Source organism: Massilia eurypsychrophila (assembly GCF_002760655.1).
GTDB lineage: Bacteria > Pseudomonadota > Gammaproteobacteria > Burkholderiales > Burkholderiaceae_D > JAFCUW01.
This window is the reverse complement of sequence record NZ_PDOC01000014.1, coordinates 56,918-113,898: the sequence shown is the minus strand read 5'-3', so window position 1 is coordinate 113,898 and position 56,981 is coordinate 56,918. Positions and strand designations below refer to the sequence as shown.

Here is a 56,981-nt window from a genome sequence, read left to right as displayed (position 1 = left end):
CGTTCTCGTCGTACTACGGCCTGCTGTCGCGCTCACCGTCGCGCCAGAGTCCCTTGATCGAAGACGCAGTCGCGCATGGCACCAAGATGCCCGACTCGATCCAACTGCCGTCGCAAACCGAGTCGTGATCAGCGTCGGCCGGCCGCAGCACCCTGAAGTCGACTGGGAGGAATGGGGTCCGCCGCTGCACCAGTTCGCGCACGCGACCGGGCTGACCGTGTCGGCGTACGACGCCGGCGGCATGCGCATGGTCGGCCCGCTGGGGGCGTCGCGCACGGCCCACTTTCTGCAGGCGTCGACGCTATGGCACGACGATGGTCCCGGCAGCGAGCTTGAACGGCGCATCGTCGACGCGGTCGCGGCCAGCGGCAAGGCCGTGGAAGACGAAGACTTCCACGGCCTGCGCGTTTGCAGCCTGCCGCTGACCCAGTTCGGCAAGGTGTACGGCGTGCTGGTGTTCGGCTGGTGTTTTCGCGACTTCAGTTCGCCGATGGCGTGCGAGCAGATCGGGCGCCTGATCGGCGCGCCCGGACACGGCCTGTGGAACGAGGTGAGGCTGGAGACGCCGATGTCGGACGCCCGCATGGCCACCAACGTGGCGCTGCTGCGCACGCTGGCCGGGTCCATCGACCGCCAGCGCGAGACGATCGAACAGCTCAACCGGGTCAGTCGCACGCGCGACCTGTTCCTCGCCACCGTGTCGCACGAAATGCGTACGCCGCTGGCGGCGCTGTCGATGCGCGTCGAGCTGATGCTCAAGACCCACCCCGACCTGCCGCCGGCGGTGGCAAGCGGCCTCAATGCAATGCGCGTGCACGTGCGCCAGGAAGCGGCGATGGTCGACGACCTGATCGACGCGGCGCGCACGCTCACGGGCCAGCTGTCGGTGCTGCGCGCGCCGGTGACGCTGGGGCGCATCGTGCGCGACGCGGTGTCGACGATCGAAGTGAACGCCCACGAAAAAGGCATCGCCTTCAGCGTCTCGCCGTTTGACCACGGCGACGGCATCGCCATCGCCGGCGACGCGCGGCGACTCCAGCAGGTGCTGTGGAACCTGCTGCTCAACGCGATCAAGTTCACGCCGGCGGGCGGATCGATCCAGGTCAACATCAGCGCCACCGCCGGCCAGGTGCGCATCGATGTCATCGACAGCGGCCAGGGCATCGACGAGGACGACCTGCCGCTCGTGTTCGGCGCCTTCACGCTGCAGACACACGCCAACGCCACCGGCCTTGGCCTCGGCCTGTACATTGCGCGGCGCATCGTCGAACTGCACGGCGGCGAGCTGACGGTGAGCAGCGGCGGCATCGGCCAGGGCAGCACCTTCACCGTCAGGCTGCCGCGCGAGCTGATACGCTAGTTGTTGACGCCGTTTCCGTAGTAAAATTTCTTGATAATCGAGCTTTTGTGTAGTAAATTTACACAAACAGCATATTGCTTCACTCGCGCTCCCATGTCCGCTGTCGTGCGCCAGCGCCGGCGCGATAGCGCCATCATCCATCCGGCTCCTTATTTTGCGATCACACTACTATGGCTCTTAACGATTTTGACCTTGTCCTGTTTGGCGGCAGCGGCGACCTGGCGATGCGCAAGCTGCTACCGGCCATGTATTCGCGCGACGTCGCCGGCGACCTGCCCGATGGATCGCGGATTATCTGCGTTGGCCGCCACCAGTGGTCGCAGGAAGAATTTCTGCAGGAAGTCGAGACCACGTCCAAGTCGCACATCAAGGCGCCGGCTGAGCCGCAATGGGCGCAGTTCCTCGAGCGCGTGGTGTATGTCACGCTCGACGCGACCAACGTCGCCAGTTACGGCGCGCTGGCCGACGTCCTGCGCAAGGACGACAGCCTGACCCGCGTGTACTACCTGGCCACGCCGCCGCACCTGTTCGCGCAGATCTGCGACAACCTCGCCGAAGCCAAGCTGGTGACGCCCAATTCGCGCGTGGTGCTGGAAAAGCCACTCGGGCGCGACCTCGCCAGTGCCAAGCGAATCAACGCCGAAGTGGGCAAGGTGTTCGCCGAAACGCAGATTTACCGTATCGACCACTACCTCGGCAAAGAGACCGTGCAGAACCTGCTGGCGCTGCGCTTCGGGAACATCCTGTTCGAGCCGCTGTGGCGCCGCGAATGGATTTCCGACGTCCAGATCACCATCGCCGAGAAAATCGGCGTGGGCAACCGGATGGGCTACTACGACACCTCCGGCGCGCTGCGCGACATGCTGCAGAACCACCTGCTGCAGCTGCTGTGCATCGTCGCGATGGAGCCGCCAACGTCGATTTCTTCGGACGCCGTGCGCGACGCCAAGCTGCAGGTGCTGCGGTCGCTGAAGCGCTTCACGCCGACCACGCTGGCGCAAAACATCGTGCGCGGCCAGTACCGCGCCGGCCACGTCGAAGGCCAAGCGGTGCCGAGCTATCGCGACGAGCCGGACGCGCCGGAAAAATCGAGCACCGAGACCTTCGTCGCGCTGAAGGCCGAAATCGATACGTGGCGCTGGGCCGGCGTGCCGTTCTATCTGCGCACCGGCAAGCGGATGGCCGACCGGCTGGCTGAAATCGTGGTGCGCTTCAAGCCGATTCCGCATTCGATCTTTAACCAGCCGACGTCGAGCTTCCAGCCAAACAGCCTGGTGATTCGACTGCAGCCGGATGAGGGCCTTTCGCTGAACCTGATGGCCAAGACGCCGGGCGACAGCATGCGCCTGAAGCAGGCCGAGCTCGAACTCGACTTCCGCGAGCAGTTCAAGACGCCGCGCATGGACGCATACGAGCGCTTGCTGCTCGACGTGCTGCGCGGGCAGCTGACGCTGTTCATGCGCGGCGACGAACTGGAAGCGGCGTGGGAATGGGTCGAGCCGATCCTCGACTACTGGGAGCAGGACGACAGCAATCCGACGCCGTACACTGCGGGCACCTGGGGGCCGGCTGCGGCTAGCGCGCTGATTGGGCGCGATGGTCTGCAGTGGCGTGAAGAAGCCTTGCCCGAGGACTGACCGATGCTCCTCGATTCAATCCGCACTCAGCTCGACACGCTCTCCAAGTCGGAGCGTAAGGTCGCGCTGGCGGTGCTGGAACAGCCTTCGGCGACGGTAAGCCAGAACATCACCGCGCTGGCAAAAAGCGCGCAGGTATCGGAACCGACGGTGGTGCGTTTTTGCCGCACGCTTGGCTACGATGGCTGGCACGAGTTCAAGCTGAAGCTGGCGCAAGGCCTCGCGCTTGCGCTGCCTGGCGTGAGCGAGCAGCCGGCTCAGGACGACCTGGCGTCGGACCTGGTTAACAAGATCTGCAGCCGATCGATCAACACTCTCCTGGACCTGCGCAACAACCTCAATCCCGAAGCGATCCAGCGGGCGCTCGATATTCTCTCGCGCGCAAACAAGATAGAGTTCTACGGACAGGGCACGTCGGGCATCGTCGCCGCGGACGCGCAGCACAAGTTCTTCCGCTCCGGCGTGCCGACGGTGGCGTATGCCGACCCGAACATCCACAGCATCGCCGCGGCGTTACTGCACGGCGGCGACGCGGTGGTGGCCATTTCGCAGCGCGGCAACAGTCCGGCGCTGGTTCGCTCGGTGAAGCTGGCGCGCCGCGGCGGCGCCGATGTGATCGTGCTGGCGCCGTCGGGAACGCCGCTGGCGGAACTGGCGACGGTGCTCATTCCGATTGACCTCGTTTTTAACACCGATCCGTACACGCCGATCTCGGCGCGGCTGGCGTACCTGGTGGTGATCGACGTGCTGGCCGTTGGGCTGGCGCTGCAGCGCGGCCCCGAGTTCCGCAAGAAGATGCAGAATGCCCAGAAGGCGCTGCAGGAATTTGATATGCAGTTCGATTCGTTTATCGGCTGATCTGACGACACTATTGAGTCCTAGTGCATCTTCACTGGCCGCTTAGCAGCGAAAGCTGATCTTCAAGTTCATCTCCGGCTGCGAATGTCACGAGTCGCACCTCGTACGGCTGGCCAGCTTCCTCCAGCGCCCAGCGAACGCGCGTGTCGCGCGCTAGTCCCTTGCCCCGGTCGGGTGATGCTTCAAAGGCAGTAATGGTGATGGTCACTTTGGCGGCTCCCTGATCAAAACAGCGGCACTGGTGTGCGCAGTATAGCTGCATGGCCGCCGCGACCATTTGCTTGCGGTGCAGCGCGGGCGAAGCAGATATATTCTCCGGCGATTGGCACCCCTTCCGGCCCAAGCGCCTGGCGCTGTGCCTGGCCAAGGAGCTCGACGCTTTCATGCGCGCCTTCCATGGCGAAACCGGCGTCGCGGAGAAAGCGAGCCAAACCCGCGCGCGGCATGCTTGATAACATCGGCTCGCCTCGCAGCTTGAGCCAGAAATCGACCAGCCGGCTAGGCCGGCTGAAATTGGGACGCCCATCCGCCTGAGGTTCCATCCACGTAAAGGCCACGCGGCTGTCGGGCGCGGCCGCCGCCATTTGCGCAAACAAGGCAGCCACCGCGGCAAGAGGCATATACATCAGCAAGCCTTCGGCCACAAACAAGGTCGGTGCGTCACGCCGGAAGGCTGGGCAAGCAGCCAGCACCTCGCCCAGCGAGCGCTGTGCCAGGTCGGCGCCGATGAAATGGATGCGGCGTCCATCAGCGCCAGCCGCCCGAAGCTTTACGTGCTGCGTCGCCGGGTGGTCAATCTCGATGCAGCAAAGCGGCGGGTACGCGGCCTGCAGTTCCAGGCATAGCGTGTCGAGGCCCGCGCCGAGCACCACGACCTGGCTGCTGCCAGCGACGATCGACGCCTCGGCATGGTCGCGCATGGCACGCTTGCGCAGCGCAAAGTGCAGGCATATTCCGCGCAAGGTCGCGCGTTCGAGCGTGAGGCACAGCGCGCGGAACCATGCCCTGCGCAGCAACCCGGCCATGCGTGGATGCGCGCCGCGCAGTAATGCTTCGCCGCGGCGGATCGCTTCGCCGGGCAGCAAGGCGGCGACCGCAGCGACGGGCCGCACCAGTTGCAGGCCGGCGGCCACAATCAACGCCGTATTGCTAGGACTGCCCGCTTTCACGCGGCCAGCTCCGCCGGCGCGGCGGCCAGCAGGTCGCGGTAGTGGCGGTACCAGTTGCTCTGGAAGCGCTGCTGCGGATCGAGGCGGCGCTTGGCGTCGAGGAATCGGTCGAAGTTGGGGTGGCAGGCCCTGACCTGACGGGCGCTGGCCGCCTTCGAATAGGTCAGGTAGTAGCTGCCGTTACGCGCGATGGCCATGTCGATCAATCGGCGGAACGCACGCGCGGTCGCTTCGATGCCATCGGGCGTGAGCGCGGTGTGCAGGTTGAAGATGACGCAGGCGTAGTCCTGTTTTGCCCACGGCAGAAAGCTCTCGCCATCGCGCTCGATCAGGCGGATCGTCCCGTAGATCAGGTCCACCGCGTGCTTGCGGAAATCGGCAGCCGCTTCGCGCATGAAGCCGGCCAGGCTGGCGCGCGGCACATAGATTTCGCCGATCATCTCGGCGCCGCAGTAGCCAAGCACGCCATCGATTTCGTGGTGGTAGCCTGCGAGGTAGGTGCTCTGCTGCAGGCGGTCGCTCCAGTAGACCTGGCCGTCGGTGGCGAGGTAATGCGCTGCATAGCACTCGAACGCGGCGGTCTTGGCGGTATGGGCGAGGCACAGCAAGCGGCGCCAGTCATTTTCCGACAGCTGCTTGTCGTCGTCGCCGATCGGCGTCGCATCGTCTACCGGGACATAGCATGAGAAAACGCCACGCTGCAGGAAGTCGGCGCTGTCAGGATCGATCGCGAACTGGAAGTCGCCATACGCGTAACCGGCAGCGATGCGCTGGTCGAACGCAGGCAGAAGTTCGTCGATCCCGAGCAGGGTGACGTCACGCCGCATCTTGCGGCGCGGCGCCAGGCGCAACGTAACGCTGGCGATCACGCCGAACATGCCGTAGCCGCCAATCGCCAGGCCGAACAAGCTGCGGTTGCACGCGCGGCTGCACAGGTGCACGATGCCGTCGGCATCGATCAGCGTGAACGCTTCCACATCGGCGATGAAGGGCTGCATCGTCAGGCCGCGACCGTGCACATTGGACGACAGGCAGCCGCCCAGGCTAAGCGTATCGGCGCCGGTCTGCTTTTGCCGAATGCTCCAGCGTGGCCCGCGCTGGGGCGCAGCTTCAAGGTAGTCGATCAACGCGGGCCACTCGATGCCGGCTTCGACTTCGATGAGGCCTTCGATATCGTCAAAGGCGATGATGCGGTCCATGCCGCGCATGTCGAGCAGCAGCGCGCCTTCGCCGAACTGCTGCCCGCCCATCGCATGGCGGCCGCCACAGATAGCGAGCGGCAGGCCGCGGGCCGCAGCGTCGGCAATTGCGGCCTGAATCTCGGCCACGCTGCGCGGGAAGACCATGTCGGCGACACGGGTGGCGTTCTGCAGGGAATGCACATCGTTGACCAGCAATTCGGAGGAGCGGTTCATGGGTCATCCTTATTGAGGGAATGACCGCAGTATTGTGGGGAACACGGTTTCCGCCTATCGATTCCGCACAGGTACTGCTGGATGCCACTCTAGGTCGCGCCTGGCGAAACGAAGATGAGGCCGTGTACGATTGCCGGCACTGACCCCGGGGGTCTCAAGGTTGCGCGTGGTGAAACGACAAGGTCGCCCCGTGCACGACCCAGAGCGTCTACGCGCTATTCTTGTGAGCGCACTGCGCCATGTAAGTTTCATGTAAGGAAGCAAGCACACGCTTGCATGCGTATCAAATATTTAACAGAATGGAGGTGCTTGAAATCAGCATATGGATTTTGTCGGTATTGTCAAACTATTACTAGAACATAACTAGAATCAGGAGACTCACGATGAACAGCGATACCCCACCAAAACAGGCGGCAGCCAGCCGTCGCAAATTTCTCGGTCGTGCAGCGGCAGGTACCGCAGGCGCCGCGCTTGCCGTGCCGATGATCGCAACGGCCCAGACGCCAACCCAGTTCCGCTTCCAGAGCACCTGGCCGAGCAAGGATATCTTTCACGAATATGCGCTCGATTTTGCCAAGAAGGTCAACGACATGACCGGTGGCGAGCTGAAAATTGAAGTGCTGCCGGCCGGCGCCGTCGTGCCTGCCTTCGGCCTGCTCGACGCGGTGTCCAAGGGCACCCTCGACGGCGGCCACGGCGTGATGGGCTACAACTACGGCAAGCAGGCGGCGATCGCCTTGTGGACCTCGGGCCCCGCATTCGGCATGGACGCCAACATGGTACTGGCCTGGCACAAGTACGGCGGCGGCAAGGAACTGCTCGTCAAACTGTACAACTCGATCGGCGCCAACGTAGTGTCCTACCTCACCGGGCCGATGCCGACCCAGCCGCTGGGCTGGTTCAAGAAACCGATCACCAAGCAGGAAGACTTGAAAGGCATGAAGTTCCGCACCAACGGCCTGGCGATCGACCTGTTTACCGCCATGGGCGCGGCAGTCAATGCCTTGCCGGGCGGCGAGATCGTGCCGGCAATGGACCGCGGCCTGCTCGATGGCGCCGAGTTCAACAACGCCTCCTCCGACCGCCTGCTCGGCTTCCCGGACGTGTCGAAGGTGTGCATGCTGCAAAGCTTCCATCAAAGCTCGGAACAGTTTGAAATCACCTTCAACAAGACCAAGTTCAACGCGTTGCCGCCGAAAATGAAGGCGATCATCGACAACGCCGTCGAAGCCGCATCGGCCGACATGTCGTGGAAGGCAATCAACCGCTACTCCCAGGATTACCAGGAATTGCAGTCCAAGCACGGCGTGAAGTTCTACAAGACGCCGGACGTGCTGCTGCAGCAGCAACTGGCGGTCTGGGACACGGTGGTGGCCAAGAAAGGCGCCGACAATCCGCTGTTTCGCGAAGTGGAAAAGTCGCAGCGCGACTTTGCCGAGCGCGCCATGAAGTGGGACATGGATACCAACAATCCACGCCGCATGGCCTACAACCACTACTTCGCCCGCAAAACGGCGCCGAAGAAGGCGTAACAGCGCCGTCCTGGGCGTCACGAACGCACCCTCCGGCGACGCCGGAGGTGCGCTCGTGCGCGGCTCGGGCACGAGGAGCAACTCAATGCAGAACGTTTTATTCTTTGTCGACAGGCTCAGCAGTTGGGTGGGCCAGGCATTTTCCTGGCTGATCGTCGCCCTCACCTTCCTGATCAGCTGGGAAGTGTTTTCGCGCTACGCCTTTAACAATCCGAATCCGTGGGCCTTCGACCTGATGATCATGATGTACGGCGCCGCATTCATGATGGCCGGCGCTTACACCCTGGCCAAGAACGGCCACGTACGCGGCGACGTCCTGTACAGTTTTTTCCCGCCGCGCCTGCAAGCGGGGCTGGACTTGCTGCTGTATTTCGTTTTTTTCATTCCCGGCGTGGTGGCGCTGGTCTGGGCCGGCTACACCTATGCCGCCGAGTCGCTTGCAATTAACGAACACTCGACCCTCACCGCCAACGGGCCGCCGCTGTATCCATTCAAGATGGTGATTCCGATATCGGGGGTCTTGCTGCTGTTGCAAGGCCTGGTCGAGGTCGCCCGCTGCATTATTTGCCTGCGCACGGGCACCTGGCCGGTGCGCGAGCGCGACGTCGAGGAAGTCGACGTCGACAAGCTCAAGGAGATGGTCCACGTGACCGATGCCGATATTGCCAATGCCGCCGGTCCGGCCGGCGGCGCATCGGGAGCACCGCGATGAGAAAAGAAATCTGGTTCGGCTTGTCCATCCTGGTAGCCATCGTGATCACCATGTTCGTGTTCCTGCCGGCGCCGGCCGAGATGACAAGCGGCCACGTCGGCCTGTTGATGCTCGGCCTGGTGGTGGTCGCCATCATGCTCGGTTTTCCCACCGCGTTCACGCTGATGGGCATGGGGGTGATGTTTGCCTGGTATGCGTTCCACAGCCGCGACCCTGGGCAGGCCGTGCAGATGACGCTCGACCTGATGGTCCAGCGCGCCTATTCGGTGATGGCCAACGACGTGCTGATCTCAATCCCGCTATTCATCTTCATGGGCTACCTGGTCGAACGCGCCAACCTGATCGAGCGGCTGTTCAAAAGCCTGCACATCGCCATGGCCCGCGTGCCCGGCTCGCTGGCGGTGGCCACCATCATCACCTGCGCCATTTTTGCCACCGCCACCGGCATCGTCGGCGCCGTCGTTACCCTGATGGGCCTGCTCGCGCTGCCGGCGATGCTCAAGGCTGGCTACAGCACCCAGTTGTCGGCTGGCGCCATCACGGCCGGCGGCTGTCTGGGCATCCTGATCCCGCCTTCGGTGCTGCTAATCGTATATGGCGCCACTGCCGGCGTTTCGGTCGTTAAACTGTATGCTGGCGCGCTTTTTCCCGGCATCATGTTGGCCGGCATGTACGTCATTTATGTGCTGCTGGTGGCCAAATTCAAGCCGAGTGCGGCGCCTCCCTTGTCGGCCGAGGAACGCCGGGTCGAATTGCCGACCTTCGTGCACGCGCTACCCGCGTCGAGCAGCACCACGGCGGTCGCGCGACTGGCGCGCGCACTGACGGCGCCACGTATTGCCGGCGCGCCAAACCGGACCTTGCTGTCGCAACTGTTCATCGCCCTGCTTCCGGCGCTGGCGTTCGCCGTTGTTATGGGGATTGGTTATCGCGCTGTGACGGCGCCGGCCCCGGCGCCCACCGAGATGGTTGAAATGGGAACGGAAGCGACGCTCGGCGGCGACCAGGGCGGTCTCGCCGAGCCGCCGGCCGAGGGCCAGTTGGCGGAACCGCCGGTCGAAGGACAGCTGGCCGAACCGCCCGTGGAAGGTCAGCTGGCCGAGCCGCCGGTGGAAGGCCAGCCGGCCGAACCGCCGGCCCCGGCTGCTACCGCCCCGCCGGCGCCGGCCGCCGCTACCGCAACAACAACGGCCCAGCCAGCAACGGCGGCGCCGACCAGCTATTGGATCACGCTGGGAATTGGCCTCGCGGCCATGGCGGTGTTCTACCTGTTCTTCACCTTTGCCAGGCTGGAGATTTTCAAGATGCTGATGGGCTCACTGTTTCCGCTGGCATTCATGATCCTGGCCGTCCTCGGCAGCATCGTATTTGGCCTGGCCACGCCGACCGAAGCGGCGGCGATGGGGGCGCTCGGCGGGATTATCCTGGCCATCGCCTATCGGCGTTTCAACTACGGCATGTTGAAGGAATCGGCGCACCTGACCGCAAAGACGACCGCGATGGTGTGCTGGCTGTTCGTCGGCTCGAGCATTTTTTCAGCCGCGTTCGCCCTGCTGGGCGGGCAAGAACTGATTAATGGATGGGTCCTGGGGATGGACCTGACGCCGGTGCAGTTCATGATCCTGGCACAGGTCATCATCTTCCTGCTCGGCTGGCCGCTGGAGTGGACCGAAATTATCGTCATCTTCATGCCGATCTTCGTTCCGCTGCTGCCGCATTTTAATATCGACCCGCTATTTTTCGGCCTGCTGGTGGCGATGAACCTGCAAACGGCGTTCCTGTCGCCGCCGGTGGCGATGTCCGCGTTCTACCTCAAGGGCGTGGCGCCGCCGCATGTCACGCTCAATCAGATCTTCCTGGGCATGTTGCCGTTCATGGCGATCCAGGTCGTCGGCATTGTGCTGCTGTACATGTTCCCGGCAATCGGTCTGTGGCTGCCGGAGGTTCTTTACAAATGACGCGGCAGGCGTGCGGGATGACGGCGCGATCAGATAAAATAGCTGTTTCAACCAGCCAATTTTTGACGACCATGCACATCACTCCCGCCGCCAGCACCAAGCCCGACTACGCCATGTTGGTGCGCCAGGTCGACAGTATCCTCGAAGGCGAGCGCGACCTCATGGCCAACGCTTCGCAATTCTCGGCCTTTATCTACGACACCATCGGCGAACTGAACTGGGCTGGGTTTTATTTGACGCGTCCGGCGAAAAACGGTGACGGCCAGGAGTTGCTGGTCGGCCCGTTCCAGGGCAAGGTGGCGTGCGCGCGGATCCCGTTCGGGCGCGGCGTGTGCGGGGCGGCGGCGGCAGAGCGGCGCACGATGCTGGTGCCGGACGTGCATGCGTTCCCGGGCCACATTGCGTGCGACTCGGCGTCGAATGCCGAGATCGTGATTCCGCTGATCAAAGATGGCGTGGTGCTGGGCGTGTTCGACATCGACAGCCCGACGCTGAACCGGTTCAGCGAGGAAGACCAGGCGGGATTGGAGGCGCTGGTAGCGGCGTTGATGGCGGCCACTGATTTTAACTAGCCGGGATCAGCATGATGTAGCTTCAACGAAAAAGCCCGCCGAAGCGGGCTTTTTTACATCACGGTCGTCTTAGAACTTGTACGAAACGCCGATGCTGACGTTGCTCGCATCGCTGCTTGGCTTCTGGATTTCAACGCGTGCGGAGACCTTGGCGTTGAACGCGTAGCCGACGCCGACGCCGTACAGCGCGCCGTTGTCCGACTCGCTGGCGCTGAAACCGGAGACGCTGCCTTTGGCTTCGATGTGGTTGTAGCCGAGGCGGCCGAACACGTTGAAGCCGCTCGACAGTGGCAGCGTGCCGATGAACGAGACAGCGCTCTGGTTCAGCTTGACGCCGACCTTGGAGCCGGCAACGACGGTGTCGAAGTCAGCCAGGCTGCGGTAGCCCAGTTCGACTGCCATGTTCTGGTGGAACTGATAGCCGATGAAACCGCCGAAGCTGGTCTCGCGATCCGAAAAACCATCGACCTTGGTCGAACCGACGTCGACGCCGGCGTAGATCGATGGGTTCTCTGCGGCGAACGACGAAGTCGACAGGATGGCCAGTGCAGCGGCGAAAGCGATCTTTTTAAACATTGGTGAAGCCCTTTAGAAAATCAAATTGAGGCCGGCCGATGGCAACCATCGTCCGGCGGGCCGCATTATTGCACAATTTGCCGTAACGCAACTGAGTGCCGCTATTCGTGAAAGCTAAAAAAAAAGCCCCTGTCGTCAGGGGCTTTTTCGTTGCTGCGCAAGCAAACTTACATGCTCGCCGCCTTGGCCGCCTTGGCTGCCTTGCCCGCCTCGGTCGTGCCGCCGGCCGACGAGTGATCATTCGACTCACCGGTGACCGGGGGCTTGACCTTGGCGCTTTTCGCCTTCTCGCCCATCGGCTTGGCTTTCGGCGTGCCCGTCTGGGCGGCGTTTGGCGACGTGTGGTCGTTCGCCTCGCCCACTTTTGGCGCCTTGAGCGCGCCGCCTTCGTTCCCATGGTTCATCGGCTTGACCTTGCCGTCGGGACGCTTCTCGGCGCCGGCCGAGGTGTGGTCATTCGCTTCGCCGGTGACCGGCGCCGCTTTCTGCGCCTGGGCGGAAAACGCACCGAGCAGGACGACGGTGGCGGAAACGCCGAGGATAGACTTGATTGCTTTATTTGCGAACATGTGGATCTCCTGAAGAGGTTGGTGGAACGAAATAGCCTGGGAGAAAATTGGTTGGTATTAACAAGCCGAGCCCAGTGTAGCGTCGGCAACTCGTCGGCAGCGCGCGTTTGCAAACGGGCAACTTATCGCGCTGGCCGATCGCTTGCGACATGCGCCCGGCCCCTGCTTGGTACAATACGGCCTCGACTTCCTACACCAGCGTGGACCACCATGAATCAACTCGAACAGCTCAAGCAATTCACCACCGTCGTCGCCGATACGGGCGACTTCCAGTCGATCAAGGCGTACACCCCGCGCGACGCGACCACCAACCCATCGCTGATCCTGAAGGCAGTGCAAAAGCCCGAGTACCGGCCGTTGCTGGAACAGGCGGTGCGCGACTTTCCCGACCTGTCGACCGGCGACGTGATCGACCGTGTGCTGATCGCTTTCGGCGTCGAGATCCTGAAGATCATTCCGGGCCGCGTTTCCACCGAGATCGATGCGCGCCTGTCGTTCGATACCGAAGCGAACGTGGCCAAGGGCCGCGAGCTGATCGCGCTGTACGAGGCAGCCGGCATCGGGCGCGAGCGCGTGCTGATCAAGATTGCTTCGACGTGGGAAGGCATCCGCGCCGCCGAAATCCTCGAACGCGACGGCATCCGCTGCAACATGACGTTGCTGTTCGCGCTGCCGCAGGCGATCGCCTGCGCCGAAGCGGGCGCCCAGCTGATCTCGCCGTTCGTCGGCCGCATCTACGACTGGTACAAGAAATCGACCGGCATCGAGTACACCGGTGCGGACGATCCGGGCGTGCAGTCGGTCAAGCGCATCTATAACTACTACCGCAAGTTCGGCTACAAGACCGAGGTGATGGGTGCGAGCTTTCGCAACACGTCGCAGATCCTCGAACTGGCCGGCTGCGACTTGCTGACCATTTCGCCGGACCTGCTGCAGCAGATGGCCGACACCGAAGCGCCGGTCGAGCGCAAGCTGGCCAACGACGCCGCCGGCGCCGTCGTCGAGAAAGTGTCGATCGACGAGAAGACGTTCCGCTTCATGATGAATGAAGACGCGATGGCGACCGAAAAGCTGGCCGAAGGCATCCGCGCGTTCTGCGCCGATTCCGGCAAACTGAAGCAAATCATCGCCGGCATGCGCTAGCGCGAGCGTCACGTGCAGCTGGCAACGCCGGCGTGCATGCATGGCGATACGGCGCGTGCGGCAGTCTGGCGTCGTCTGCAGCACGGATGTATTTACTAAAGCTTACAGATGACACACACGAAATACACCTGAGATATGTCTCGGCGGCTATTGTTCTTCCACGCACTCGGCTCAACCGCAGTTGAAGCCAGGCGCGATAGCCTTCCGCAGTTCATCCTCTCAAGGAGATTTCCATGAAATCAGGTGTTTTCGTATTCTCAGCCCTCATCCTTTCCGCCCCGGCGTTCGCGGCGAATGACATTTCTCTTGGCACGCCCGGTTACGGCGGCACCGGTTGCCCTTCAGGATCCGTGTCGGCCACCCTTAGCCCTGACGCTAAATCCCTAAGCCTGCTGTTCGATCAGTACCAGGTCGCCGTCGGTGGCACCACCGGCAAGAGCTTCGATCGCAAGAGCTGCAACATCGCCATCCCCGTGCACGTGCCGCAAGGGATGAGCGTTGCGGTGATGAAGATCGACTACCGCGGCTTTAACCGGCTGCCGGCAATGGCGTCGTCGCAGTTCAATGTCGAATACTTCTTCGCCGGCACCAGGGGCCCCGCATTTACCCGCAGCTTCCGCGGCGTGCTCGACGAGGACTACCTGATCAACAACGAATTGGTCGCCGAGTCGATGGTCTGGTCCGGATGCGGCGCCGACGTCAACCTGCGGACCAATTCGAGCATGAAGGTGCAGACCTCTGCCAATAAAGAAGCGGTCTCCTCGATCGATTCTCAGGACGTCAACGCCGGCATCATTTATCAGCTGCAATGGCGCAAGTGCGGCAGCTAATCGGCTGCCGATCCGGTTGGCCCCCTCGGGGGCCACATTCACGACGAGGAGGATCACCATGACGTCGAACATAGCGATGTTGCTGGCATGCGGCGCAGTATTTGCGCTACCGGCGCAGGCAGCGCAGGATGGTTGCCCGCCGGGAAGTTATTCGGTGGTCGTCTCCCCCGATCATGCCACCCTCAGCATCTTGTTCGACAAGTTTCACCTCAACGGCGCCGGCGCCGCATCGGCCGCCGTCGCCACCGTGAGCACGCTGTGTCGAATTGAGCATCCGCTGACGCTTCCGGCCAATATGTCGCTCGGTGTGTACAAGGTGGACTACCGCGGCTTTGCCAAGCTTGGGGCGAACGAGCAAGCGTCGCTCGAGGTCCGCTATGCGCTCAGCCCGCACGGCAATGCGCAGGGCCGCGTGTTCCGGCGCAAGGTCAAGGGCGCACACGACGGCGATTATGTGTTTTCTGAAAACATCGGCGCGGGGCAGATGAAGCGGGTCGGATGCGGCGCCGGCGCCAAGCTCGACATGACTATCGGCATGGCGCTCACCGCCGGCGGCGAGTCGATGGCATCGCTCGACACGAGCGATGGTGCGGGCGCGGCAGTGGTCTACCATCTGAATCTGAAAAAATGCGATACCTAGTCTGCAGGCGCGGTCAGCTGGCGTTGCGCTAGCTCGTCTGCGCCTGCTGCGGCCCAGGCCTTGCTACGCCGCGCGGATCGATTGCAGGTGGGTATCGACGATCCGCGCGCCGAGCGCCACGAGATCGAACGCCTGCTGGTCGAGCAGCCACGCGCGCAGCAAGCCGTCGATGATCGCCCATAACCCCAGCGCCACCGCGTAAGGATCGACGTCGCTGCGGACCTGACCGTTCGCCATGGCCTGGCGAATACGCTCTTGCGCGCGCTCCATCCACCCCTGCTGATTTTGCTGCCGGCGCTCGCGCACCGCGTTCAGTGCATCGGTAAATTCCAGTTTCAACGTCGCGATCTCGAAAACAGCGCGCGCTTTCGGATCCGTCACCGTGACGCGGAATACACACATCGTGTTCTCGCGCAGCGCCTCGAGCGGGTCGGCGGCGTTGGCCTCGTCGCGCAGCTGCATCGCCGACTCGAGCGGCATCTTGACGCGCTCCATCATGGCGTTGAACATGGCCCCCTTGTCGAGGAAGTGCCAGTAGATTGCACCGCGCGTCACGCCGGCCGCCGTCGCGATATGCTGCAAGGTCGTACCTGACACGCCCTGTTTTACAAACAACTTTTGCGCCGCATCCAAAATGCTGTCGCGAGTTGCCAACGCATCTTCCTTGGTCCTGCGTGCCATCGCCATCCTTCCGTTTTCTGGGCCCTGCAAACATTAAACATACAGTCGTGATAGTATATATCAAATTCAACAAAAGCTGGCGGTATGGGAAGTTCAGCCTGCACCCAGCCCGCCGAACCCATAAGGATGCCCACCGAATGCGCCACGCCCACCGCTCCACCTTGTCCATGACGCGCATCGCCGTCTGCACCCTCGCCGCACTGGCCGCGCTGACCGCGTGCGGCCCGAAAGACGCCGCCGCACCAGGCGGCGCCCCGGGTGGCGCCCGGCCGCCGCCGGAGGTCGGCGTCATCGTCACCAAGTTCGAGCCGGTCGCGCTGCAGACCGAGCTGCCGGCGCGTGTCGAGCCGGTGCGCGTGGCCCAGGTCCGCGCCCGCGTCAACGGCGTCGTGCTCAAGCGCACCTTTACGGAAGGCAGCGAGGTCAAGGCCGGCCAGACGCTGTTCCAGATCGACCCGGCGCCCTACCAGGCCGCTCTCAACAGCGCCCGCGCCAACGTCGGCAAGGCCGAAGCGAACCTGAACCAGGCCGCCACCCAGGCCGCGCGCTACAAGCCGCTGGTCGAGGCGAACGCCGTCAGCAAGCAGGAATACGTCAATATCGTCGCCGCCCAGAAATCGGCCGAAGCGGACGTCGCCGCGCAGCGCGCGGCGTTGCAAATCGCCCAGATCAACACCGGCTACGCCAACGTGCAGGCGCCGATTGCCGGACGCATCGGCCGCGCGCTGGTCACCGAAGGCGCGCTCGTCAGCGCCACCGAGGCGACCCAGCTGGCGGTGATCCAGCAAACCAGCACCGTGTACCTGAACATCACCCAGTCGGCCACCGAACTGCAGCGCCTGCGCAAGAATGCCGGCAGCAAGCTCGGCGGCGCTCTGCCGGTCACCGTGCTGATGGAAGACGGCACCGAACTGCCGCGCAAAGGCAAGCTGCTGTTTTCCGACGTGACGGTGGACCCGACCTCGGGCCAGGTCACCTTGCGCGCCGAAGTGGCCAACCAGGACGGCCTGCTGTTGCCGGGCCAATACGTGCGGGTGCGCCTGTCGCAGGCCGAACTGCCGGCGGCGATCGTCGTGCCGCAGCAGGCGGTCACGCGCGGCACCCAGGGCGACACCGTCATCGTCGTCGGCGCCGACGGCAAGCCGGCGCCGCGCCCGATCAAGATCGGCTCGCAACAAGGCGCGAACTGGATCGTCCTCGAAGGCCTCAAACCAGGTGAGCAGGTGGTCGTCGACGGCTTCCAGAAGATGATGGTGCCGGGCGCCCCCGTCAAGGCCGTGCCATGGACAGCCACGGCGGCCGCGGTCGCTGCCGCACCGGCCGCCGCGCCTGCCGCCAGCCGTTAATAATTTACAGGAATCCCTTTCATGGCTCGTTTTTTTATTGACCGCCCGATTTTTGCATGGGTGATCGCATTGTTCATCATGGTGGTGGGCGGCGTGGCAATTACCCAGTTGCCCGTCGCCCAGTACCCTACCGTCGCGCCACCTTCGATCGTGGTCAGCGCGGCCTATCCGGGCGCGTCGGCCCAGACGCTCGAAGACAGCGTCATCAGCGTCATCGAACGCGAAATGAACGGCTCGCCCGGCCTGATCTACATGGAGTCGATCAGCCAGGCCAACGGCACCGGCTCGCTGACCTTGTCGTTCGAGACCGGCACCAATCCGGAGCTGGCCCAGGTCGACGTGCAGAACCGCCTCGGCCGCGCCACCCCGCGTCTGCCGCAGGCGGTGGTGCAGCAGGGCGTGCGGGTCGACCAGGCCCGCGCCAACTTCCTGATGTTTACCATCCTGTCGTCGGACGACCCGAAATGGGACCCGATCGCGCTGGGCGACTACGCCTCGCGCACCGTGCTGCCTGAAATCCAGCGCATCAAGGGCGTCGGCCAGGCCCAGCTGTTCGGCACCGAAAAAGCGATGCGCATCTGGATCGATCCGGCCAAGCTGCAAGGGTTCAGCCTGTCGCCGAACGACGTCAATGCGGCGATCCGCACGCAGAACGCGCAGGTGGCGTCCGGCTCGATCGGCGACCTGCCGATTGAAGCCGGCCAGACCATTTCGGCCACCGTCGTCGTCACCGGCCAGCTCAGCTCGGTCGAGCAGTTCGGCAACATCGTGCTGCGCGCCAATCCGGACGGCTCGACCGTGCGGCTGCGCGACGTCGCCCGCATCGAAATCGGCGGCCAGAGCTATGCCACCGCGGCGCGCCTGAACGGCAAGCCGTCGACCGGCATCGGCATCCAGCTGTCGTCGTCGGGCAACGCGCTCGAGACGGCCACGCTGGTCAAGCAGCGCATGGAAGAACTGTCGAAGTATTTCCCGCCTGGCGTGAAATACGCGATTCCGTTCGACAGCTCGCGCTTTGTCGACATCTCGATCAAGCAAGTGGTCGTCACGCTGGCCGAAGCCATCGTGCTGGTGTTCCTCGTGATGTACCTGTTCCTGCAGAACTTCCGCTACACCATCATCCCGACCATCGTCGTGCCGGTCGCGCTGCTCGGCTCGCTCGGCGCGCTGCTGGCGCTCGGTTTTTCGATCAACGTCTTGACCATGTTCGGCATGGTGCTGGTGATCGGTATCGTCGTCGATGACGCCATCGTCGTGGTCGAAAACGTCGAACGCATCATGAGCGAAGAAGGCTTGCCGCCGCTGGAAGCGACGCGCAAGGCGATGGGCCAGATTTCCGGCGCCATCATCGGCGTGACGGTGGTGCTGATGTCGGTGTTCGTGCCGCTGGCGTTTTTCGCCGGCGCGGTCGGTAACATCTACCGCCAGTTCTCGGCGGTGATGGTGTCGGCGATCTTCTTCTCGGCCTTCATGGCGCTGTCGCTCACGCCCGCCCTGTGCGCCCACTTCCTCAAGCCTGTCGAAAAAGGCCACAGCCACGCCAAGACCGGTTTCTTCGGCTGGTTCAACCGCGGCTTCACGCGCACGGCCAAGAACTACGAAGGTTTTGTCGCCGCCACGCTGGGCCGCACCGGCCGCGCACTGCTGTCGTTCGTGCTGGTGATCGGCGTCGTCGCACTGATGTTCGTGCGCATGCCGTCGTCGTTCCTGCCGAACGAAGACCAGGGCTACATCATCGCCAACATCCAGCTGCCGGCCGGCGCCACCACCCAGCGCACCAGCAAGGTTCTGGCCGACGCCGAAGCGTTCATCATGAAGCAGCCGGAAGTGGCCAACATGGTCGGCGTGGTCGGCTTCAACTTTTCCGGCCAGGGCCAGAACGTGGCGCTCGCGTTCATTCCGCTGAAAGACTGGGAGGATCGCTCCGGTCCCGGCCAGAGCGCGCAGGACGTCGCCAACCGCATCACCGGCGCGATGAGCCGCCAACGCGACTCGTTCGTGTTCGCCCTCTCGCCGCCGCCGATTCCCGAACTCGGACGCGGTACCGGCTTCTCGTTCCGCCTGCAGAACCGCGGTGGCCTCGGGCGCGACGCGCTGCTCGCCGCGCGCAACCAGATGATGGGCATGGCCAGCCAGAGCAAGATCCTCACCGGCGTGCGTCCCGAGGGACTCGAAGACGCGCCGCAGGTGCAGCTCGACATCGACCGCGACAAGGCCAACGCGCTGGGCGTGTCGTTCGACTCCATCAACGCCGCGCTGTCGACGACGCTCGGCTCGGCCTACATCAACGACTTCCCGAACGCCGGCCGCCTGCAGCGCGTGGTGGTCCAGGCCGATGCGCCGTCGCGCATGCAGCCGGACGACCTACTGCGCCTGAACGCGATGAACGCCAAGGGCCAGCCGGTGCCGCTGTCGACATTTGCCACCACCCGCTGGGTGACCGGCCCGATGCAGACGGTGCGCTACAACGGCTATTCGACCATGCGCCTGTCGGGTGACGCGGCGCCGGGTTACAGTACCGGCCAGGCGCTCGACGAGATGGAACGCCTGGCGGCGCAGCTGCCGGCCGGCTTCGGTTTCGAGTGGACCGGCCAGTCGCGCGAGGAAAAGCTGTCCGGCTCGACCGTGTTCATCCTGCTCGCCTTTGCGATGCTGGCGGTGTTCCTGGCGCTCGCCGCGCTGTACGAAAGCTGGACGATCCCGGTGGCGGTGCTGCTGGTGGTGCCGCTCGGCGTGCTCGGCGCGCTGCTGGCCGCCACTGCGCGCGGCATGCCCAACGATGTCTACTTCAAGCTCGGCCTGATCACCATCATCGGCCTGGGCGCCAAGAACGCGGTGCTGATCATCGAGTTCGCCAAGGATCTGCAGGCGCAGGGGGTGCCGCTGAAGGAAGCGGTGCTGCGCGCCTGCCACCTGCGCTTCCGCCCGATCCTGATGACGTCGATGGCGTTCATCCTCGGCGTGCTGCCACTGGTGATCGCCAGCGGCGCCGGCTCGGCCGGCCAGCGCGCGCTCGGCACCGGCGTGATGGGCGGCATGGTCACCGCGACCGTACTGGGCCTGGTCTTCGTGCCGGTGTTCTTCGTGGTGGTACGTAATCTATTCAAGGGCAGCGATCGTCAGCGCAAGAAATATGCGCATGAAGACGACACCGCGCCAGCAATCGAGGAAAAAATATGATGACAAAAATGACCCTGCGTACCACCCCGCTGATGCTGACGATGGCGCTTGCGCTGTCGGGCTGCATGTCGCTGGCGCCCAAGTATGAGCGGCCGGCGGCGCCGGTGGCCGCGGCATTCCCCGCCATGGCCACCAGCAGCGTCTCGAACGAAGCGGCCGCCCAGATCGAGTGGCAGCGCTTCTTCGCCGACGCGCGCCTCAAGCAGTTGATCGACCTGGCGCTGGTCAACAACCGCGACCTGCGCGTGGCGATCCTGAATATCGAACAGGCGCGCGCGCAGTTCCAGATCCGCCGCGCCGACCAGTTGCCGACGATCGCCGCTGCCATCTCCGGCAACCGCGCGCCGGGCCCCAACGACAGCACCACCAGCACCTACAGCGCCGGCTTTGGCGTCAGCGCGTTCGAACTGGACTTCTTCGGCCGCGTGCGCAACCTGTCCGAGGCGGCGCTGGCGCAGTTCCTCGCCACCGAGGAAGCGCGCAAGAGCACGCAAATCAGCCTGGTGGCGTCGGTCGCCAACACCTACCTGGCGGTGCTGGCCGACGACGAGCTGCTCGACCTGACGCGCCAGACGCTAGGCGCGCGCGAAGAGTCGCTGAAACTGACCCAGCTCAAGTACGACAACGGCGTGGTCTCGAACCTCGACTTGCAGCAGGCGCTGTCGCTGGTCGACACGGCGCGCGTGGTGCTGGCGCAGCAGCAGCGCCAGCGCGCACAGGACGCCAACCTGCTGGTGCTGCTGGTCGGCGGGCCGCTGCCGGACACGCTCGCCGCCGGCAACACGCTGGCGCAAACGGCGCTGTCGGAGCTGCCGGCCGGGCTGCCGTCGGACCTGCTGTCGGTGCGCCCGGATATCCGCGCCGCCGAGCAGCAGCTGATCGGCGCCAACGCCAACATCGGCGCCGCGCGGGCCAACTTCTTCCCGCGCATTTCGCTCACCGGCACCGCCGGCAGCGCCAGTTCGGAACTCTCGGGCCTGTTCAAGGGCGGCTCGTTTGGCTGGACTTTCGCGCCGCAGGCGGTGCTGCCGATCTTCGACTATGGCCGCAACGTCGCCACCCTGGGCAGCGCCCGCGCCGGCCGCGACATCGCCGTCGCCCAGTACGAGCGCAGCATCCAGGTCGCGTTTCGCGAAGTGTCGGATGCGCTGGCCGGCCAGGCCACCTTCGCCGAACAGCTGCGCGCCCAGCGTTCGGTGGCGGCGGCCGAAGCGGAGCGCTTCAAGCTGTCGGACCTGCGCTACCGCTCCGGCGCGTCGTCCTACCTCGACCTGCTCGACGCCCAGCGCTCGCTGTTCAACGCCCAGCAGGCGTCGGTGCAGGCCAATTTGCAGCGCCTGCAAAACCAGGTCACGCTGTACCGCGTGCTGGGCGGCGGCTGGACCGAACCGGCACGCTGAGGTGAGGTAAAACCAGGCCGGACAGCGCGTCCGGCCTGGCGCTGTGCCTACGCCATCCTGTCCTGGACGGCAACTTCCCCAGTTTCCGATGCGCGCACTGAAGGCGATGAACGAGTCGCAGTTCAACGTGGTGTCGGAAGTGCAGTCGGGCACCCGCTCGATCGCCACCGCGTCCAATCAAATCGTCGCCGGCAACCTCGACCTGTCGGCGCGCACCGAGCAGCAAGCCAGCTCGCTCGAAGAGACCGCGGCGTCGATGGAAGAACTGACGTCGACCGTGCGGCAGAGCGCCGACAACGCCGAGCAGGCCAACCAGCTGGCGCTGACCGCGTCGGGCGTGGCCGCCAAGGGCGGCGCCATCGTCGGCAAGGTGGTCGACACGATGGGCCTGATCGACGCCTCCTCGCGCAAGATCGTCGACATCATCGGCGTCATCGACGGCATCGCATTCCAGACCAACATCCTCGCGCTGAACGCGGCGGTGGAAGCGGCGCGCGCCGGCGAACAGGGGCGCGGCTTTGCGGTGGTGGCGTCGGAAGTGCGCTCGCTGGCGCAGCGTTCGGCCAGCGCCGCCAAGGAAATCAAGGACCTGATCGGCGACTCGGTCGGCCAGGTCAACATCGGCACCAAGCTGGTACAGGAAGCCGGCGCGACGTGGTCGACAGCGTCGCCCGCGTCAACGACATCATGTCCGAGATCACGTCGGCGGGCAAAGAGCAGCGCATCGGCATCGACCAGGTCAACGAGGCGATCGCGCAGATGGACCAGGTGACGCAGCAGAACGCGGCGCTGGTGGAAGAAGCGGCGGCAGCGGCGGCGAGCCTGGAGGAACAGGCCCAGGGCCTGGCCAACATCGCCGCCGGCTTCAAGCCGGCAAGCGCTCCGGCCGCCGGACGCCGCCGTCCCGACGCCGCCGCGATGCAACCGAAACTGCAGCTCGCCTAAAAATCGTCAGCGGTTGCGCCGCCAGCTTCAGCCGGCCAGGAACATCTGCTGGAGGTCGTTGAGGAAGCGCTGTCCCAGCTCGGTCGGCCGAATGATCATGTGGTCGCGGTACAGCAGGTCTTTCGCCTCGGCCGCATCGAGCATCGCATCGATCGCGTTGATCCCCATGCCGGTGCGCTCGCCAAACAGGTTCGGCGAGAACCCGCCCGTCAGCCGCAAGGTGTTGAGCATGAACTCGAATCCCATGTCGGCACGCGCGATTTCGTGCTCTTCCTGTACCGGATTGCCGGCGCGCGCGGCGTTGATGAACGACTCGGGCTGCTTGAAGCGGGCCTGGCGCAGCACCCGGTGCGGGAACGATATCTTCGAATGGGCGCCGGCGCCGATGCCGAGATAATCGCCGAACTCCCAGTAATTGACGTTGTGCCGCCCACGCCGCCCCGGGCGCGCATACGCCGACACCTCGTAGTGCTCGAACCCGGCCGCCGTCATCGTCTCGGCGATCATGTCCTGCATGTCGGCGCTGGCGTCGTCGTCCGGCAGCGCCGGCGGGTACTTGGCAAACACCGTGTTCGGCTCCATCGTCAAGTGATACAGCGACAGGTGCGGCGGCGCGAACGACAGCGCCGTGCCGAGGTCTTGCCTGGCCTGTTCCAGCGTCTGCGTCGGCAGCGCGTACATCAGGTCAAGGTTGAAATTGTCGAAATTGGCGTGCGCGATTTCCACCGCGCGCCGCGCCTCGTTATCATCGTGGATACGGCCGAGCGCTTTAAGGTGATCGGCGTTGAAGCTCTGGATGCCGATCGACAGCCGGTTCACGCCGCTGGCGCGGAACGACTTGAATTTCTCCGCCTCGAACGTGCCGGGATTGGCTTCCATCGTGATCTCGGCGTCGATCTCGAGCGGCAGCAGGGTGCGCACGTCCGACAGCAGGCGGTCGAGCCCCTGCGCCGACATCAGGCTCGGCGTGCCGCCGCCGATGAACACGGTGTGGATCTTGCGGCCCCAGATCAGCGGCAGCGACTGTTCCAGGTCGAGCCGCACCGCGTCGAGGTATTCCTGTTCCGGAAAAGCGCCGCGCGCCTCGTGCGAGTTGAAGTCGCAATACGGGCACTTGCGCACGCACCACGGAAAGTGTATGTACAGCGACAGCGGCGGCAGCGCCGTCAGGTTCAGCGCCCCAGGCTTGAGGTACTGCAGCGCGCTGGCGGCGGGCGAGCGCGGCGCCGCGGCCGGCGCGCCGACGACTTTAATGGGAATCATGTGAGCTTTCCGACCAGCGCGCGCAGCGCCTGGCCGCGGTGCGACAGCGTGTTCTTTTCCGCCGGGGTCAGTTCGGCGGCCGACTTGCCCAGCGCCGGCAGCCAGAAGTGCGGATCGTAGCCGAAGCCGTTGGCGCCGCGCGCGGTGGCGCTGATTTCGCCGGCCCAGACGCCGTCGGCAATCACCGGCTGCGGGTCGTCGGCGTGGCGCACATACACCAGCACGCAATAGTAATAGGCCGACTTGTCGGCGTGCGCTTCGAGGTCGGCGATGACCTTCTGGTTATTAAGCGCGTCCGATTTCGGTTCGCCCGCGTAGCGCGCCGACCACACGCCCGGAGCGCCGCCGAGGGCGTTGACGCACACGCCGGAGTCGTCGGCCAGCGCCGGCAGGCCGGTCAGGCGCGACGCATGACGCGCCTTTTCGAGCGCGTTCTCGACGAAGGTGGCAAACGGCTCGGCGCATTCGGGCACGTTGAGCTCACCCTGCGCGTGCAGCTCGAAGCCGAGCGGCTCCAGGATCTGGCCGAATTCTTTCAGCTTGCCGGCATTGTTGGAGGCGAGGACGAGGCGTTGGGTCATGGCGGTGCTAACACTTGGGAGGAAGCGAGCATTTTACCCCGTCATCGCATCGAGCATACTTCGTCATGATGCTTGCTCAGCATAGGCTCCGCCTGCGCGGGAGCGACGGTTTTACGTATGTTGGCTGAAAAACCCGCGCGGACGGGAACCCATGCTGAGTTAGATTAAATCCCCAGCGCCTGCTTCTGCAAACGCACCAGGTCGGTGATGCCGCCCTGCGCCAGGTCGAGCAGCCGGTTCATGCCGGCACGGTCGAACGCGGCGCCTTCGGCCGTGCCCTGCACTTCGATGAAGTGTCCCGCCTCGGTCATCACCACGTTCATGTCGGTGTCGCAGCCGGAGTCCTCGACGTAATCGAGGTCGAGCACCGGCATGCCCTGGTAGACACCGACCGAGATCGCGGCCACAAAGCTCTTTACCGGCATCGCGTCGATCGCGCCGCGCGCCTGCAGTTTCGAAAAAGCGTCGTACGCGGCCACCATCGCGCCGGTGATCGACGCGGTGCGCGTGCCGCCGTCGGCCTGGATGACGTCGCAGTCCAGGTGCAAGGTGCGCTCGCCGAACGCCTCGAGGTCGAACGCGGCGCGCAACGAGCGGCCAATCAGGCGCTGGATTTCCTGGGTGCGGCCGGACTGCTTGCCGCGCGCGGCCTCGCGATCCATGCGGGTGTGGGTCGAACGCGGCAGCATGCCGTATTCGGCCGTCAGCCAGCCCATCCCCTTGCCCTTCAAGAAACCCGGCACCTTGTCTTCGATGCTGGCCGTGCAAATGACCTTGGTGTCGCCGCACTCGATCAGCACCGATCCTTCGGCATGCTTGGTGTACTGGCGCGTGAGGATGATGTCGCGCAGCTGGTCTACTGCGCGCCCGCTCGGGCGGCTTTCAAAATTCATGGCATTCCTTGTGTGATGGTTATTTGACGACGTGCGTCGATTTGCCGATGGCGTCGCGGATCTCGGCGATCGCCTTCTCGATCTCGTCGTCGTTGAAGGCGTCGATCTCGAGCGGCGCGTCCGGCTCGGCGGTGCTCTGGATGGTGGTGCTGACCAGGTTATCGGGCAGCATCTTGGTCGAGATGACGGTGGCCATGTCGGCCGTCAGCGTCGACGCCATCTCGATATCGGGAGAGCCCTGCCACATGATCGCCAGCGCCGTCGTGTTGTCGCTGGTGGCGCCGGCGATGGCGACGGCCTTTTCGATCAGCTCGGGCACGGCGCGCACGATGGTCTGGGTCGACAGGCGGTGCGTGATCTCTTCGTCCGGCAGCATCGCCCACAGGCCGTCGGAGCACAGCAGCAGCACGTCGCCGGACTGCAGGCTGGCCTGGCGCCCCACTTCGATCTTCGGCAGCGACGACGCGCCGACGCAGTTATACAGCTTGTTGCGGTCCGGGTGCGTCGAGCGCTCGGACGGATCGGCCAGGCCGCGCGCGATCAGGTGCTCGATGTGCGAATGGTCGACCGTGCGCGCCAGCACCTGGCCGCGCCGCAGCCAGTACAGGCGCGAGTCGCCGCAGTGCGCCCAGATCGCCGTGTTGTGCTGGATCAGGCAGGCAACCACGGTGGTGCGCGGCGTCTCCGGCATGTTGTTCTCGGCACGGTAACGATGGATCTCGTGGTGCGCCTCCATGAACGCCTCCTCGAGGAAGCGCTCGGGCTTCTTGACGTACGGCGTGGCGTGCTTCTGGAACAGGGTCGACATCGTCTGCATCATGATGGTGGCGGCCATCTCGCCGCGCAGGTGGCCACCCATGCCGTCGGCCAGCACCAGCAGCAGCGCGTCGCGCGTGAAGCTGTAGCCCATGCGGTCCTGGTTGACCTTGCGGCCACCGATGTGGCTCTCCTGGTAGACTGAAAATTGCATCGATGGCTCCGAAATCAGGTGTTGGTTTTCTTGCGGCCGAAGGCGCCGACGCGCTCGACCAGCGCGCGCCACTGGCCACCGAGCTTGTCGGCCGCGGCTGCAGGCGGCGGCGCCGGCATAGCCGTCTGCAGCACCTTCTGCAGCGCGAACACGCTTTGCGGGCGCGCCAGCGGATCCATGTCCAGGCACGAACGCACCATCGCCACCAGCTCGGGCGAATAGCTCGCCGCCAGCTTGTCGTAGTGCGGTCCCATCTTGTCTTCCGCCTTGCGCTGGTCGGCCGCCTGCGCCGGCGCGCCGGCCATGCAGGCAAACATCGACGCGCCGATGCTGTAGATATCCGACCACGGCCCCAGGGTCGCCGCTTTCGAATACAGCTCGGGCGGCGCGAAGCCCGGCGTGTACATCGGCGTCAGCTTCGGCACGTCGGCGTTGATGGTCTGGCGCGCGGCGCCAAAGTCGAGCAGGATCGGGGTGCCGTCGGTGCGCAGGTAGATGTTGGCGGGCTTGAGGTCCAGGTGTAACAGCTTGTTGGCATGGACCTCGCGCAGGCCGCCGCAAACGCCGCTGAAGATCTGGCGGATGAACGCCTCGCCCAGTCTGCTGCCCTTGGCGTTCAGGCGCGCGATGTGCTCCTGCAGCGAATAGCCTGATTCATATGCCATCACCATGTAGACGGTTTCGTTGGCGCGGAAGAAATTCAGTACCCGCACCACGTTCGGATGGGCGATCATCGCCAGCGCCCTGCCTTCTTCGAAAAAGCACTTCAGGCCGATCCGATAGACCGGCAGATTCTGCTTGGCGATGACGGGAATGAGCTCGCCCGGCTGGCGCAATGCGAGCGCGCTGGGCAGGTATTCCTTGATGGCGACGGCGTTGCCGTCAGCGTCATACGCGAGGTATACAATACTGAACCCACCGGACGCAATTTTCTTTACAATGCGATATCCAGCAATTTCCAGCCCATCGGGCAATGGAGCGTTGTTCTGTGCGGCCATGAGGGGAGTTCCTTGCTTAACACGGCGATTGTGTGGATAAATCACAGCTTTGTAAAGAAAAGATAAAAAACAAAACCGGGGACTCCATTGAGCATTTCAAGCATGACAGGTTACGCGGTCGCCACCAGCGAAGGCGCCGCCGGCACCCTTACGATCGAGATCAAAAGCGTCAATTCACGTTTCCTGGATCTGCAGTTCCGTATCAATGACGAACTGCGCGCGCTGGAACCGGACTTGCGCGCTGCGATTATGGCCGCCATTACCCGCGGTAAAGTTGAGGCGCGTCTGAGTTTCGGCCGCAAGGTGGCCGGCGGCTCGCAGGTGCTCAACGCGTCGATGCTCGCCGACCTGGCGCGCATGCAGGCCGAAGTGGCGCGCCACTTCACCGCCGCCCAGCTGATGTCGGTGGCCGAGCTGCTGCGCTGGCCTGGCGTGATCGAAGAAGCGCAAGTGGGCCAGGAGTCGCTGCAGGCCGATGTGGCCGCCTTGACAGCGCGCACCGTCGTAGCCTTTGTCGACAGCCGCCAGCGCGAAGGCGCCGCGCTCGAAGCGATGCTGCTGACCCGGATCGACGCGATGGACGTCATCGTCAAGCGCATCACGCCGCTGATTCCGCAGGTGATCGCGCAGTTCCAGCAAAAGGCCATCGAGCGCATGCAGGATGCGCTCGGTCTGGCCGGCCACGGCGCGCCGTCGACCTTGACGCGCCAGGAAGCGTTCGAGCGGATCCGCCAGGAAGTCACGCTGTACGGCATCCGCATCGACGTCTCGGAAGAGCTGTCGCGCCTGACCGCGCACCTGATGGAAACGCGCCACATCCTCAAAAAAGGCGGCCAGGTCGGCAAGCGGCTCGACTTCATGATGCAGGAACTGAACCGCGAAGCGAACACGCTGGGCGCCAAGGCATCCGTCAAGGAGCTGGCCGACGCGTCGATGGAACTGAAGCTGCTGATCGAGCAGATGCGCGAGCAAGTGCAGAACCTGGAATAAGTAATCAAGCTTCGCAGGCGGAGCTGAAAACCAAGGAATTTATATGAGTATCCAACCCGCCCTTGCCGGCAGCCTGTTCATCGTCGCGGCGCCGTCGGGCGCCGGCAAGTCGACCCTGGTGAACGCCTTGCTGGCCGAAGAACCCGGCATCAAGCTGTCGATCTCGACCACCACGCGCGCACCGCGCCCGGGCGAGACGCACGGCAAGGAGTATTTCTTCACCAGCGCCGACGACTTCATCGCCCGCGCCGATGCCGGCGAATTTCTCGAGTGGGCCGAAGTGCACGGCAATTACTACGGCACCTCGCGCTTGATCGTCGAACAGGAAATGAAGAGCGGCACCGACATCCTGCTCGAAATCGACTGGCAGGGCGCGCGCCAGGTGCGCAAGCAGTTCCCCACCGCGGCCGGCATCTTCATTTTGCCGCCGTCGATTGCCGCGCTGGAAGAGCGTCTTTACAAGCGCGGCCAGGACGAACCGCACGTCATTACCAAGCGTTTGCTGGCCGCCGGCGGCGAGATCGCTCACGCTCCGGAGTTCGAGTATGCTATTATTAATGAAGAGTTCAACGTCGCCTTGTCCGAGATGAGAGCGATTGTCAGAGCGACACGTGCCCGCTTTCCCCAGCAAGCCGCGCGTAACGCCTCGCTTTTTGCCCAACTGGGTATCCATGCGCTGCAGTCGTCGTAACCCATCCGTTCGGCACACACATCACCAGATCAGGAGTAATAATGGCCCGCATTACCATTGAAGATTGCTTGAAGCAAATCCCTAACCGTTTCCAGCTGACCCTGGCCGCGACCTATCGCGCGCGTCAGTTGTTGCAAGGCCACACCCCGAAGGTCGACGCCAAGGACAAGCCGACCGTCGTCGCGCTGCGCGAAATCGCCGCCGGCAAGGTCGGCATCGAGATGCTGAAAAAGGTGCCGATGTAATCGTGTTCGGCTAGCCTGATTACGTGTCAACCCGCCATTCTGGTATCCTTTCATCACACTGCGGCTGATTGACTTTGCGTATGAACCTGACCACACCGGATTCGACACACTCAGGCACGCCAAAGACCCGCGCCGCACGCGCGGCGTCGAAGTCGCTAGACAACGCCGTCCCGGCCACCGCGCCGGGCGTCGCTTCGGTCACCCAGCTGTCGGCCAAGCTGTCCGAATACCTCACCCCTTCCGAGCTTAAAAAGGTCAAGGAAGCATATCGTTTTTCAGACGAGATGCATCTCGGCCAGGTCCGCAAGTCGGGCGAACCCTACATTTCCCATCCGATCGCGGTCGCCGAAATCTGCGCCGACTGGAAGCTTGACGCCCAGGCCATCATGGCCGCGCTGCTGCACGACGTGATGGAAGACCAGAACGTCAAGAAGGAAGAGCTGATCGAACGCTTCGGCGCGCCGGTCGCCACCCTCGTCGACGGCCTGTCGAAGCTGGAAAAAATCGAATTCCAGACGCTGATCGAGGCGCAGGCGGAAAACTTCCGCAAGATGCTGCTGGCGATGGCGTCGGACGTGCGCGTCATCCTGATCAAGCTGGCCGACCGGCTGCACAACATGCGCACGCTCGAGCACATGACGGCGGTCAAGAAGCGCCGCATCGCCGCCGAGACGATGGAAGTGTATGTGCCGATCGCGCACCGCCTGGGCCTCAACAACATTTACCGAGAACTGCAGGACCTGTCGTTTTCGCACCTGTACCCGATGCGCTACCGCACCTTGTCGAAGGCGGTCAAGGCGGCGCGCGGCAACCGCCGCGAAGTGGTCAAGAAGATCCTCGAATCGGTGAAGGCCACGCTGGCCAATGCCGGCATGCAGGCCGAAGTGTACGGGCGCGAGAAGACGCTGTACGGCATCTACAAGAAAATGCGCCTGAAGCACCTGTCGTTTTCGCAAGTGCTCGACGTCTACGGCTTTCGCGTGGTGGTCGACAGTTTTGCCGACTGTTATGTGGCGCTCGGCACCTTGCACGGGCTGTACAAGCCGATGCCGGGCAAGTTCAAGGACTACATCGCGATCCGCAAGCTCAATGGCTACCAGTCGCTGCACACCACCTTGATCGGCCCATACGGCACGCCGGTCGAGTTCCAGATCCGCACCCAGGAAATGCACCGCACCGCCGAATCCGGCGTGGCCGCCCACTGGCTCTACAAGAGCGGCGAATCGAACCTGACCGAGCTGCAGCAGCGCACCCACAGCTGGCTGCAGTCGCTGCTCGACATCCAGCAGCAGACGGGCGACTCGGCCGAATTTCTCGAGCACGTCAAGGTTGACCTGTTCCCCGATTCGGTCTATGTGTTCACGCCGAAGTCGAAGATCATCGCCCTTCCGCGCGGCGCCACCGCGCTCGACTTCGCCTACACGATCCACACCGGCATTGGCGACCATACCGTGGCGGTCAAGATCAACAACGAAGCGGCGCCGCTGCGCACCGAGCTGCGCAATGGCGACATCGTCGAGATCGTCACCGACCCGAATTCGCGCCCGAGTCCGACCTGGCTGGCGTTCGTGCGCACCGGCAAAGCGCGTTCGGCGATCCGCCACCACCTGCGCACGATCAACCTCAACGAGTCGGTCGAGCTGGGCCAGGAACTGCTGGCGCAGGCACTCACCGCGCTCAACATCAACCCCGACCTGCCGCAGCCGACGATCGAAAAGCTGCTCAACGAATCGTCGGCCAAGTCGATGGATGACCTGTACGCCGAGATCGGCATCGGCAAGCGCATGGCCGCGCTGGTGGCGCGCCACATTTTCGGCCTGATCGACGACGACCTCGGCAACCTGCCGTCGCCGCACCACCTCGTGCCGGCCGAGCTCGATCCGGTGACGATCTACGGCAGCGAAGGCGTGTCGGTGCAGCTGGCGCCGTGTTGCCTGCCGATTCCAGGCGACCAGATCATCGGCCAGCTGCGGCGCGACCAGGGCCTGGTGGTGCACACCAGCGACTGCATGCCGGCCAAGCGGCTGCGCATGAAAGAGCCGGACCGCTGGATCGCGGTGCAGTGGGGCACGGAACTGAACCGCCGCTTCGACTGCCGCATTCGCCTGCTGATCAACAACGAAAAAGGCATCCTCGCGCGCGTGGCGGCCGAGATCGGCGAGTCGGACGCCAACATCACCTACGTCGGCATGGACGAGGACGAAGAACACGTGATGACGCAGCTGCGCTTCACCATCCAGATCAAGGACCGGGTCCACCTGGCGGCGCTGATCCGCAACCTGCGCCGGGTGGTCGGCGTGACCCGCGTCGAGCGCGAGCGGGCCTGACGCTACTCAACAAGCCGGCAACAACTCCACCTCCCAACCTTTGCAACAGCCCGGTGATAGGGTCTGACCCCAATGACGGGTCAGACCCGGGAGCCGTCATCCTCGCGCACGCGGGGATCCATGCTGAGCCTGCAAATGCACGCAACGTCAATCGCATCTAACTCGAGTTATCGTTTAAGCTACCTATTCAGTTATCCAACGGAGAGCTAACATGGTCAGCAAAAATACAGTTTGTATTTGGTATGACGGCACCGCATTAGAAGCAGCGCAGTTCTACGCCGACACGTTTCCGGACACCACGGTAGGTACCATTCACCGCGCGCCCGGCGACTACCCTTCAGGCAAGGAAGGCGATGTCTTGCTCGTCGAGTTTTCCGTGATGGGGATCCCGTGCATCGGCCTGAACGGCGGATCCGGGGTACAGCACAACATGAGTTTCTCGTTCCAGGTTGCGACCGAGGATCAGGCCGAAACCGACCGCTTGTGGGATGCGATTGTCAGCAATGGCGGCCAAGAAAGCCAGTGCAGCTGGTGCACGGACAAGTTTGGTGTGTCGTGGCAAATCGCGCCACGCGTGCTCACCGAGGCGATCGGCGGACCGGATCGGGCGGCGGCCAAGCGGGTGTTCGAGGCGATGATGACGATGGGGAAAATCGACATCGCGGCGATTGAAGCGGCGCGGCGCGGTTAAGCGCAGACTCGTGCAACAAGCCGCTGCGTTCGTTCCTTGGCATTCAGACTAGAATTAATCATGGACAGCGATGATGTCTGGTCTATACTACAGCCCTATTTATTTCTAACCTGACACGTGCGCCGACCCATAACGCTACTGCTGATGTTCTTCCTGCTGCTCACGCAGCAGGTTGCAGTGCCGCATGCGTTTACCCACTGGATCCCGGCAGCGCTCGCCTCAGCCGCGGGCGATGAACGTGTCAGCAGCGACTCCGACCTGCGGGCGCACGCATGTGAATTATGCGCTGCCGCTCAGTACGCCTCACCCATTCCTGGCGAGAACTATCGCCTGCGGCCACCCGAGCCCATCCGGCAGGTGTGTGTCGAAACACGCGAGTGCGCCACGCAGGCCGCGCTCACGCTCGCCTTCCACTCCCGCGCCCCTCCCCTCCTGTAAGCCAACGCTGCCGTTAACGTCCGCCTGGCTTTGCCAGCGCGTTGTCGCGCCCTGACCCTGCATCCGCTGCGGCACGCCTGTGCCTGTCTGTCGGAAATTTGCGTCTGATTGGATCTCGCTCCTTGCAGGCATTCCGGCCATCCACGTTGGAGGGCCGTGACGCCTGCGCGGCTGTCCATGCTGCCGACATCGCTTGCCTGGTTCGCCCCGGCTCGTCGGACGTTTGCTTGCGCGACGGCGCCCCTCCAATCAAACCTCGTTTCGGCGGATGACCGCCCGAGCTAGGTCCGTACGCCCGGCGCGAACACGCCCGCGCCGACGCAATTACCGCATTCAAGAAAGTACAAAATGAAACAAAAATCCCTGAACACAATGCTCGCGCTCGCCCTGCCGCTGGCCACTCAGTTTGCCCACGCCAACGATCCGACGATTGTGATGGGCGAGGTCCGCATCACGGCGCAACGCAATGGCGGTCCACTGCTGGCCCATCGGGTCCTGACCTCGGTCGATGTGCTGGGCGCCGACAAAGTCGAGGACAAGAATGTCATGAACAGCTGGGAGCTGATCGGCCAGCTGCCCGGCGTCCAGCTGACGGAAACGCGCATGGGCGCCGAGTCCGGCAAGGCGACGTTCCGCGCCTTCAACGGCGAAGGCTATATCAACGGCATCAAGGTGCTGATCGACGGTATCCCGAGCAACGTCAACAGCGGCAACCAGCGCTTCATCGACATGATTTTCCCGCTGGAGATCGACTACATCGAAGTGGTTCGCGGCACCAATGATCCCCGCTATGGCCTGCACAACATTGGCGGCAATATCAATTTTGGAACGCGCCAGGGCGGCAACTACACCGATGCCCGCTTCACCTACGGCAGCTACGATACCCGTGAGGCGCAGCTTGCCGTTGGCCGCGAAGCGGACGGATTGGCCCAGAACTATTTTGTGGCCAAGCAGGTCTCCGACGAATACCGGGGCAGCGGGTCGGACAAGTACTCGGTCGGCGCCAAGTGGTTCCTGACGTCGGCGAACAAGGCGGTCAAGGCGGGCCTGGTCGTGCGCGCCTACCAGCACCAGGCGGGCGAGCCGGGCTTTTTGACGGCCGCGCAATTGGCCGACAACCGCCGCCAGTCGCCGGCGAAGAACGCCAACGACGCGACCGACCGCGAGATGGGGCACGCCAGCTTGCACCTGGACTGGCAGATCAGCCCGGATGCCTTCCTCAGCAACAAGCTCTACTTCAACAGCTATGCCGACGACCGCCGCGTGACCTTTACCAGCAATCCCGCCGGCACCGCGCCAAGACAGCGTCGCATGTGGGATGAAGACCAGCTCGGCTTCATGAGCAACCTGACATGGAGCGTCAGAAACGAGCTCGTTGTCGATGGCGGCATCAACATCGAACAACAGGACAATCGCTACCGCCGCTACCGCTTCACTTTCGCCAGTCCGACCAATTTCGATACGCCAGCACAGACGCAGAACAACGACAGCTACAGCCTCGACAACATCGGCGCCTACGTGCAGGCCATTATCAAGCCGCACGCTACCTTGAAAATCGTGCCGGCCTTCCGGGTCGACAAGTTCTCCGGTGACAACCGCACCAACCTGACCGCGGCCGTGGCGCCTTTGCAGGACTACGGCTGGATCAAGCAGCCTAAGCTGAGCATGGTCTACAACCCGTCCGAGAACATCAGCGTGTATGCCAACTGGGGGCGCACCTTCCAGGTGCTAACCGGCTCGGACGTGCCCGCCTACCTGCGCCCGGGCCAGGCGACCTTCGAGCCTTCCGTCAATACCGGCAAGGAAATCGGCGTCAAGTTCAAGCCGGCGCCTGGCGCCAATGTGCGCTTCGCGGTGTGGCGTCAGGATGCCACCGGAGAAGTTGCCAACATGCCCGCCACCGGCACCACGGTCGGCCTGGGCCAGACCCGCAGGGAGGGCGTCGACTTCCAGGTGTCCGGACAGGCCACGGCCAAGCTCAACCTGTGGCTGTCGCACTCGCTGCAAAAAGCGCAAGTCGTGAGCGCCTTTGCGGCAAACGGCATCTCGCTGGCCGGCAAGGAAGTGTTCTCCACGCCGCGCTTCATTTCGAACGCCGGCATGGAATACCGGGCGTCCGACAGCCTGCGCTTCGGCCTGCAGGGACGCGCGCAAGGCGACTACTTCATCGACAGCCCGAACGAACAGGGCAAGTACGGCGGCTTCGTCGTGTTCGACGCGAATGTCCGCTACAACATTTCCAAGCGGACCAGCATCGACTTCCAGGTCAAAAACCTTGCCGATCGCAAGCATGAATATGTCTGGTACGACAATTTCTTCTGGCCTGCCAACAATCCCCAGCCGATGTTCTCCGCCGCGCCCGGCCGTGCGGCCTACCTCTCGCTGAACGTCAAGCTATGAGCAACTCCATCTTTGCCCTTGAGGCAAGCGGCGTCGACGTCGCCTATCACGGCAATCCCGTCCTGCGCGACCTGAACGTGCAGGTCAGGCGCGGCGAAATCTACGCTTTGCTTGGCGGGAACGGCGCCGGCAAATCGACCACGCTGAACACCTTACTTGGCTTTGCCAGGCCCGATGCGGGGTCGGTGCGCGTGTGCGGCATCGACGTCGCCGCCGACGTCCTCGGCGCCCGCGCTCAGCTGGCGTATGTGCCGGAGAACGTCGCGCTGTACGAGCACCTCGACGCGCGCGAGAACATCGAATACTTCCTGCGCCTGGCGAACACGGCGTCGACGGACGACCAGATTGCCGATGCGCTGCGCGCCGTGCGGCTCGACGAATCGGCCTGGAAACGCCGGCTGGGAGGCTACTCGAAAGGCATGCGCCAGAAAGTGGCGATCGCGCTGGCCGTGGCGCGCGCAGTGCCGGTGCTGTTGCTCGACGAGCCGACCAGCGGTCTCGACCCGCAGGCCACCAGCGAATTCAATGCGCTGCTGCAAACCATGCGTGCCAACGGCGCCGCGATCTTCATGGTGACGCACGACTTGCTCGGCGCGGCCGAGGTGGCCGACCGCATCGGCTTTCTCGACCGCGGCCATATCGGCCACGAGAGCGCGGCAAGCGGGGCCGACCGGTTCGACGTGCGCGACCTCTACCAGCGCTATGCCGGCGCAAGGGAGGCTGCATGAGCACACGTTTGCGCGGGGCCATCGCGGCGGTCGTTGCCAACGAATGGCGCGCCATGCTGCGCAACCATGTCGCGCTCGCCGCGGCGGCGCTGATGCTGGCGCTCACGCTGGCAGCGATCCTGGTCAGCCATGAACGTGTCGGCGCGGTCAATGCCGAGCGTGGCCGCCTGCAGGCAAGTGCCGATGAACAGTGGCGCAACCAGCCAGACCGCCATCCGCACCGCGTGGTGCACTACGGCCACTACGTGTTCCGGCCGCTCAGTCCGCTGGCCTTTTTCGATTTCGGCGTCGACCCGTTCACCGGCCACACGCTGTTTTTGGAAGGACACCGCCAGAACAGCGCCAACTTCAGCGAAGCCGGACAGTCCTCGGTGCTGCTGCGCTTCGGCCAGCTGACGCCGGCGTTCGTGCTGCAGGTGCTGACGCCGCTGCTGATCGTCTTTCTGGCCTTCGGCAGCATCGCAGGCGAGCGCGAGCGCGGACAGTTGCGCCTGCAGCTGAGCCAGGGCGTCGGCGGCGGCACTCTGCTGTCGGGCAAGCTGGCCGCGCACGCAGGCATTGCCATGGTGCTCGCCTCGCCGGCCCTGATCGCGCTCGGCGCCATCGCCGCACTCCACCACGCGGTGGCGGCCGAAGCGCTGGCGATGTTGGCCGGTTACGCACTGTATCTGCTGTTGTGGGCGCTCGGCGCGGTGCTCGTGTCGGCGCTGCTGCCGCGTGCGCGCGACGCCCTGCTTGTGCTGGTGGCGGCCTGGATCGTGACGACTATCCTGCTGCCGCGCATCATGCCCGACCTTGCCATGCTCGGCATCGAGCGCCCCACGCGTATCGAGACCGAGGCGGCGATCCACCAGCGCATGAAGGCGCTGGGCGACAGCCACAACCCGGATGACCCCTACTTCAGCCGTTTCAAGCAGCAGGTGCTGGCGAAGTACGGCGTCAGCCGGATCGAGCAGCTGCCGGTCAACTACGGCGGCCTGGTGATGCAGGAAGGCGAGCGCCTGACCAGCGAGCTGTTCAATGAATTCATGCGCGCCGACTACCAGCGCCAGGTGGCGCAGAGCGGCATTGTGTATCGCGCCGCGCTGGCCAGCCCGGTGATCGCGCTGCGCCGCATGTCGACGGCGCTTGCCGGCACCAACCTCGACAGCCACACCCGCTTTCTCTTCGAAGGCGAGAGATACCGTTATGGCTTCGTCCAGGCGCTCAACACCTTGCACGCCACGGCGATCCGCCACGAGAACGATCGTGATCAGCGCGTCGCCAGGCACCACTGGGACGAGACTGCGCGCTTCGGCTACGCACCGCCGTCCTTCGCTGCAGTGGCGGCGCGCCATGCCTGGCCGGCCTTCGCGCTTCTTGGCGGCTGGCTGCTGGCATTGGCCGTTGCCGGCCGCGTGATTGCCCGACGACTTGAAAGGACTGGCAAGTGATGAAGACCCTGATGTTCGAGATGCGCCTCGTGCTGCATTCCCGCCTTGCACTTGGGGCTGTCGCCCTGCTGCTGCTGCTGTCCGCACTGTCTGTGTGGAGTGGCCTGCAGGCTGCCGCCGCGCAGCGCGATGCGCTGGTGCGCGTGGCGGCAAGCCACCAGGCCGAGGTGCGTGCGTTGGCCCACAAGCTCGCAAGCGCCGCCGACGCCGGTCAGGTCGCCTATGACACGCCGCACCTGACGACCAATCCGCCATCGAGCCTGGCGTTCGCGGCCATCGGTCAGCGCGACCTGCTGCCGTTTGCGCTGCGCGTGCGTTTGCTGGGCCTGCACTCCCAGCTGTACGAATCGGAGGCCATCAATCCGGAACTGGCCATGGCCGGCCGCTTCGACTTTACGTTCCTGCTGGTGTACCTGGCCCCGCTGTTCGTCATCGCGCTGATGCACGACCTGGTGACGGGGGAGCGCGAGGCCGGCCGTTTGCGCCTGCTGACGTCGTTGCCGGCAAATGCCGGCAGATTCTGGCGGCGCCGGATCGGCCTGCGTTACGCCCTGCTGTGGCTCGCCCTGCTGGTACCGCTCGCTGCGGGCGTCGCAATTGCCGGCGCCGGGGCCGCTGCGCTGGGACAACTCGCGCTGGTCGTGTCGCTGTACCTGGCGTTCTGGCTTGGCGTGGCAGCGTGGGTCGCCGCCCGAGCGAGCACGTCGGCCACCAGCGCGGCGATCCTGCTGGCCTGCCTGGTCGGCCTGACGATGATCGTGCCGACGGCCCTGGACGCGGTGATCGCGCGCACCATTCCGGTGTCGAAAGGCGTGGAGCTCGCCCTGGCCCAGCGCCAGGAAGTGCATGGCGGCTGGGACCTGCCGAAAGCGCTCACATTCGAGAAATTCTTCCGCGCCCATCCCGAGTGGAAGGACACCGCGCCCGTCACCGGACGCTTCCACTGGAAGTGGTACTACGCGATGCACCAGGCCGGTGACCATGCCGTAGCGGCGCAGGATGCGCAGTACCGCGCCAGCTTGCAGGCGCGCGAACAGTGGACCACGCGCGCCGGCCTGTTGCTGGCGTCGGTCAACGTCCAGGTATTGTTGCATCGCATGGCCTTCACCGACCTGCGCGCGCAACTTGCGTACCAGGAGCGCATCGCAGGTTTTCACGCCGAACTGCGGCGCTTCTTTTATCCCTACTTCTTCCATGAGCTGCCGTTCGGGAAAGCCGATTTCGCCCGCATGCCCGCCTACGCTTCGACCGCACCGCAAGGCCGCTTGCCGGCGGGCCCACTGGCGGCGCTCGCCGCACTGGCCTTCGCCGCATTGCTGATTGGCATGCGCCACTTGAAGAAGCTGGCATAGCGGCGACAGCGCCGGCGCGCGCTTACCGGCGCATCAGAGTGCGGGCGCGGGCTGGTCACCCAGCATTCGCAAACGCTCCAGCTTGGCGGAGTACCGTTCGCGGCCGTCGGGCGTTGCACTGGTTTTCGCGGCCAGCGCCAGCTGTTCGCGCGCCTTGTCCGTTTCGCCCAGGTACAGGTGGGACAGCCCGAGCCAGAAATGGAACTCGTCCGAATATGGCGCGCGCTTGACCTCGCGCGCGAACAGTTCCCTGGCGGCGCCGTAATCGGCGCGATCCATCGCCGCCCGTCCCAGCGTGAAGAAGTGGTATGCCGGTTCCGGCTCGATCGCCGCCAGCCGCTTCTCGAGCGCCTGCGCTTCGGCGCCCTTGCCCAGCTTGGCCAGCACCGGCGCCAGGTTGCGCATCGCCACCAGGTTGTTCGGCGCATTCTCCAGCGCGGCGCGAAACGCGCGCTCGGACATTGGCAGGTCGCCGTGGCGGCTGTAGATCACGCCCAGCGTGTTATGCACGATCACCGATTCCGAATCGAGCGTCACGGCGCCGCGCGCCCACCAGTAGGCGTCGTCGACGCGTCCCTGGTACAGCGATTCGACGGCGCGGTTGTTCATGTAGCGCGCCTTGAGCGCCTTTTCGTCCATCGCGTAGACGCGGTAACCGCTCATGTCCTTCGGCGGCAGGAAATCGATCGTCAGCTGGCTGGCAGCGTCGGCCGATTCGCCACTGTCGAGCCGCAGATTGACGTGGTTGCTGGCAACGTAGAGAGCGCCTTCGCGAGTCCAGGATTGATCGATCACCACGTTCTGGAAGCGCACGCCAATGCCCAGCTCCCTGGCGAACGCCGCGGTCATGATGACCAGCGACATGCAGTTGCCGCTGCCGGCCGCGTAGGTCGTAGCGGCGTTGCGCGTCGTCGTTGCGTTGTAATCGAGCTGCAGCTCGCCCTTGCGGTACAGCGCGTCGAACAGGCCGCGCTCTGGCCCTTTGGCGCGCAGCTCGTCGCGGAACGAGGAACTGTTGAGGTAGGCACGCATCTCGGCACTGAGGGTGAACAGGTCGTCGACGCCGACGCGTTCGGTCGGCGCCTTGAAGGCGGCGTCATTGAACAGGCCGGATCGATCCGGCGGCGTGCTGGCGCAGCCTGCCAGCAGCAGCGAGAGGAACAGGGTCGCGAGGTATTTCATACCGCCTCCATTCAGATCATGCGCCGCTCGCGCAGGAAACTTCCTGAATGCAGTATCTCGCTGAAGCCGATGCCTGTCAAAGACATCGTCACGGCCCCGGACGGCATAAGTTCCAAAACCGGGGTCAGACCCAGTTTTGCACTTTGGCCCGCATTTAACGCGCTGGACCAAATAAAAACGGGGTCTGACCCTGGTTTATGGGAAACGAAATAGTGCGGCGTGAGAGTGAGTGTCGAAAAACTGGGTCTGACCCCGGTTTTGGAAGAATACGGTGAAGCCAAATAAAAACCGGGTCTGACCCTAGTTTTCAGGAAACGCGTTGTAGGTCCAAAACCGGGGTCAGACCTGGTTTTGCGCTTTCAATGACATAAAAAAAACCTGGCATCCGCATCAACGGAGGGCCAGGTTTTTGAACGACAAATATTCGTGGTGCCAACTGCCGGATTCGAACCAGGCGACCTGATGATTACACTTCATCCACTCTTCCAACTGAGCTAAGCCGGCACGTGTTGTTATATTAACTGATCAGCTAGTTGCGCTTGCGCACGATTGAAAAAATTCATATCGTCGACGCGGAAGGGCTTGGCTTCTTGCCGAGCCATATCGCCTGCGGCCTGGTAGCATAAGGCAGGCGGCGAACGCAGCTTACAGGCTCCGACGATGAGCAAGAGGATCCCGCTACGCGCAGATGACGCGTTCCTAGCCCTTTTGCTTGGCGAGCTCGGCGCGCTGGCGCTCTTCCTGGGCGCGCAGTTCGGGCGTGAATTCCGCGCCAAAATCTTCCATCTCGAAGATCTGGCGGATTTCGATCACCGCTTCACCGCTGAGCATCGGCATCGGCACCTTCTTGACCCATTCGATCGCCTCTTCCTTCGACTTCACTTTCCAGATCCAGAAGCCGGCCAGCATTCCGCCCGTTTGAGGGAACGGTCCCTCGGTGACGCTGACATTGCCGCCCGAAAAATGCACACGCGCCCCTTTCGAACTAGGCTGCAGCCCCTCGCCCGCGTCCATCACGCCGGCCTTGATCAGCTGCTCATTGAAGTTCCCCATGTCGGCCAGCAGCTGCTCGCTCGGCATGACGCCGGCTTCGGTATCCTTGTCGGCCATTAACAGAATCATGAATCGCATGCTCGTCTCCCAGTGGTTTTTTGGATAGATAAAATTATCACAAAACCGCTGGGCGCACCGGCAAAAAATCCGTGTCAATCAGTCTTTGGCAGGCGCCGGATACTCCACGCTGAGCAGTTCGAGCTCTTCCGGCCCAAGCGGCGTTTGCAAGGTCACGACGTCGCCCTCGCGCGCCTTGGTCATGGCGCGCGCCACCGGCGAGACCCAGCTGATCTTGCCTTTGAGCGGGTCGAGTTCGTCGATGCCGACGATGGTGACGGTGTGCTCTTCGCCGGCGGCATTGCGGTAGCCGACGGTGGCGCCGAAAAACACCTGGTCGTTGCCGTAATGGACGCTGGGGTCGACCACTGCGGCCGAGTCCATGCGCTTGGTCAGGAAGCGGATGCGCCCGTCGATCTGGCGCAGCCGCCGCTTGCCATATATGTAGTCGCCATTTTCCGAGCGGTCGCCGTTCGACGCGGCCCAGTGCACGATGCGCACCACCTCGGGCCGGTCGACGTCGATCAGCTGCAACAGCTCGTCCTTGATGCGCTGGTAGCCGGCCGGCGTGATGTAGTTCTTGGCGCCGGCGGGAATCGCCTGCGCCAAGGCGACGGCTTCGTCGTCGTCATCGTTGTCGGACTCTTTGACAAATGCTTTATTCATCAGCCTATTGTAACGGCATGAAGCCGTCCTGTCCGCGTGTGCGCGCCTGAGCTTTTGACGTATGATGGCCGCAATGAAAAGTTCCCGCACATTGCGCAACCGGCTGCTGTCGCCCCTGGTGTACCTGGCCGCGCTGTTGCTGCTGCTCGAGGACTGGCTGTGGGATCTCGGACTGCGCCTGGTGCGGCTGGTCGCTGCCTGGCCGCCATGGAAGGCGCTCGAACGCCACATCATCGCGCTGCCGCCGTATGCGGCGCTGGCCGCCTTCGTGCTGCCGGCAATCTTGTTGCTGCCGGTTAAACTGGTGGCCCTGTTCGCCATCGCCAGCGGCTATCCGATGTCCGGCATCAGCGTCATCATCCTGGCCAAGGTCGGCGGCGCGGCGGTGGTGGCGCGGCTGTATGTGCTGACCAAGCCGACCCTGCTGTCGCTGCCGTGGTTTGCGCTCTGGCACGAAAAGTTCATGACGTTCAAGTCGTACTGGATCGGCCGCCTGAAAGCGACCGACGCGTTTCGCCGCGTCAGCATGCTGTCGCAAATGATGCGCGGCGCCGCCCGCGCCGCCCTCGCCCGGCTGCGCCCGAAGGCCGGCTTCGGCGCCCGCCACGCCAGCCGTCCGGCGCGCATGCTGCGCCGTTTCATTGCCATCTGGCGCGCGCGCCGCCGTTGAACCTGTCCACCTGCCCATGACCACCACGCCCGCGCCGTCGCCCCGCGAATCGGACCTCATCGAAGAACTGGCCCGCTACCAGGCGCGCTTCAATGCCATCGTCAGCAATACGCCCGGGCTGGTCTACCAGTTCGTGCTCGGCGCCGGCGGCGCCGGCGGCGCCGTCAGCTTCCCATACCTCAGCGAAGGCTGCGCCGCCCTGCTGGGCCTCCCCGCCGCGGCGTTGCAGAAAAAGCCGCAACTGTTCCTCGGCCTGATCCTGCCGGAAGACCGCAAGGGCTACAGCGACTCGATGCACGCCTCGGCGGCCGGCATGTCGAGCTGGAACTGGGAGGGCCGCATCTGGGTCGACGCCTGGAAAGACGTCAAGTGGATCAACCTGCGCTCGAGCCCGCGGCGGTTGCCGGACGGTGGCGGCGTGCAGTGGGAAGGCATCATGACCAACATCACCGCCAGCAAGGCCGAGCAGCTGGAAGTGACCAACTCGCGCGCCCGCCTGGCCGAGCTGACCGCCCACATCGAGGAAGTCAAGGAGCAGGAGCGCACCCGCATCGCGCGCGAAATCCACGATGACCTCGGCGGCAACCTGACGGCCATCAAGATGGCGCTGGCGATGCTGTCGAAGCGCCTGCCGGCCGACCAGCCGCAGCTGGCCGACAAGGCCGCCTACGTCGATTCGCTGGTCGACCGCACGATCGAGGCGGTGCACCGCATTTCGCTCGACCTGCGCCCGTCGATGCTCGACTTCGGCATCGTCGCCGCGCTCGAATGGCAGGTCAAGGAATTCGAGAAGCACATCGGCGTGCCGTGCAGCTTCACGTCAAACGAGAAGGACATCGACCTGGCGCCCGACCATGCCAGCGCGCTGTTTCGAATTTTCCAGGAAGCGCTGACCAATATCGCCAAGCATGCCCACGCGACGCGGGTGACGGTATCGCTGACGCGCCTGCGCCATCACATCTGCTTGAAGATCAGCGACAACGGCGGCGGTATCCAGGCGGCCGACCGCATCAAGCCCGGCTCGTTCGGCCTGCGCGGCATGAGCGAACGCGCCCTGGCGCTGGGCGGCACAATGGCCTTGTCGCGCGGGCGCGGAGGTGGCACCATTGTGACCATCAAGATCAAGCTGGCCTCGCCAGGAACCGAATCGCCCCAATGACCGAAAAAGCCACCATCCGCGTCTTCATCGCCGACGACCACGCCATCGTGCGCGAGGGTCTGAAGCAGATCCTCGCCGAGCAGCGCGACATCATCGTCGCCGGCGAAGCCGAAAACGGTCTCGACGCCATCAAGCTGTTTCGCAAGGCCAAGTGCCACGTGATGCTGCTCGATATCTCGATGCCGGACCGCAGCGGCATCGAGGTGCTCAAGCAGGTCAAGAAAGAACACCCCGAGATGGCCGTGCTGATGCTGTCGATGCACCGCGAGGACCAGTACGCGATCCGCTCGCTCAAGGCCGGCGCGGCCGGCTACCTGACCAAGCAGAGCGCGCCGCAGGAACTGGTGGTGGCGATCCGGCAGGTCGCCGCCGGCCAGAAGTATGTCAGCGCGGCGCTGGCGCAGGAGCTGGCTAGCCAGCTCGGCGACGGCCACGACACGGCGCCGCACGAGGCGCTGTCGGACCGCGAATACCAGACCCTGACGATGATCGCCTCCGGCAAGACGGTCAGCGCGATTGCCCAGGAACTGTCGCTGTCGGTCAAGACCATCAGCGAATACCGCGCCCGCCTGCTGGTGAAAATGAAGCTGAAAAACAGTGCCGAACTGACCCATTATGCGATCAAGAATCAGCTGATCGAATAGGCACGTTAATGCTGCCGGGAAAGAGGGCTTTTCTTCCTTCTATTCAAACATTCGCCTGACGGCAAAAACGCTTATCATGTCAACATCAGATACCAACCCGAGCCGTTCCTGCTGCCGCCATGTCGCTCCCTCCCGCAAAACCGCCGGCCGCTCCCGGCCAGAATCCCGCCGACATCGCGCGCGAAGCATTTCGCCGCCTCGCCACGCGCCGCATCGCGCCGACGCCGGACGCCTATCGCGCCATCTATGACGAAATCGCCGGCATCGTCGCCGAGCCGGTGGCGCCGCCCGCGCCCGCCGACAGCGGCGCCGAGACGGTGCTCGGAGGTTTTGCCACCAGGCTGACCGAGACGCCCGGCGAGCTGGCCGAGTTTGGCCGCCGCTTCAACCGCGCCGTCAAGACGCGCGACTGGGACGGCTACGCGCGCGGCCTGTCGCAGCTGGTGGAAAAACATTTTCGCAAGGCCAGTGCGATCGAGCTGGCGCCGCTGTCGGAAGCGGCCGAGTCGAAGCAGCTGCGCGACTTGCTCAGCCGCACCTTGACGTTCGCCGTCGCCTCGCTGCTGACCGGCACGCCGGCGCTGGTGACCGAGGCCGAATCGCTCGGCGCCGCCACCAAGGTCGCCCACACCGACGAAGCGCTGGGCGAAATCGCCGTGCGCCTGAAGCAGTTGTGCTACCAGATCGAGATCAAGAGCGGCGACGTCGCCGAACAGCAGGAATTGCTGCTGCGCCTGTTCAAGCTGCTGCTGGAAAACGTCAGCGAACTGCTCGACGACGACAGCTGGCTGCGCGGCCAGATCGACGCCGTGCAGGAACTCATTTCCGGGCCGATGGACCAGCGCGCGCTGGAAGACGCCACGCGCAGCCTGAAAGATGTGATCTACAAGCAAAGCCGCCTGAAGCACAGCCTGTCGGACGTCAAGTCGACCGTCAAGAACATGATGATGACGTTCATCGACCGGCTCGGCTCGGTGGCGGCCAGTACCGGCGACTTCCACGAAAAGATCGGCGGCTTCTCCGAAAAAATCAGCAAGTCCGACAACATCGAGGATCTCAACGTGGTGCTCGGCGACGTGCTGCGCGAGACGCGCCTGGTGCAGACCGAGGCGCTCAAGTCGCGCGACCGCATGATCGCCGCGCGCCAGGAAGTCCAGGAAGCCGAGCAGCGCATCGTGTCGCTGGAGGCGGAGCTGCGCCACATGAGCGAGCTGGTGCGCGAAGACCAGCTGACCGGCAGCCTGAACCGGCGCGGCCTGGACGACGTGTTCGACCGTGAAACGGCGCGCTCGGACCGCCGCGGCACGCCGCTGTGCCTGGCCATCCTCGACCTCGACGACTTCAAGCGCCTCAACGATACCTACGGCCACCTGGCCGGCGACAACGCCCTCAAGCACCTGGTCAAGATCGTCAAGGAAACGCTGCGCTCGATGGATGTGATCGCCCGCTTCGGCGGCGAGGAATTCCTGATCCTGCTGCCGGAAACGACGGTCGAGGCGGCCGCGCAGACGATGACGCGCCTGCAGCGCGAGCTGACCAAGCATTTCTTTCTGCACGAAAACGAGAAGCTGCTGATCACCTTTTCGGCCGGCGTGGCGTTGCGCTTGCCGAACGAAGCGCAGGCGGCGCTGGTGGCGCGCGCCGACAAGGCGATGTACCAGGCCAAAAAAGCCGGCAAGAACCGGGTCATCGTTGCCGACTAGTCGAACAGTCAGCGCCGAAAGATGTCGTCGAGTACGTCCCTGCCGGGCGGCTTGAACACGAGCGCGCCGGCCTGGCCCGCGTACACCACGCACTGCCCCGGCACATTCTGGTTGATGACGCTGGTGCCTTGCGAGACGACACTGCCGTCGCCGACGTGGCAGCGGCCGATGATGGCGCTGTTCGGATACAGCACGACGCCTTCGCCGATGACCGGCGCCACGCCATGGTTCTTGCCCACCGTTGAATTTTGATACAGCACCAGGTAGTTGCCGTAGCTAGCCTTGGCTAGAACGATACCGACGGAATGACCGATAAAAAATACGTCGGGCATGGCGATGTCGTAGAACAGGTCGATCCCGTTGAGCGCCTTGTTAAGCAAGAACAGCTTGGTGCACACGTCGATATCGCCGCCATTGCGCCGCATCGTGTTGGCAAGAAAATACAGGAAGGTGCAATACTGGGTCGAGTGCAGATAGTCGAACCGATCCTGCTGCCAGGCCCGCACGGCATTGATGCAGACCCCGGTGCGTTGCAGCGCCCGGTCGAGGTGCGCTTCGATATGGGCGGCGACCGGCGGCGAACCGGGCCGCGCGTCCGGAAAGAACGACGCCAGTTGCGCGGCCACGTAATCGAGCAAGCCTTGCCTGCCGATGCGGACGATCTCCACTCAGCTCTCCTGGTACAGCATGTAGACCAGGCTCGCTTCGGCGCCGGCGAGCCCGGCCGACTCGGACCAGGTGACGTCACCGCCATGCTCCTCGCGCGCCAGCGGCACCCGCTTCGTTTCCGTGAAACCGACCTTGCGGTAGAACTCGAGCGCGGTATTGTCGGACCGCACGCGAACCCCCAGCGAGATCAAGCCCAGCTGGTCCCTGGCCCACTTCAAGGTCGTCTGCAATGCCAGTTTCATCAGCCCGGGCGGCGCATCGCCGCCGCGCACGATGGCGTCGGCTTCGCCGTAGCCGCTGGTCCAGTCGATGAAGGCCAGGCCGATATGGCCGAGCGGCGTGCCGTCCAGGCTTTCCACCATGAACAGGATCTTGCCGTCGTTGCCGTGCACCGGGCCGGCCAGCCACGCCGCGGTGCGCGCGGGATGGGCGACGAATTCGGTCAGGAAGGACTTGACGAAGCGGTTGCGCCAGTCGCTGAGCAAGGCGACGTCGCGCGCATCAAGGCAGCCGGGCGCGGTAGGAATCGGGCGCAGGTATGCAATTACGGGTTTGCCGATCGGCAGTACCAGCGACGCCTTGCCGGGCGCCGCGCTTGCCTTCAGCAGCGCCAGGCATGCGCGCCCGGCCGGCAGCGGCGCCATGTTACGCACCACGCCGGACGAAGAACGCGTGGATCTGGTCAGCGACTTGCTGCACCACCGACAGCGGGATTTTCGAATGCAGCGGCAGCGAAATGATCTCCTTGCCGACCTTGTTGGTCACGCTCAAGTCGCCCGCACGGCAGTCTTTCCATAGCGAAAACTGGTGGCCGGGCATCCAGTGGATGCCCGTATCGACGCCGTTTTCCTTCAGCTCGGCGCGCAATTCATCGCGCAGCTCTTCCGGCACGCGGATGTAGTACAGGAACGGATTGACGCCGTCGAAATCGGTCTGCGGCACGCGCACCAGCGGCAGGTCCTTCAGCAGCGCGTTGTAGTGGCGCGATGCGGCGCGGCGGCTCTCGGCAATCACGTCCAGCTTGCCTAGCTGCGCCAGGCCGATCGCCGCATGCAGGTTCAGCATATGGTAGCGGAAGCCGACCCGCTCGACATCGAAGGTCCAGGCGCGCTTGTTCTGGTACATCACCGACGCCGGCTGCTGCATGCCGAGCAGCCGCAGTTCGTGCACATGCTTCAGTTCTTCCTCCGTCCGCACGACGATGGTGCCGCCGTCGAGGCAGGTGATGGTCTTGACCGGGTCGTGGCTGAACACGCAGATATCGGAAAAGCTGCCGACCATCTTGCCCTTGTAGCTGGAGCCGAACGAGTGGGCGGCGTCGTGGATGATGCGGATCTGGTGCTTTTCGGCGAAGGCGGCGATCGCATCGTGGTCGCACATGATGCAGTCGTAGTCCATCACGATCATCGCCTTGGTGCGCGGCGTGACCAGTTCCTCGGCGCGGCGCAGGTCGATTTCGAGGGTGGTGTCGTCGCAGTCGCAAAACACCATGTCGGCGCCGACCCAGCCGATCGCCTGGAAGTCGGCCGAACAGTTGAACGAGGAAACGATCACCTCGTCGCCCGGCCCTACCCCGGCCACCAGCAACGCAATGTGCAGGCCGGCCGTGCCGGTGCTGACGGCGGCGACGAAACGGTCTTCGGCGCCGATGATCTGCTTGACCTTCTGTTCGAACTCGGACACGTAGCTGCCCATCCCGAGCCACCCCATTTCCAGCGATTCGCGGCTGGCGTCGAGTTCTTCCTGTTCGATCAACGGTTTAAAGACTGGAATCATGATGTTCTCCGAATAGTTACTGCGTTACTGCCACAAAGGATGGGATTGGTCGCGCGCCGAGACGATCGGATCGGCCAGCGGCCAGGCGATACCGAAGGCGGGGTCGCTCCACAGCACGCCCCGTTCGGCCGCCGGGGTGTACGGCGCCGTCATCTGGTACAGCACTTCGGCGCTGTCGGTCAAGGTCTGGAAGCCGTGCGCCACCCCTTTCGGGATGTACAGCGCGGCGTGGTTGTGCGACGACAGCTCGATGCCGAACCACTGTCGAAAGCTCGGCGAGGCCGGCCGCAGGTCGAGGATCGCGTCCCAGATCGCGCCGCCGGTGACGCGCACCAGCTTTTCCTCCTCGTGCGGCGCGGCCTGGAAGTGCATCCCGCGCAGCACCCCGCGCCCGACGCTGCGCGAGATGCTTTGCTGGACAAAGCGCGCATTCAGGCCGTGCCGCGCGAATTCGTCGTCGCAGACGGTGCGGGCGAACAGGCCGCGCGCATCGGCATGCGGTTCGATCTCGACGACGAAGGCGCCGGCGATCGGCGTGGCGGTAAATTTCATGGCAGGATCTCGAGCGTCGGAATCGGCACCACGAAGCGGCCACCCCAGGCGCGGATGCCGGCCATCTGGTCGATCACCTCGTCCTTGATATTCCACGGCAGGATCAGCAGGTAGTCGGGCCGGCTGTCGAACACCGCTTGCGGCGCCAGCACCGGGATGCGGCTGCCGGGAAGCAGACGGCCCTGCTTGAGCGGGTTCCTGTCGACCGTGAAATCGATAAAATCGGTGCCTACGCCGCAATAGTTCAGCAGCGTGTTGCCCTTGGCAGGGGCGCCGTAGGCGGCGATCCGGCGGCCCGCCCGCTTGGCGTCGATCAGAAACGTCAGCAGCGCGCGCTTGGTCTCGCGCACCTGCTCGCCGAACGCGGCGTAGGTCTCCAGGCTGGTCAGGCCGGCGGCGCGTTCCTGTTCCAGGCACAGCGCCACCGCAGCGCTGTCGGCGTGGGTCGCCGCGGCGCGGCAGGCGAACAGGCGCACACTGCCGCCATGGGTCGGCAGGTGCTCCACGTCGAACACGCGCAACCCGGCCCGCGCGAACACCGGAGTCAAGGCGGTCAGCGACAGATACGAGTAATGCTCGTGATACAACGTGTCGAACTGATTCTCCGCGATCAGCCTGAGCAAATGCGGGAACTCCAGCGTGACGACGCCGTCGGGCTTCAGCATCGTCGGCATGGCGCCGACAAAATCGTTGATGTCCGGGACATGCGCAAGGACGTTGTTGCCAAGCAGAAGATCGACCGGCCCCGTCTCGGCCAGCAACCTGCTGGCGGTGTCGCGGCCAAAGAACAGCTCGCGCGTGTCGACGCCGACGCGGCGCGCCGCCGCCGCGGTGTTGGCGGTCGGTTCCACGCCGGTGCAGGCGATCCGCGCCTGGACGAAGTACTGCAGCAGGTAGCCGTCGTTGCTGGCAATTTCCATCACCCGGCTGCCGGTGTCGAGCCCGAAGCGGGCGATCATGGCGTCGACGTAGCGCTTGGCGTGCGCCAGCCAGGAACTGGAAAACGACGAAAAATAGGCGTAGTCGTCATGGAAATGCGACTCGGCGCCGCCGCCGCCGGCCAGCTGCACCAGCCAGCAGCGGTCGCACACCAGCGCGTGCAGGCGGTGAAACATCTCGCCACGTTCGGCGTCGCCGGCTTTGACGAAGGCGTTCGATACCGGCGACACGCCGAGGTCGGCAAAGGTGTGAACCAGGTCGGCGCCGCAGGCGCGGCAGGTGGGGCAGCTGTTCATTGGCAGAATCGATCGAGTTGTCGTTCCGAGATCGCGCGTGCGTCCGCCGGGCGCAGCGCCACGGCGCGGTACCAGGCCGCGGTCTGCTCGAGGCAGGTGGCCAGGTTCCACGTCGGCGTCCAGTCCAGCTGCCGGCGCGCCTTGCTCGAATCGAGATACAGGAAATTGGCTTCATGCGGCACCGCGGCGCCGGACTGGTCGAGCTGCCAGCGCAGTTCCGGCCAGTGCGGCTGCAGGCGGCCGAGCAGTTCGGCCACCGACACGTTGTCGGCCGCGTCGGGCCCGAAATTGAAGGCCTCGGCGTGCCTGCCCTGGCCGTCGAGCAGCAGCGTCGCCAGGCGCAGGTAGCCGTGCAGCGATTCGAGCACGTGCTGCCACGGACGGGTCGCGTGCGGATGGCGGATCAGCAGCGACGTGCCGGCAACAGCCGCGCGCGCGGCATCGGCCAGCAGCCGGTCTTCGCTCCAGTCGCCGCCGCCGATGACGTTGCCGGCCCGGGCCGACGCCAGTTGCGGGCCGCCGGCGGCGAAGAAACTGCTGCGGTAGCTGTGCACGACCAGTTCGGCGCCGGCCTTGCTGGCGCTGTAAGGGTCGCTGCCGCCGAGCGCATCGTGTTCGCGGTAGCCCCACGGCCACTCGCGGTTCTCGTAGCATTTATCGGTCGTCACCACCACCACCGCCTTGACGCTGGGGCAGGCGCGCACCGCCTCGAGCAGGTTGACGGTCCCCATCACGTTGGTCGACCAAGTGTCGGGCGCATCGCGATAGCCGCGCCGCACCAGCGCCTGCGCCGCCAGGTGAAACACCACCTCGGGCGCCGCCGCCTGCATCGCCGCGGTCAGCGCTGCCAGGTCGCGCACGTCCGATTCGATGTGGCGCGCGAGCGTGCCGCGCACCCGCGCCAGGTCGAACAGGCTGGGCGTGGTGGACGGCGGCAGGCCGTAGCCGGTGACGCGCGCGCCGAGCCGCGCCAGCCACAGCGACAGCCATGCGCCCTTGAAGCCGGTGTGGCCGGTGACGAACACGGAACGGCCGTCGAACACGGGACCGAGGCTGGCCGGCGCGTTCATGTCCACACCTTCCACGGCGCCTGGCCCGATTGCCACATGTCCTCGAGCTGGTTCTTCTCGCGCAGCGTGTCCATCGGCTGCCAGAAGCCGGCATGCTCGAAGGCCATCATCTGCCGGTCGGCCGCCAGCGCGGCCATCGGCTCGAGCTCCCAGCTAGTGGCGTCGCTGTCGATGTAGCCGACCACTTCCGGCTGCAGCACGAAGAAACCGCCATTGATCCAGCCGCCGTCGCCGCGCGGCTTTTCCTGGAAGCCGGTCACCTTGTCGCCCTGGCGCAGCAGGGCGCCGTAACGCCCAGGCGGCTGCACGGCGGCCACCGTGGCCAGCCGGCCATGCGCCTTGTGGAACGCGATTTCGCGCGTGATGTCGATATCGGCCAGCCCGTCGCCATAGGTGAAGCAGAACGGTTCGCCCGGCACCAGGTAGCGTTCGACCCGCTTCAGGCGCCCGCCCGTCATGGTGTCGGCGCCGGTGTCGACCAGCGTCACGCGCCACGATTCGGCGTGGCGCTCATGCACCTCGATGCTGTTCTTCTCAAGGTCGAACGTGACGTCGGACATGTGCAGGAAGTAGTTGGCGAAGTACTCCTTGATGACATACCCCTTGTAGCCGAGGCAGACGACGAAATCGTGGATGCCGTGTTGGGAGTAGGTCTTCATGATGTGCCACAGCAGCGGCTTGCCGCCGATTTCGATCATCGGCTTGGGCCGCAAGTGGCTCTCTTCGAGAATGCGGGTACCGAGGCCGCCGGCGAGAATGACGGCCTTCATGCCGGCTCTCCCTGGGTAGCGGGCCGATCGCACCATGCTAGCCACATGTCGCGGTAAGCCGCTTCCATGTCGCGCGCAAAGCCGGCGTGATCGAGCAACGGCGAATTGCGCATGGTGTCGCGCAGCGAGCCGCGCAGGCGTTCCATTGAAGGCAGATCTTGCGCCATCGCGACGGCCAGTTCGACGTAGGCGACATGGTCGGGCGCGACCCATTCCTGCTTGCCGATGGCCGTCAGGATGCTGGCGCCGAAGCGCCCTACCGACGGCCGGTCCAGCACCGACACCACCGGAAGGCCCATCCACAATGCCTCGAAGGTGGTGGTGCCCGAATTGTGCGGGAAGCAGTCGAGCACGATATCGACCTCCTGGTACACCCGCCACACCGGCGAGGTAAATCCGATTTGCAGGCGGCTGGCCGGCACGCCAAGGGCGGCGAAGCGCGCCTCGACGTCGCGGCACAGGTCCGGGTCGCTGAACGTGCGGGTATCGAGCCGCAGGCGGGCCTTCGGCAGCCTGAGAAGGATGGCGGCCCACGCCTCGATCAGTCCGGCATGCAGCCGGGTGGTGGTGGCGACGCAGGCGAACGTGACGTAGCCGCGCGCGCGCGCCGGCGACGGACCAGGTTCCGGCGCCGTGTCCTGCGGCTGGTAGGCCCATGGTGCGCGCGGCAGGCGGTACACCGTTTCGGAGAACACCGCCTGCGCCTGTGGTGGCGTGAACTGGGCGTCGCCGATGAAGTAGTCCATCGCGGACAGGCCAGTGCTGTAGCCGAATCCCATCCACGACACCTGCACCGGAGCAGGCTTGCGCGCGAATACCAGCAGGCGATTGCCCAGGGTATGGCCGGAGACATCCACCAGCACGTCGATGCCGTCGGCACGGATACGCGCGGCCAGGTCATCGTCGGACAGGTGCGAACAGGGCAGCCAGTGGTCGGCTGCAACGACCATGCGGTCGGTATGCGCGTCATGCTCGCGCTGGTTGGCGTAGCAGAACACCTCGACGCGCGACTTGTCGTGGTGCTCGATCAGCGGCCCGGCGAAATGGATCACGGAGTGGTTCCTGAAGTCGGCCGACAGATAGCCCACCTTCAGGCGCCGCGACCTATCGCGCGGGTTCAGCAGCGCCGGCGGGTTGGCCGCAAAGCGCGCCGCCTGGGACGCGTTCCAGCGCTGGTATGCCGCAAAAATGCGCTCGGCCGAATAGGTGGGGTGGTAATTGGCGCAAAACAGCAGATTGCTGTGGGCGCTGGGGTAATCGGGCGCCAGCACCAGCGCGTTCTCGAAACACGTCAGCGCATCATCGAGTTTGCCGATATCTTTAAGTACCAGCCCCAGGTTGTTGTGCGCCACATGCATCTCGGGCCTGATGGCGAGCGCGGCGAGAAAACTGTCAATCGCGGCATTCAGGTGCATCTGCACGTGCAGCACATTGCCGAGGTTGAAATGCGCTTCGGCCAACCCGGGATCGATGGCGATCGCCTGCCGGTAGCTGGTCACTGCTTCGTCGTTGCGGCCAAGGGCCTTGAACAGGCTGCCCAAATTGCTATGCGCGTCGGCATAGTCAGGGTTCGCCGCGAGCGCCCGATGAAAGCTGGCGATCGCCTCTTCCGGCCTGCCCAGCTCGTTCAGCGCATTGCCCAGGTTGTTGTGGGCAAGGGCAAAGTCCGGCTTGAGTGCCAGCGCCTGCCGATAGCTGGCGATGGCCTCGTCGTGCCGGTGCAGCGCCTGATAGGCCGCGCCAAGGTTGCAGTGGTACGCCGCCTGGCCCGGGTTGATGCCGATGGCGCCGGTAATGCGCTGCACCGCCACCGCGTTGTCGCCCTGTTGGGATGCAATCACGCCCAGCAGATGCAGCGCGTCCGGACTGTCCGGCAGCGCCGCATACGCCGCTTCAGCTTGCTGCAGCCGGCCGGCGCGATGATGCGCGATGGCGTCTTCGAGCGACAGTGGCATGGCCGCCGATTGCGTTGCACACCAGCGTTGCCACATATCGCGAAACGCCGCTTCCATGTGGCGCGCAAACGCCGCATGGTCGAGGAACGGCGAGTGCCGCATCGTGTCGCGCAACGCGCCGCGCGTGCGCTCGAGCGCAGCGACATCCTGCGCCAGCGCCACCGCGCGCCCGACATAGTCGTCATGGCTGGTGGCGACCCACTCCTGCTTGCCGATGGCCGACAGGATCGAGGCGCCGAAGCGCCCGACCGAAGGCCGGTCGGCCAGCGATACCACGGGCAGCCCCATCCACAACGCTTCGAATGTGGTGGTGCCCGAGTTGTGCGGAAAGCAGTCGAGCACGATATCGACTTCCTGATAGACCTGCCACACCGGCGAGGTATAGCCGATCTCGAGCCGTTCGGCAGGCACGCCGAGCGCGGCGAACCGCGCCTCGAAGTCGCGCCGCACATCGGCGTCGCGGAACATGCTGGTGTCGAGCCGCAGGCGTGCCTCGGGCAGGCGAAGCAGGATGGCCGCCCACGCCGCCACCAGCGGGGCATGGATGCGCGTGGTCGCGCTGACGCAGGCAAACGTCACGTAACCGCGCCGGCGCGCCGGCAGCGGCCCCGGCTCGGGCGCTTCCGCCTGCGGCTGGTAGGCCCACGGCGGGCATGGCAGGCGGTACACCGTTTCGGCAAATAGCGCGTCCGCCTCAGGCGGCGTGAACAAGGCGTCGCCGATGAAATAATCCATCGCCGCCAGCCCTGTGGTGTAGCCAAATCCCATCCACGACACCTGCACCGGCGCCGGCTTGCGCGCGAACACCAGCAGGCGGTTGCCGAGGGTGTGTCCGGACAAATCGACCAGCACGTCGATCCCGTCGGCGCGGATGCGATCGGCCAGTTCGGCGTCGGACATCGCCCGGCACGGTATCCAGTGATCGACGGCGGCCATGATGCGCCGGCTCTGGTCATCGGTCACGTACGAGTTATGATAACAAGAGATCTCGACGCGCGAGCGATCATGGTTTTCGATCAGCGGCGCGGCGAAGTGGATCACCGAATGGTTTCTGAAGTCGCCCGACACGTACGCAATCTTCAGGCGCGCGGCGGGATCGGGCCGGTTCGGCGGCGGCGGCAGACAATCGGCCAGCGGCGCGGCCAGCCGTTCGTTCCAGCGCTGGTAGAGCGCGAAGATCGCCTCGGCAGACAGGGTCGGATGGTAGTTGGCGCCAAATACCAGATTGCCATGCGCGTCGGCGAAGTCGGGGTCGATCTGCAACGCGTTCTCGAAACAAGCCAACGCGTCGTCGAGCTGGCCAATACTGCTCAACGCATTGCCCAGATTAAAATGCGCTTGTGCAAGCGCCGGGTTGAGCTCGATCGCTTTGCGTAGACTGGCGACGGCGTCCAGGTTCCGCCCGAGACGCTTGAACAAACTGCCAAGATTGCTGTGGGCATCGGCGTAATCGGGCTGCACTGCGAGCGCTCTTCCAAAACTGGCAATTGCTTCCTCAGGTCTGCCGCTATCGTTGAGTACATTGCCCAGGTTGTTGAGCGCCAGCGCGTAATCCGGCTGCAGCGTCAGCGCCTGCCGATAGCTGGCGATGGCCTCGTCGTGCCGGTGCAGCGCCTGATAGGCCGCGCCAAGGTTGCAGTGATAGGCCGCCTGGCCCGGGTTGATGACGATGGCGCCGGTAATGCGCTGCACCGCCACCGCGTTGTCGCCCTGTTGGGATGCAATCACGCCCAGCAGATGCAGCGCGTCCGGACTGTCCGGCAGCGCCGCATACGCCGCTTCTGCTTCCTGCAGCCGGCCGGCGCGATGATGCACGATGGCGTCTTCGAGCGACAGTGGCATGGCCGCCGATTGCGTTGCACACCAGCGTTGCCACATATCGCGAAACGCCGCTTCCATGTGGCGCGCAAACGCAGCATGGTCGAGGAACGGCGAGTGCCGCATCGTGTCGCGCAACGCGCCGCGCGTGCGCTCGAGCGCAGCGACATCCTGCGCCAGCGCCACCGCGCGCCCGACATAGTCGTCATGGCTGGTGGCGACCCACTCCTGCTTGCCGATGGCCGACAGGATCGAGGCGCCAAAGCGCCCGACCGAAGGCCGGTCGGCCAGCGATACCACGGGCAGCCCCATCCACAACGCTTCGAATGTGGTGGTGCCCGAGTTGTGCGGAAAGCAGTCGAGCACGATATCGACTTCCTGATAGACCTGCCACACCGGCGAGGTATAGCCGATCTCGAGCCGTTCGGCAGGCACGCCGAGCGCGGCGAACCGCGCCTCGAAGTCGCGCCGCACATCGGCGTCGCGGAACATGCTGGTGTCGAGCCGCAGGCGTGCCTCGGGCAGGCGAAGCAGGATGGCCGCCCACGCCGCCACCAGCGGGGCATGGATGCGCGTGGTCGCGCTGACGCAGGCAAACGTCACGTAACCGCGCCGGCGCGCCGGCAGCGGCCCCGGCTCGGGCGCTTCCGCCTGCGGCTGGTAGGCCCACGGCGGGCATGGCAGGCGGTACACCGTTTCGGCAAATAGCGCGTCCGCCTCGGGCGGCGTGAACAAGGCGTCGCCGATGAAATAATCCATCGCCGCCAGCCCTGTGGTGTAGCCAAATCCCATCCACGACACCTGCACCGGCGCCGGCTTGCGCGCGAACACCAGCAGGCGGTTGCCGAGGGTGTGTCCGGACAAATCGACCAGCACGTCGATCCCGTCGGCGCGGATGCGATCGGCCAGTTCGGCGTCGGACATCGCCCGGCACGGTATCCAGTGATCGACGGCGGCCATGATGCGCCGGCTCTGGTCATCGGTCACGTACGAGTTGTGATAGCAAGAGATCTCGACGCGCGAGCGATCATGGTTTTCGATCAGCGGCGCGGCGAAGTGGATCACCGAGTGATTTCTGAAGTCGCCAGACAAATAGGCGATCTTCAGGCGCGCGGCGGGGTCGGGGCGGTTCGGCGGCGGCGGCAGGGAGTCTGCAAGCGGCGCGGCCAGCTGTTCGTTCCAGCGCTGGTAGAGCGCGAAGATCGCCTCGGCAGACAGGGTCGGATGGTAGTTGTGGCTAAACAGCAAATTACTAAAACAAATGGTCGGATCGGCGCCCTCCTGCAGCGCTTGCTCGAAAGTGGCGATTGCCATGTCGAGCTTGCCCTCGTACAGCAGCGCATTGCCCATATTGTTCAGGGCCTTCGCGCGCGTCGGCGCCGATTGCATGGCTCGCTGAAACAAGACACTGGCCTGCTGCAGCTTTGCCTGGCCAAGCAGGACGGCGCCGAGGCTGTTCGACGCGTCCGCAAATTCCGG

49 protein-coding genes, 1 tRNA gene and 2 pseudogenes (2 of these 52 running past the window's edge) are annotated in these 56,981 nt (G+C 64.5%); 29 read left to right on the top strand and 23 right to left on the bottom strand.

What is annotated here, in order from left to right; genetic code table 11:
- The 4 genes from CR105_RS19475 to CR105_RS19460 all read left to right on the top strand — a co-directional run.
- Positions 1 to 128, top strand: partial view of an ATPase domain-containing protein gene (locus CR105_RS19475; protein WP_229414020.1) — the end only. It extends 1,423 nt beyond the left edge of the window; 128 of the gene's 1,551 nt are visible here — the last part of the coding sequence; the start codon falls outside the window, past its left edge; the stop codon is at positions 126 to 128.
- Positions 125 to 1,360, top strand: a complete 1,236-nt coding sequence (locus tag CR105_RS19470; RefSeq protein WP_099791239.1) for a sensor histidine kinase — start codon at positions 125 to 127, stop codon at positions 1,358 to 1,360. The genes CR105_RS19475 and CR105_RS19470 overlap by 4 nt, the downstream gene beginning before the upstream one ends.
- A 170-nt stretch (positions 1,361 to 1,530) precedes the next feature.
- A complete protein-coding gene (gene zwf / locus CR105_RS19465) occupies positions 1,531 to 2,997 on the top strand; it encodes a glucose-6-phosphate dehydrogenase (protein ID WP_099791237.1) in 1,467 nt (488 codons plus the stop codon).
- A gap of 3 nt (positions 2,998 to 3,000) precedes the next feature.
- Complete coding sequence (locus CR105_RS19460; protein ID WP_099791235.1) at positions 3,001 to 3,855, top strand: SIS domain-containing protein; 855 nt, start codon at positions 3,001 to 3,003, stop codon at positions 3,853 to 3,855.
- A gap of 67 nt (positions 3,856 to 3,922) precedes the next feature.
- Here CR105_RS19460 and CR105_RS19455 read toward each other — a convergent pair.
- The 3 genes and pseudogenes from CR105_RS19455 to CR105_RS19445 form a co-directional block, all read right to left on the bottom strand.
- Positions 3,923 to 4,063: pseudogene (locus CR105_RS19455) on the bottom strand (thioredoxin domain-containing protein); the annotation flags it as partial.
- 16 nt (positions 4,064 to 4,079) lie between these two features.
- Entirely contained in the window at positions 4,080 to 5,024 is a 945-nt protein-coding gene (locus CR105_RS19450) for a class I SAM-dependent methyltransferase (protein WP_131021806.1), read from the bottom strand.
- Positions 5,021 to 6,439 (bottom strand): FAD-binding oxidoreductase, encoded by a 1,419-nt coding sequence (locus CR105_RS19445; protein ID WP_099791231.1) that lies wholly within the window; start codon positions 6,437 to 6,439, stop codon positions 5,021 to 5,023. The genes CR105_RS19450 and CR105_RS19445 overlap by 4 nt, the downstream gene beginning before the upstream one ends.
- 383 nt (positions 6,440 to 6,822) lie before the next feature.
- Between CR105_RS19445 and CR105_RS19440 the strand changes: the two genes are divergently transcribed.
- The 4 genes from CR105_RS19440 to msrC all read left to right on the top strand — a co-directional run bounded on the left by CR105_RS19440 (position 6,823) and on the right by msrC (position 11,213).
- Positions 6,823 to 7,971, top strand: a complete 1,149-nt coding sequence (locus CR105_RS19440; RefSeq protein WP_099791229.1) for a TRAP transporter substrate-binding protein — start codon at positions 6,823 to 6,825, stop codon at positions 7,969 to 7,971.
- An 85-nt stretch (positions 7,972 to 8,056) separates the two neighbouring features.
- Complete coding sequence (locus tag CR105_RS19435; protein ID WP_099791227.1) at positions 8,057 to 8,683, top strand: TRAP transporter small permease subunit; 627 nt, start codon at positions 8,057 to 8,059, stop codon at positions 8,681 to 8,683.
- Positions 8,680 to 10,641: a TRAP transporter large permease gene (locus CR105_RS19430; protein WP_099791225.1), complete on the top strand. Its 1,962-nt coding sequence runs from the start codon at positions 8,680 to 8,682 to the stop codon at positions 10,639 to 10,641. Before CR105_RS19435 ends, CR105_RS19430 begins: the two co-directional genes overlap by 4 nt.
- Before the next feature lie 71 nt (positions 10,642 to 10,712).
- Positions 10,713 to 11,213, top strand: a complete 501-nt coding sequence (gene msrC, locus CR105_RS19425) for a free L-methionine (R)-S-oxide reductase MsrC (protein ID WP_099791296.1) — start codon at positions 10,713 to 10,715, stop codon at positions 11,211 to 11,213.
- A gap of 69 nt (positions 11,214 to 11,282) precedes the next feature.
- Here msrC and CR105_RS19420 read toward each other — a convergent pair whose 3' ends face one another.
- Positions 11,283 to 11,789 (bottom strand): porin family protein, encoded by a 507-nt coding sequence (locus CR105_RS19420; RefSeq protein WP_099791223.1) that lies wholly within the window; start codon positions 11,787 to 11,789, stop codon positions 11,283 to 11,285.
- Between the two features lie 167 nt (positions 11,790 to 11,956).
- Entirely contained in the window at positions 11,957 to 12,358 is a 402-nt protein-coding gene (locus CR105_RS19415; protein WP_099791221.1) for a hypothetical protein, read from the bottom strand.
- A gap of 210 nt (positions 12,359 to 12,568) precedes the next feature.
- Between CR105_RS19415 and tal the strand changes: the two genes are divergently transcribed.
- From tal to CR105_RS19400, 3 genes are all read left to right on the top strand, one after another.
- Positions 12,569 to 13,501, top strand: a complete 933-nt coding sequence (gene tal, locus CR105_RS19410; RefSeq protein WP_099791219.1) for a transaldolase — start codon at positions 12,569 to 12,571, stop codon at positions 13,499 to 13,501.
- 233 nt (positions 13,502 to 13,734) lie between these two features.
- Positions 13,735 to 14,331, top strand: a complete 597-nt coding sequence (locus tag CR105_RS19405) for a DUF4360 domain-containing protein (protein ID WP_099791217.1) — start codon at positions 13,735 to 13,737, stop codon at positions 14,329 to 14,331.
- 58 nt (positions 14,332 to 14,389) lie between these two features.
- Entirely contained in the window at positions 14,390 to 14,971 is a 582-nt protein-coding gene (locus CR105_RS19400) for a DUF4360 domain-containing protein (RefSeq protein ID WP_099791215.1), read from the top strand.
- Positions 14,972 to 15,034: 63 nt separating this feature from the next.
- On the opposite strand, the gene CR105_RS19395 is transcribed toward CR105_RS19400, so the two are convergent.
- Positions 15,035 to 15,658, bottom strand: coding sequence for a TetR family transcriptional regulator (locus CR105_RS19395; protein WP_229414016.1), 624 nt, complete (start codon positions 15,656 to 15,658; stop codon positions 15,035 to 15,037).
- Positions 15,659 to 15,789: 131 nt separating this feature from the next.
- On the opposite strand from CR105_RS19395, the gene CR105_RS19390 reads away from it, so the two are divergent.
- The 4 genes and pseudogenes from CR105_RS19390 to CR105_RS19375 form a co-directional block, all read left to right on the top strand.
- A complete protein-coding gene (locus CR105_RS19390) occupies positions 15,790 to 16,998 on the top strand; it encodes an efflux RND transporter periplasmic adaptor subunit (protein WP_099791213.1) in 1,209 nt (402 codons plus the stop codon).
- A gap of 21 nt (positions 16,999 to 17,019) precedes the next feature.
- The gene (locus CR105_RS19385; RefSeq protein WP_099791211.1) at positions 17,020 to 20,178 is read left to right on the top strand and encodes an efflux RND transporter permease subunit; all 3,159 of its coding nucleotides are present in this window, start codon (positions 17,020 to 17,022) and stop codon (positions 20,176 to 20,178) included.
- On the top strand, positions 20,175 to 21,578 hold the full coding sequence (locus CR105_RS19380; RefSeq protein WP_307189648.1) for an efflux transporter outer membrane subunit: 1,404 nt from the start codon (positions 20,175 to 20,177) through the stop codon (positions 21,576 to 21,578). Before CR105_RS19385 ends, CR105_RS19380 begins: the two co-directional genes overlap by 4 nt.
- Before the next feature lie 88 nt (positions 21,579 to 21,666).
- Positions 21,667 to 22,523: pseudogene (locus CR105_RS19375) on the top strand (methyl-accepting chemotaxis protein); the annotation flags it as partial.
- A 27-nt stretch (positions 22,524 to 22,550) separates the two neighbouring features.
- Here CR105_RS19375 and hemW read toward each other — a convergent pair.
- From hemW to CR105_RS19350, 5 genes are all read right to left on the bottom strand, one after another.
- The gene (hemW, locus tag CR105_RS19370; RefSeq protein WP_099791209.1) at positions 22,551 to 23,786 is read right to left on the bottom strand and encodes a radical SAM family heme chaperone HemW; all 1,236 of its coding nucleotides are present in this window, start codon (positions 23,784 to 23,786) and stop codon (positions 22,551 to 22,553) included.
- Positions 23,783 to 24,367, bottom strand: coding sequence for an RdgB/HAM1 family non-canonical purine NTP pyrophosphatase (rdgB, locus tag CR105_RS19365; RefSeq protein WP_099791207.1), 585 nt, complete (start codon positions 24,365 to 24,367; stop codon positions 23,783 to 23,785). The genes hemW and rdgB overlap by 4 nt, the downstream gene beginning before the upstream one ends.
- 164 nt (positions 24,368 to 24,531) lie before the next feature.
- Positions 24,532 to 25,260, bottom strand: a complete 729-nt coding sequence (rph, locus tag CR105_RS19360; protein ID WP_099791205.1) for a ribonuclease PH — start codon at positions 25,258 to 25,260, stop codon at positions 24,532 to 24,534.
- A 19-nt stretch (positions 25,261 to 25,279) separates the two neighbouring features.
- The gene (locus CR105_RS19355) at positions 25,280 to 26,230 is read right to left on the bottom strand and encodes a PP2C family protein-serine/threonine phosphatase (RefSeq protein WP_099791203.1); all 951 of its coding nucleotides are present in this window, start codon (positions 26,228 to 26,230) and stop codon (positions 25,280 to 25,282) included.
- 14 nt (positions 26,231 to 26,244) lie between these two features.
- The gene (locus tag CR105_RS19350; protein ID WP_099791201.1) at positions 26,245 to 27,228 is read right to left on the bottom strand and encodes a serine/threonine protein kinase; all 984 of its coding nucleotides are present in this window, start codon (positions 27,226 to 27,228) and stop codon (positions 26,245 to 26,247) included.
- Positions 27,229 to 27,330: 102 nt separating this feature from the next.
- Between CR105_RS19350 and CR105_RS19345 the strand changes: the two genes are divergently transcribed.
- The 10 genes from CR105_RS19345 to CR105_RS19300 all read left to right on the top strand — a co-directional run bounded on the left by CR105_RS19345 (position 27,331) and on the right by CR105_RS19300 (position 38,523).
- Complete coding sequence (locus CR105_RS19345) at positions 27,331 to 28,218, top strand: YicC/YloC family endoribonuclease (RefSeq protein WP_099791199.1); 888 nt, start codon at positions 27,331 to 27,333, stop codon at positions 28,216 to 28,218.
- 43 nt (positions 28,219 to 28,261) lie between these two features.
- Complete coding sequence (gene gmk / locus CR105_RS19340) at positions 28,262 to 28,909, top strand: guanylate kinase (protein WP_099791197.1); 648 nt, start codon at positions 28,262 to 28,264, stop codon at positions 28,907 to 28,909.
- 41 nt (positions 28,910 to 28,950) lie between these two features.
- Positions 28,951 to 29,154, top strand: coding sequence for a DNA-directed RNA polymerase subunit omega (rpoZ, locus tag CR105_RS19335; protein ID WP_094441537.1), 204 nt, complete (start codon positions 28,951 to 28,953; stop codon positions 29,152 to 29,154).
- Positions 29,155 to 29,234: 80 nt separating this feature from the next.
- Complete coding sequence (locus tag CR105_RS19330; protein WP_099791196.1) at positions 29,235 to 31,481, top strand: RelA/SpoT family protein; 2,247 nt, start codon at positions 29,235 to 29,237, stop codon at positions 31,479 to 31,481.
- 211 nt (positions 31,482 to 31,692) lie between these two features.
- Positions 31,693 to 32,172, top strand: a complete 480-nt coding sequence (locus CR105_RS19325) for a VOC family protein (protein WP_099791194.1) — start codon at positions 31,693 to 31,695, stop codon at positions 32,170 to 32,172.
- 144 nt (positions 32,173 to 32,316) lie between these two features.
- Positions 32,317 to 32,610, top strand: coding sequence for a hypothetical protein (locus CR105_RS19320; RefSeq protein ID WP_099791192.1), 294 nt, complete (start codon positions 32,317 to 32,319; stop codon positions 32,608 to 32,610).
- A gap of 348 nt (positions 32,611 to 32,958) precedes the next feature.
- Positions 32,959 to 35,010, top strand: coding sequence for a TonB-dependent receptor (locus tag CR105_RS19315; protein ID WP_099791190.1), 2,052 nt, complete (start codon positions 32,959 to 32,961; stop codon positions 35,008 to 35,010).
- A complete protein-coding gene (locus tag CR105_RS19310; protein WP_099791188.1) occupies positions 35,007 to 35,738 on the top strand; it encodes an ABC transporter ATP-binding protein in 732 nt (243 codons plus the stop codon). The genes CR105_RS19315 and CR105_RS19310 overlap by 4 nt, the downstream gene beginning before the upstream one ends.
- Entirely contained in the window at positions 35,735 to 37,171 is a 1,437-nt protein-coding gene (locus tag CR105_RS19305; RefSeq protein ID WP_099791186.1) for a DUF3526 domain-containing protein, read from the top strand. Before CR105_RS19310 ends, CR105_RS19305 begins: the two co-directional genes overlap by 4 nt.
- Positions 37,171 to 38,523: a DUF3526 domain-containing protein gene (locus CR105_RS19300; RefSeq protein ID WP_099791184.1), complete on the top strand. Its 1,353-nt coding sequence runs from the start codon at positions 37,171 to 37,173 to the stop codon at positions 38,521 to 38,523. Before CR105_RS19305 ends, CR105_RS19300 begins: the two co-directional genes overlap by 1 nt.
- 33 nt (positions 38,524 to 38,556) lie before the next feature.
- On the opposite strand, the gene CR105_RS19295 is transcribed toward CR105_RS19300, so the two are convergent.
- The 4 genes from CR105_RS19295 to greB form a co-directional block, all read right to left on the bottom strand.
- Positions 38,557 to 39,705 carry a tetratricopeptide repeat protein gene (locus CR105_RS19295; RefSeq protein ID WP_099791182.1) on the bottom strand — a complete coding sequence of 383 codons (1,149 nt, stop codon included), beginning with the start codon at positions 39,703 to 39,705 and terminating at the stop codon, positions 38,557 to 38,559.
- 427 nt (positions 39,706 to 40,132) lie between these two features.
- Positions 40,133 to 40,209, bottom strand: a tRNA-Thr gene (locus tag CR105_RS19290).
- A 195-nt stretch (positions 40,210 to 40,404) separates the two neighbouring features.
- Entirely contained in the window at positions 40,405 to 40,836 is a 432-nt protein-coding gene (locus CR105_RS19285) for a YciI family protein (protein WP_099791180.1), read from the bottom strand.
- 78 nt (positions 40,837 to 40,914) lie between these two features.
- Complete coding sequence (gene greB / locus CR105_RS19280; protein WP_099791178.1) at positions 40,915 to 41,481, bottom strand: transcription elongation factor GreB; 567 nt, start codon at positions 41,479 to 41,481, stop codon at positions 40,915 to 40,917.
- A 73-nt stretch (positions 41,482 to 41,554) separates the two neighbouring features.
- Here greB and CR105_RS19275 point away from each other — a divergent pair, with 73 nt between their 5' ends.
- The 4 genes from CR105_RS19275 to CR105_RS19260 all read left to right on the top strand — a co-directional run bounded on the left by CR105_RS19275 (position 41,555) and on the right by CR105_RS19260 (position 45,657).
- A complete protein-coding gene (locus CR105_RS19275) occupies positions 41,555 to 42,151 on the top strand; it encodes a hypothetical protein (RefSeq protein ID WP_099791290.1) in 597 nt (198 codons plus the stop codon).
- A 16-nt stretch (positions 42,152 to 42,167) separates the two neighbouring features.
- Positions 42,168 to 43,310: a sensor histidine kinase gene (locus tag CR105_RS19270; protein WP_099791176.1), complete on the top strand. Its 1,143-nt coding sequence runs from the start codon at positions 42,168 to 42,170 to the stop codon at positions 43,308 to 43,310.
- Positions 43,307 to 43,954, top strand: coding sequence for a response regulator (locus tag CR105_RS19265; protein ID WP_099791174.1), 648 nt, complete (start codon positions 43,307 to 43,309; stop codon positions 43,952 to 43,954). Before CR105_RS19270 ends, CR105_RS19265 begins: the two co-directional genes overlap by 4 nt.
- Positions 43,955 to 44,073: 119 nt before the next feature.
- Positions 44,074 to 45,657 (top strand): GGDEF domain-containing protein, encoded by a 1,584-nt coding sequence (locus CR105_RS19260; protein ID WP_099791172.1) that lies wholly within the window; start codon positions 44,074 to 44,076, stop codon positions 45,655 to 45,657.
- An 8-nt stretch (positions 45,658 to 45,665) separates the two neighbouring features.
- Here CR105_RS19260 and CR105_RS19255 read toward each other — a convergent pair whose 3' ends face one another.
- The 8 genes in view from CR105_RS19255 to CR105_RS19220 are tightly spaced (at most 24 nt apart) and all read right to left on the bottom strand, a layout consistent with a single transcriptional unit that may run on beyond the window.
- Complete coding sequence (locus tag CR105_RS19255; protein ID WP_099791170.1) at positions 45,666 to 46,325, bottom strand: LbetaH domain-containing protein; 660 nt, start codon at positions 46,323 to 46,325, stop codon at positions 45,666 to 45,668.
- Entirely contained in the window at positions 46,326 to 46,970 is a 645-nt protein-coding gene (locus tag CR105_RS19250; RefSeq protein WP_099791168.1) for a GNAT family N-acetyltransferase, read from the bottom strand.
- A 1-nt stretch (position 46,971) separates the two neighbouring features.
- Entirely contained in the window at positions 46,972 to 48,102 is a 1,131-nt protein-coding gene (locus tag CR105_RS19245) for a DegT/DnrJ/EryC1/StrS family aminotransferase (RefSeq protein WP_099791166.1), read from the bottom strand.
- A gap of 24 nt (positions 48,103 to 48,126) precedes the next feature.
- The gene (rfbC, locus tag CR105_RS19240; RefSeq protein ID WP_099791164.1) at positions 48,127 to 48,654 is read right to left on the bottom strand and encodes a dTDP-4-dehydrorhamnose 3,5-epimerase; all 528 of its coding nucleotides are present in this window, start codon (positions 48,652 to 48,654) and stop codon (positions 48,127 to 48,129) included.
- Positions 48,651 to 49,889, bottom strand: a complete 1,239-nt coding sequence (locus CR105_RS19235; RefSeq protein ID WP_099791162.1) for a class I SAM-dependent methyltransferase — start codon at positions 49,887 to 49,889, stop codon at positions 48,651 to 48,653. The genes rfbC and CR105_RS19235 overlap by 4 nt, the downstream gene beginning before the upstream one ends.
- Positions 49,886 to 50,959 carry a CDP-glucose 4,6-dehydratase gene (rfbG, locus tag CR105_RS19230; protein WP_099791160.1) on the bottom strand — a complete coding sequence of 358 codons (1,074 nt, stop codon included), beginning with the start codon at positions 50,957 to 50,959 and terminating at the stop codon, positions 49,886 to 49,888. The genes CR105_RS19235 and rfbG overlap by 4 nt, the downstream gene beginning before the upstream one ends.
- Entirely contained in the window at positions 50,956 to 51,729 is a 774-nt protein-coding gene (gene rfbF, locus CR105_RS19225; protein ID WP_099791158.1) for a glucose-1-phosphate cytidylyltransferase, read from the bottom strand. Before rfbF ends, rfbG begins: the two co-directional genes overlap by 4 nt.
- Positions 51,726 to 56,981: the 3' portion of a tetratricopeptide repeat protein gene (locus CR105_RS19220; RefSeq protein ID WP_099791156.1), read on the bottom strand. It continues 822 nt past the right edge of the window; the window shows 5,256 of its 6,078 coding nt (coding positions 823–6,078); the start codon falls outside the window, past its right edge — the gene reads right to left on this strand; the stop codon is at positions 51,726 to 51,728. Before CR105_RS19220 ends, rfbF begins: the two co-directional genes overlap by 4 nt.

Bases quoted from the DNA above. Each gene is read 5' to 3' on its own strand.
- CR105_RS19325 (WP_099791194.1), top strand. From the start codon at position 31,693: ATGGTCAGCAAAAATACAGTTTGTATTTGGTATGACGGCACCGCATTA.
- rfbG (WP_099791160.1), bottom strand. From the start codon at position 50,959: ATGAACGCGCCGGCCAGCCTCGGTCCCGTGTTCGACGGCCGTTCCGTG.
- CR105_RS19260 (WP_099791172.1), top strand. From the start codon at position 44,074: ATGTCGCTCCCTCCCGCAAAACCGCCGGCCGCTCCCGGCCAGAATCCC.
- CR105_RS19245 (WP_099791166.1), bottom strand. From the start codon at position 48,102: ATGATTCCAGTCTTTAAACCGTTGATCGAACAGGAAGAACTCGACGCC.
- CR105_RS19235 (WP_099791162.1), bottom strand. From the start codon at position 49,889: ATGAACAGCTGCCCCACCTGCCGCGCCTGCGGCGCCGACCTGGTTCAC.
- CR105_RS19380 (WP_307189648.1), top strand. From the start codon at position 20,175: ATGATGACAAAAATGACCCTGCGTACCACCCCGCTGATGCTGACGATG.
- CR105_RS19395 (WP_229414016.1), bottom strand. From the start codon at position 15,658: ATGGCGATGGCACGCAGGACCAAGGAAGATGCGTTGGCAACTCGCGAC.
- CR105_RS19350 (WP_099791201.1), bottom strand. From the start codon at position 27,228: ATGGCCGCACAGAACAACGCTCCATTGCCCGATGGGCTGGAAATTGCT.
- rdgB (WP_099791207.1), bottom strand. From the start codon at position 24,367: ATGACCCAACGCCTCGTCCTCGCCTCCAACAATGCCGGCAAGCTGAAA.
- CR105_RS19250 (WP_099791168.1), bottom strand. From the start codon at position 46,970: ATGGCGCCGCTGCCGGCCGGGCGCGCATGCCTGGCGCTGCTGAAGGCA.
- CR105_RS19305 (WP_099791186.1), top strand. From the start codon at position 35,735: ATGAGCACACGTTTGCGCGGGGCCATCGCGGCGGTCGTTGCCAACGAA.
- rfbF (WP_099791158.1), bottom strand. From the start codon at position 51,729: ATGAAGGCCGTCATTCTCGCCGGCGGCCTCGGTACCCGCATTCTCGAA.
- CR105_RS19435 (WP_099791227.1), top strand. From the start codon at position 8,057: ATGCAGAACGTTTTATTCTTTGTCGACAGGCTCAGCAGTTGGGTGGGC.
- CR105_RS19320 (WP_099791192.1), top strand. From the start codon at position 32,317: ATGTTCTTCCTGCTGCTCACGCAGCAGGTTGCAGTGCCGCATGCGTTT.
- rph (WP_099791205.1), bottom strand. From the start codon at position 25,260: ATGAATTTTGAAAGCCGCCCGAGCGGGCGCGCAGTAGACCAGCTGCGC.
- CR105_RS19300 (WP_099791184.1), top strand. From the start codon at position 37,171: ATGAAGACCCTGATGTTCGAGATGCGCCTCGTGCTGCATTCCCGCCTT.
- CR105_RS19460 (WP_099791235.1), top strand. From the start codon at position 3,001: ATGCTCCTCGATTCAATCCGCACTCAGCTCGACACGCTCTCCAAGTCG.
- CR105_RS19330 (WP_099791196.1), top strand. From the start codon at position 29,235: ATGAACCTGACCACACCGGATTCGACACACTCAGGCACGCCAAAGACC.
- tal (WP_099791219.1), top strand. From the start codon at position 12,569: ATGAATCAACTCGAACAGCTCAAGCAATTCACCACCGTCGTCGCCGAT.
- CR105_RS19445 (WP_099791231.1), bottom strand. From the start codon at position 6,439: ATGAACCGCTCCTCCGAATTGCTGGTCAACGATGTGCATTCCCTGCAG.
- msrC (WP_099791296.1), top strand. From the start codon at position 10,713: ATGCACATCACTCCCGCCGCCAGCACCAAGCCCGACTACGCCATGTTG.
- zwf (WP_099791237.1), top strand. From the start codon at position 1,531: ATGGCTCTTAACGATTTTGACCTTGTCCTGTTTGGCGGCAGCGGCGAC.
- CR105_RS19355 (WP_099791203.1), bottom strand. From the start codon at position 26,230: ATGCAATTTTCAGTCTACCAGGAGAGCCACATCGGTGGCCGCAAGGTC.
- CR105_RS19295 (WP_099791182.1), bottom strand. From the start codon at position 39,705: ATGAAATACCTCGCGACCCTGTTCCTCTCGCTGCTGCTGGCAGGCTGC.
- CR105_RS19430 (WP_099791225.1), top strand. From the start codon at position 8,680: ATGAGAAAAGAAATCTGGTTCGGCTTGTCCATCCTGGTAGCCATCGTG.
- CR105_RS19345 (WP_099791199.1), top strand. From the start codon at position 27,331: ATGACAGGTTACGCGGTCGCCACCAGCGAAGGCGCCGCCGGCACCCTT.
- CR105_RS19420 (WP_099791223.1), bottom strand. From the start codon at position 11,789: ATGTTTAAAAAGATCGCTTTCGCCGCTGCACTGGCCATCCTGTCGACT.
- CR105_RS19440 (WP_099791229.1), top strand. From the start codon at position 6,823: ATGAACAGCGATACCCCACCAAAACAGGCGGCAGCCAGCCGTCGCAAA.
- CR105_RS19400 (WP_099791215.1), top strand. From the start codon at position 14,390: ATGACGTCGAACATAGCGATGTTGCTGGCATGCGGCGCAGTATTTGCG.
- gmk (WP_099791197.1), top strand. From the start codon at position 28,262: ATGAGTATCCAACCCGCCCTTGCCGGCAGCCTGTTCATCGTCGCGGCG.
- CR105_RS19270 (WP_099791176.1), top strand. From the start codon at position 42,168: ATGACCACCACGCCCGCGCCGTCGCCCCGCGAATCGGACCTCATCGAA.
- CR105_RS19405 (WP_099791217.1), top strand. From the start codon at position 13,735: ATGAAATCAGGTGTTTTCGTATTCTCAGCCCTCATCCTTTCCGCCCCG.
- CR105_RS19265 (WP_099791174.1), top strand. From the start codon at position 43,307: ATGACCGAAAAAGCCACCATCCGCGTCTTCATCGCCGACGACCACGCC.
- greB (WP_099791178.1), bottom strand. From the start codon at position 41,481: ATGAATAAAGCATTTGTCAAAGAGTCCGACAACGATGACGACGACGAA.
- CR105_RS19315 (WP_099791190.1), top strand. From the start codon at position 32,959: ATGAAACAAAAATCCCTGAACACAATGCTCGCGCTCGCCCTGCCGCTG.
- CR105_RS19390 (WP_099791213.1), top strand. From the start codon at position 15,790: ATGCGCCACGCCCACCGCTCCACCTTGTCCATGACGCGCATCGCCGTC.
- CR105_RS19275 (WP_099791290.1), top strand. From the start codon at position 41,555: ATGAAAAGTTCCCGCACATTGCGCAACCGGCTGCTGTCGCCCCTGGTG.
- CR105_RS19310 (WP_099791188.1), top strand. From the start codon at position 35,007: ATGAGCAACTCCATCTTTGCCCTTGAGGCAAGCGGCGTCGACGTCGCC.
- rpoZ (WP_094441537.1), top strand. From the start codon at position 28,951: ATGGCCCGCATTACCATTGAAGATTGCTTGAAGCAAATCCCTAACCGT.
- CR105_RS19385 (WP_099791211.1), top strand. From the start codon at position 17,020: ATGGCTCGTTTTTTTATTGACCGCCCGATTTTTGCATGGGTGATCGCA.
- hemW (WP_099791209.1), bottom strand. From the start codon at position 23,786: ATGATTCCCATTAAAGTCGTCGGCGCGCCGGCCGCGGCGCCGCGCTCG.
- rfbC (WP_099791164.1), bottom strand. From the start codon at position 48,654: ATGAAATTTACCGCCACGCCGATCGCCGGCGCCTTCGTCGTCGAGATC.
- CR105_RS19285 (WP_099791180.1), bottom strand. From the start codon at position 40,836: ATGCGATTCATGATTCTGTTAATGGCCGACAAGGATACCGAAGCCGGC.
- CR105_RS19415 (WP_099791221.1), bottom strand. From the start codon at position 12,358: ATGTTCGCAAATAAAGCAATCAAGTCTATCCTCGGCGTTTCCGCCACC.